52 protein-coding genes (1 of these 52 running past the window's edge) are annotated in these 56736 nt (G+C 61.5%); 37 read left to right on the top strand and 15 right to left on the bottom strand.

The annotated features are described in order from the left end of the window. From ssuE to AC193Q_RS18825, 6 genes are all read left to right on the top strand, one after another. Positions 1–214, top strand: partial view of an NADPH-dependent FMN reductase gene (gene ssuE / locus AC193Q_RS18850; protein WP_041072109.1) — the end only. 380 nt of this gene lie to the left of the window's left edge; the window shows 214 of its 594 coding nt (coding positions 381–594); its start codon lies beyond the left edge, outside the window; the stop codon is at positions 212–214. An 88-nt stretch (positions 215–302) separates the two neighbouring features. Beyond that, complete coding sequence (locus tag AC193Q_RS18845) at positions 303–1283, top strand: sulfonate ABC transporter substrate-binding protein (RefSeq protein ID WP_047297202.1); 981 nt, start codon at positions 303–305, stop codon at positions 1281–1283. A gap of 25 nt (positions 1284–1308) precedes the next feature. Then, positions 1309–2457, top strand: coding sequence for an FMNH2-dependent alkanesulfonate monooxygenase (gene ssuD / locus AC193Q_RS18840; RefSeq protein ID WP_483878688.1), 1149 nt, complete (start codon positions 1309–1311; stop codon positions 2455–2457). An 8-nt stretch (positions 2458–2465) separates the two neighbouring features. Further along, complete coding sequence (gene ssuC, locus AC193Q_RS18835; RefSeq protein WP_086792340.1) at positions 2466–3248, top strand: aliphatic sulfonate ABC transporter permease SsuC; 783 nt, start codon at positions 2466–2468, stop codon at positions 3246–3248. Continuing rightward, positions 3245–4051, top strand: coding sequence for an aliphatic sulfonates ABC transporter ATP-binding protein (ssuB, locus tag AC193Q_RS18830; RefSeq protein ID WP_047297200.1), 807 nt, complete (start codon positions 3245–3247; stop codon positions 4049–4051). The genes ssuC and ssuB overlap by 4 nt, the downstream gene beginning before the upstream one ends. A gap of 33 nt (positions 4052–4084) precedes the next feature. Continuing rightward, positions 4085–4300: a TOBE domain-containing protein gene (locus tag AC193Q_RS18825; protein WP_007967989.1), complete on the top strand. Its 216-nt coding sequence runs from the start codon at positions 4085–4087 to the stop codon at positions 4298–4300. A 167-nt stretch (positions 4301–4467) separates the two neighbouring features. On the opposite strand, the gene AC193Q_RS18820 is transcribed toward AC193Q_RS18825, so the two are convergent. Continuing rightward, complete coding sequence (locus AC193Q_RS18820) at positions 4468–5106, bottom strand: TetR/AcrR family transcriptional regulator (RefSeq protein ID WP_483878687.1); 639 nt, start codon at positions 5104–5106, stop codon at positions 4468–4470. 261 nt (positions 5107–5367) lie between these two features. After that, positions 5368–6744: a glutamine synthetase family protein gene (locus tag AC193Q_RS18815; RefSeq protein ID WP_003229254.1), complete on the bottom strand. Its 1377-nt coding sequence runs from the start codon at positions 6742–6744 to the stop codon at positions 5368–5370. Positions 6745–7474: 730 nt separating this feature from the next. On the opposite strand from AC193Q_RS18815, the gene AC193Q_RS18810 reads away from it, so the two are divergent. The 7 genes from AC193Q_RS18810 (at position 7475) to AC193Q_RS18780 (ending at position 15834) form a co-directional block, all read left to right on the top strand. Further along, positions 7475–8833: a glutamine synthetase family protein gene (locus AC193Q_RS18810; protein ID WP_007967993.1), complete on the top strand. Its 1359-nt coding sequence runs from the start codon at positions 7475–7477 to the stop codon at positions 8831–8833. A 56-nt stretch (positions 8834–8889) separates the two neighbouring features. After that, entirely contained in the window at positions 8890–10254 is a 1365-nt protein-coding gene (locus tag AC193Q_RS18805; RefSeq protein ID WP_086792334.1) for an aspartate aminotransferase family protein, read from the top strand. Positions 10255–10425: 171 nt separating this feature from the next. Beyond that, positions 10426–11535 carry a polyamine ABC transporter substrate-binding protein gene (locus tag AC193Q_RS18800; protein ID WP_047297197.1) on the top strand — a complete coding sequence of 370 codons (1110 nt, stop codon included), beginning with the start codon at positions 10426–10428 and terminating at the stop codon, positions 11533–11535. Positions 11536–11722: 187 nt separating this feature from the next. Next, positions 11723–12820, top strand: coding sequence for a polyamine ABC transporter substrate-binding protein (locus AC193Q_RS18795; RefSeq protein ID WP_047297196.1), 1098 nt, complete (start codon positions 11723–11725; stop codon positions 12818–12820). 67 nt (positions 12821–12887) lie between these two features. Beyond that, positions 12888–14030 (top strand): ABC transporter ATP-binding protein, encoded by a 1143-nt coding sequence (locus tag AC193Q_RS18790; RefSeq protein WP_003229245.1) that lies wholly within the window; start codon positions 12888–12890, stop codon positions 14028–14030. 35 nt (positions 14031–14065) lie between these two features. Continuing rightward, the gene (locus AC193Q_RS18785; protein WP_483879638.1) at positions 14066–14947 is read left to right on the top strand and encodes an ABC transporter permease subunit; all 882 of its coding nucleotides are present in this window, start codon (positions 14066–14068) and stop codon (positions 14945–14947) included. Beyond that, a complete protein-coding gene (locus AC193Q_RS18780; protein WP_047297195.1) occupies positions 14944–15834 on the top strand; it encodes an ABC transporter permease subunit in 891 nt (296 codons plus the stop codon). Before AC193Q_RS18785 ends, AC193Q_RS18780 begins: the two co-directional genes overlap by 4 nt. Positions 15835–15925: 91 nt before the next feature. On the opposite strand, the gene AC193Q_RS18775 is transcribed toward AC193Q_RS18780, so the two are convergent. After that, on the bottom strand, positions 15926–16567 hold the full coding sequence (locus AC193Q_RS18775; protein ID WP_483878686.1) for an HD domain-containing protein: 642 nt from the start codon (positions 16565–16567) through the stop codon (positions 15926–15928). Positions 16568–16869: 302 nt separating this feature from the next. On the opposite strand from AC193Q_RS18775, the gene AC193Q_RS18770 reads away from it, so the two are divergent. After that, on the top strand, positions 16870–17835 hold the full coding sequence (locus AC193Q_RS18770; protein ID WP_483878685.1) for a GlxA family transcriptional regulator: 966 nt from the start codon (positions 16870–16872) through the stop codon (positions 17833–17835). A gap of 140 nt (positions 17836–17975) precedes the next feature. On the opposite strand, the gene AC193Q_RS18765 is transcribed toward AC193Q_RS18770, so the two are convergent. After that, positions 17976–20387: a penicillin acylase family protein gene (locus AC193Q_RS18765; protein ID WP_483878684.1), complete on the bottom strand. Its 2412-nt coding sequence runs from the start codon at positions 20385–20387 to the stop codon at positions 17976–17978. Between the two features lie 102 nt (positions 20388–20489). Then, positions 20490–21068 carry a DUF6436 domain-containing protein gene (locus AC193Q_RS18760; RefSeq protein ID WP_483878683.1) on the bottom strand — a complete coding sequence of 193 codons (579 nt, stop codon included), beginning with the start codon at positions 21066–21068 and terminating at the stop codon, positions 20490–20492. A gap of 99 nt (positions 21069–21167) precedes the next feature. Between AC193Q_RS18760 and bipL the strand changes: the two genes are divergently transcribed. Further along, a complete protein-coding gene (gene bipL, locus AC193Q_RS18755; RefSeq protein ID WP_483878682.1) occupies positions 21168–22115 on the top strand; it encodes a phospholipase BipL in 948 nt (315 codons plus the stop codon). A gap of 129 nt (positions 22116–22244) precedes the next feature. On the opposite strand, the gene AC193Q_RS18750 is transcribed toward bipL, so the two are convergent. Then, the gene (locus tag AC193Q_RS18750; RefSeq protein ID WP_047297189.1) at positions 22245–22997 is read right to left on the bottom strand and encodes a DUF2059 domain-containing protein; all 753 of its coding nucleotides are present in this window, start codon (positions 22995–22997) and stop codon (positions 22245–22247) included. 108 nt (positions 22998–23105) lie between these two features. Here AC193Q_RS18750 and AC193Q_RS18745 point away from each other — a divergent pair, with 108 nt between their 5' ends. After that, positions 23106–23738, top strand: coding sequence for a 2OG-Fe(II) oxygenase (locus AC193Q_RS18745; RefSeq protein WP_047297188.1), 633 nt, complete (start codon positions 23106–23108; stop codon positions 23736–23738). Position 23739: 1 nt separating this feature from the next. Further along, positions 23740–24225, top strand: a complete 486-nt coding sequence (locus tag AC193Q_RS18740) for a 2-thiouracil desulfurase family protein (RefSeq protein ID WP_047297187.1) — start codon at positions 23740–23742, stop codon at positions 24223–24225. Between the two features lie 101 nt (positions 24226–24326). On the opposite strand, the gene AC193Q_RS18735 is transcribed toward AC193Q_RS18740, so the two are convergent. Beyond that, entirely contained in the window at positions 24327–24890 is a 564-nt protein-coding gene (locus tag AC193Q_RS18735; protein WP_131670644.1) for a transporter substrate-binding domain-containing protein, read from the bottom strand. 135 nt (positions 24891–25025) lie between these two features. On the opposite strand from AC193Q_RS18735, the gene AC193Q_RS18730 reads away from it, so the two are divergent. Then, positions 25026–25451 (top strand): DUF4399 domain-containing protein, encoded by a 426-nt coding sequence (locus tag AC193Q_RS18730; RefSeq protein WP_041072147.1) that lies wholly within the window; start codon positions 25026–25028, stop codon positions 25449–25451. Positions 25452–25513: 62 nt separating this feature from the next. Here the strand turns inward: AC193Q_RS18730 and serA are convergent, their stop codons facing one another. Further along, entirely contained in the window at positions 25514–26743 is a 1230-nt protein-coding gene (serA, locus tag AC193Q_RS18725) for a phosphoglycerate dehydrogenase (protein WP_003229219.1), read from the bottom strand. A gap of 204 nt (positions 26744–26947) precedes the next feature. On the opposite strand from serA, the gene AC193Q_RS18720 reads away from it, so the two are divergent. From AC193Q_RS18720 to AC193Q_RS18705, 4 genes are all read left to right on the top strand, one after another. Beyond that, the gene (locus tag AC193Q_RS18720) at positions 26948–28342 is read left to right on the top strand and encodes an FAD-binding oxidoreductase (protein WP_131670643.1); all 1395 of its coding nucleotides are present in this window, start codon (positions 26948–26950) and stop codon (positions 28340–28342) included. Positions 28343–28381: 39 nt separating this feature from the next. Next, entirely contained in the window at positions 28382–29047 is a 666-nt protein-coding gene (locus tag AC193Q_RS18715; protein WP_027610530.1) for a fumarylacetoacetate hydrolase family protein, read from the top strand. A gap of 305 nt (positions 29048–29352) precedes the next feature. After that, entirely contained in the window at positions 29353–30276 is a 924-nt protein-coding gene (locus AC193Q_RS18710) for an SdiA-regulated domain-containing protein (RefSeq protein WP_483878681.1), read from the top strand. Positions 30277–30471: 195 nt separating this feature from the next. After that, positions 30472–31389 carry an SdiA-regulated domain-containing protein gene (locus AC193Q_RS18705; RefSeq protein WP_483878680.1) on the top strand — a complete coding sequence of 306 codons (918 nt, stop codon included), beginning with the start codon at positions 30472–30474 and terminating at the stop codon, positions 31387–31389. Positions 31390–31534: 145 nt separating this feature from the next. On the opposite strand, the gene rpiA is transcribed toward AC193Q_RS18705, so the two are convergent. Continuing rightward, on the bottom strand, positions 31535–32209 hold the full coding sequence (gene rpiA, locus AC193Q_RS18700; RefSeq protein WP_041072157.1) for a ribose-5-phosphate isomerase RpiA: 675 nt from the start codon (positions 32207–32209) through the stop codon (positions 31535–31537). Positions 32210–32356: 147 nt separating this feature from the next. Here rpiA and ilvA point away from each other — a divergent pair, with 147 nt between their 5' ends. After that, complete coding sequence (gene ilvA, locus AC193Q_RS18695; protein WP_483878679.1) at positions 32357–33871, top strand: threonine ammonia-lyase, biosynthetic; 1515 nt, start codon at positions 32357–32359, stop codon at positions 33869–33871. A gap of 39 nt (positions 33872–33910) precedes the next feature. Next, a complete protein-coding gene (locus tag AC193Q_RS18690) occupies positions 33911–34336 on the top strand; it encodes a DUF2269 domain-containing protein (protein WP_095668078.1) in 426 nt (141 codons plus the stop codon). Positions 34337–34455: 119 nt separating this feature from the next. Here the strand turns inward: AC193Q_RS18690 and AC193Q_RS18685 are convergent, their stop codons facing one another. Then, positions 34456–35112 (bottom strand): histidinol-phosphatase, encoded by a 657-nt coding sequence (locus AC193Q_RS18685; RefSeq protein WP_095668079.1) that lies wholly within the window; start codon positions 35110–35112, stop codon positions 34456–34458. A gap of 143 nt (positions 35113–35255) precedes the next feature. On the opposite strand from AC193Q_RS18685, the gene AC193Q_RS18680 reads away from it, so the two are divergent. Both AC193Q_RS18680 and ptsP read left to right on the top strand, forming a co-directional pair. Continuing rightward, a complete protein-coding gene (locus AC193Q_RS18680; RefSeq protein ID WP_003229203.1) occupies positions 35256–35735 on the top strand; it encodes an RNA pyrophosphohydrolase in 480 nt (159 codons plus the stop codon). A gap of 22 nt (positions 35736–35757) precedes the next feature. Further along, the gene (ptsP, locus tag AC193Q_RS18675) at positions 35758–38037 is read left to right on the top strand and encodes a phosphoenolpyruvate--protein phosphotransferase (protein WP_041072165.1); all 2280 of its coding nucleotides are present in this window, start codon (positions 35758–35760) and stop codon (positions 38035–38037) included. Positions 38038–38164: 127 nt separating this feature from the next. Here ptsP and AC193Q_RS18670 read toward each other — a convergent pair whose 3' ends face one another. Further along, positions 38165–38911, bottom strand: a complete 747-nt coding sequence (locus AC193Q_RS18670) for an NRDE family protein (RefSeq protein ID WP_476284784.1) — start codon at positions 38909–38911, stop codon at positions 38165–38167. 130 nt (positions 38912–39041) lie between these two features. Here AC193Q_RS18670 and AC193Q_RS18665 point away from each other — a divergent pair, with 130 nt between their 5' ends. From AC193Q_RS18665 to AC193Q_RS18655, 3 genes are all read left to right on the top strand, one after another. Beyond that, positions 39042–39824: a sulfite exporter TauE/SafE family protein gene (locus tag AC193Q_RS18665; protein WP_047297179.1), complete on the top strand. Its 783-nt coding sequence runs from the start codon at positions 39042–39044 to the stop codon at positions 39822–39824. A gap of 93 nt (positions 39825–39917) precedes the next feature. After that, entirely contained in the window at positions 39918–40733 is an 816-nt protein-coding gene (lgt, locus tag AC193Q_RS18660) for a prolipoprotein diacylglyceryl transferase (protein ID WP_007965581.1), read from the top strand. A gap of 50 nt (positions 40734–40783) precedes the next feature. Further along, entirely contained in the window at positions 40784–41755 is a 972-nt protein-coding gene (locus AC193Q_RS18655) for a thymidylate synthase (RefSeq protein ID WP_095668082.1), read from the top strand. Positions 41756–41877: 122 nt separating this feature from the next. Here AC193Q_RS18655 and cadR read toward each other — a convergent pair whose 3' ends face one another. After that, positions 41878–42327 (bottom strand): Cd(II)/Pb(II)-responsive transcriptional regulator, encoded by a 450-nt coding sequence (cadR, locus tag AC193Q_RS18650; protein WP_095668083.1) that lies wholly within the window; start codon positions 42325–42327, stop codon positions 41878–41880. A gap of 84 nt (positions 42328–42411) precedes the next feature. On the opposite strand from cadR, the gene AC193Q_RS18645 reads away from it, so the two are divergent. The 7 genes from AC193Q_RS18645 to AC193Q_RS18615 all read left to right on the top strand — a co-directional run bounded on the left by AC193Q_RS18645 (position 42412) and on the right by AC193Q_RS18615 (position 51615). Beyond that, positions 42412–44727: a heavy metal translocating P-type ATPase gene (locus AC193Q_RS18645; protein ID WP_095668084.1), complete on the top strand. Its 2316-nt coding sequence runs from the start codon at positions 42412–42414 to the stop codon at positions 44725–44727. A gap of 16 nt (positions 44728–44743) precedes the next feature. Next, positions 44744–45607 carry a LysR family transcriptional regulator gene (locus AC193Q_RS18640; RefSeq protein ID WP_047297500.1) on the top strand — a complete coding sequence of 288 codons (864 nt, stop codon included), beginning with the start codon at positions 44744–44746 and terminating at the stop codon, positions 45605–45607. Positions 45608–45863: 256 nt separating this feature from the next. Next, positions 45864–46940: a putative 2-aminoethylphosphonate ABC transporter ATP-binding protein gene (locus AC193Q_RS18635; RefSeq protein WP_483878678.1), complete on the top strand. Its 1077-nt coding sequence runs from the start codon at positions 45864–45866 to the stop codon at positions 46938–46940. Continuing rightward, positions 46940–48664, top strand: a complete 1725-nt coding sequence (locus tag AC193Q_RS18630) for a putative 2-aminoethylphosphonate ABC transporter permease subunit (protein ID WP_483878677.1) — start codon at positions 46940–46942, stop codon at positions 48662–48664. The genes AC193Q_RS18635 and AC193Q_RS18630 overlap by 1 nt, the downstream gene beginning before the upstream one ends. Positions 48665–48699: 35 nt before the next feature. Further along, the gene (locus AC193Q_RS18625) at positions 48700–49725 is read left to right on the top strand and encodes a putative 2-aminoethylphosphonate ABC transporter substrate-binding protein (protein WP_315438313.1); all 1026 of its coding nucleotides are present in this window, start codon (positions 48700–48702) and stop codon (positions 49723–49725) included. Positions 49726–49867: 142 nt separating this feature from the next. Beyond that, positions 49868–51001, top strand: coding sequence for a TIGR03364 family FAD-dependent oxidoreductase (locus AC193Q_RS18620; protein ID WP_483878676.1), 1134 nt, complete (start codon positions 49868–49870; stop codon positions 50999–51001). Continuing rightward, positions 51001–51615, top strand: a complete 615-nt coding sequence (locus AC193Q_RS18615; RefSeq protein WP_483878675.1) for a phosphonate degradation HD-domain oxygenase — start codon at positions 51001–51003, stop codon at positions 51613–51615. Before AC193Q_RS18620 ends, AC193Q_RS18615 begins: the two co-directional genes overlap by 1 nt. Before the next feature lie 68 nt (positions 51616–51683). On the opposite strand, the gene AC193Q_RS18610 is transcribed toward AC193Q_RS18615, so the two are convergent. Together AC193Q_RS18610 and AC193Q_RS18605 are read right to left on the bottom strand one after the other, a co-directional pair. Further along, on the bottom strand, positions 51684–53060 hold the full coding sequence (locus AC193Q_RS18610; RefSeq protein WP_239778355.1) for a GTPase/DUF3482 domain-containing protein: 1377 nt from the start codon (positions 53058–53060) through the stop codon (positions 51684–51686). Beyond that, entirely contained in the window at positions 53053–54426 is a 1374-nt protein-coding gene (locus tag AC193Q_RS18605; protein WP_483878674.1) for a DUF2868 domain-containing protein, read from the bottom strand. The genes AC193Q_RS18610 and AC193Q_RS18605 overlap by 8 nt, the downstream gene beginning before the upstream one ends. A gap of 85 nt (positions 54427–54511) precedes the next feature. On the opposite strand from AC193Q_RS18605, the gene AC193Q_RS18600 reads away from it, so the two are divergent. Beyond that, positions 54512–55024 carry a dihydrofolate reductase gene (locus AC193Q_RS18600; RefSeq protein WP_047297169.1) on the top strand — a complete coding sequence of 171 codons (513 nt, stop codon included), beginning with the start codon at positions 54512–54514 and terminating at the stop codon, positions 55022–55024. 90 nt (positions 55025–55114) lie between these two features. Here AC193Q_RS18600 and AC193Q_RS18595 read toward each other — a convergent pair whose 3' ends face one another. After that, positions 55115–56506, bottom strand: a complete 1392-nt coding sequence (locus AC193Q_RS18595) for an L-cystine transporter (RefSeq protein WP_041063642.1) — start codon at positions 56504–56506, stop codon at positions 55115–55117. Positions 56507–56736: the final 230 nt, after the last annotated feature.

Genomic DNA, 56736 nt, shown 5'->3' with positions numbered 1-56736 from the left:
ATTGAAAGCCCAGGAAATGCTGCAAGGGATTTTTGCCGAGGACAGCCAGATTGCTTACGGCGAAGGCAGTGCCCAGGCGCAACTGGCGCCGGCGCTGGAGCAGCGTCTGCACGAAGCACTGGAGCAGTTTGTCAGTGCCATGGCCCGCCGGCCGAAACCGCTGGAGCCGGGACTGTTGAATGAACGTTTGTTGAGTGCTCGCTGGAGCATTTAAGCCTCACCGAAATTGAAGTACTGGCCTTACTCGCCCGCCAACGGGCAAGCAGGTGCAGCCACAACCCAACAGCAAAAAGGAGAGCGCTATGCGCACTGTATTTTTGCGTCGTGGTCTGGTCGCTCTGTTTGCTGCGGCTGTGTCCTTCGGCGCCATCACCCAGGCTCAGGCCGAGACGCTAAGAATCGGTTATCAGAAGTACGGCACGCTGGTGCTGCTCAAGGCCAAAGGCACACTGGAAAAACGTCTGGCCGCCCAAGGCGTGGACGTGCAATGGACTGAATTCCCCGGCGGCCCGCAACTGCTCGAAGGCCTGAACGTCGGCTCGATCGACTTCGGTGTTACCGGCGAAACCCCACCGGTATTCGCTCAGGCTGCCGGCGCTGACCTGCTCTATGTCGCCTACGAACCGCCAGCGCCGAACAGCGAAGCGATCCTCGTACCGAAAGACTCGCCGATCAAATCGGTCGCCGATCTGAAGGGCAAGAAAGTCGCGCTGAACAAAGGCTCCAACGTGCACTACTTGCTGGTGCGCGCCCTTGAAGACGCCGGCCTCAAATACGCCGATATCCAGACCGTGTACCTGCCGCCGGCCGATGCCCGCGCCGCGTTCGAACGTGGCAGCGTCGACGCCTGGGTGATCTGGGATCCGTACCAGGCCGCTGCCGAGCAACAGCTGCAAGCGCACACCCTGCGTGACGGCAAAGGCATCGTCGACAACCATCAGTTCTACCTCGCGACCAAACCTTACGCGCAGAAAAATCCCGAGGTGATCAAGACCCTCGTCGAAGAAGTGCGCGCCGTGGGCGAGTGGTCCAAAGCCAATCCTGAAGACGTGACCCGACAGGTCGCGCCACTGCTCGGCCTGCCGGCTGACATCACCCTGACCTCGGTGAAACGCCAGGGCTACGGTGCGCTGTTCCTGACCCCGGACGTGGTCGCCGCGCAACAGAAAATCGCCGACACCTTCTACCAGCTCAAGCTGATTCCCAAGCCGTTGAGCATCAAGGATGTGATCTGGACACCACCGGCCGCTGTGGCCCAAAGCTCGGTCAGCCAAGCCCAGTAAATCGAATCCCCAAGGAGACCACTCCATGAGCCTTAACATCTTCTGGTTCCTGCCTACCCACGGCGACGGCCATTACCTTGGCACCGCCGAAGGCGCCCGCGCCGTTGACCACGGTTATCTGCAACAGGTCGCGCAAGCGGCGGATCGTCTGGGTTTTGGCGGCGTGCTGATTCCCACCGGCCGTTCGTGCGAAGACTCGTGGCTGGTGGCCGCGTCGTTGATCCCGGTGACCCAGCGTCTGAAATTCCTTGTCGCCCTGCGCCCCGGGATCATTTCCCCGACGGTGGCGGCGCGGCAGGCAGCGACCCTGGATCGTCTGTCCGGCGGTCGCGCGCTGTTCAACCTGGTGACCGGTGGCGACCCGGAAGAATTGGCCGGTGATGGTCTGTTCCTCGATCACGAAGCGCGTTATCAGGCTTCGGTGGAATTCACCCGCATCTGGCGTCGGGTGCTGGAAGGCGAAACCGTCGATTACGACGGCGAACACATCAGCGTGAAGGGCGCCAAACTGCTCTATCCGCCGATCCAGCAACCGCGCCCACCGCTGTACTTCGGTGGCTCCTCGGAAGCGGCGCAGGATCTGGCTGCCGAACAGGTCGAGATGGTCCTGACCTGGGGCGAACCGCCAGCGGCGGTGGCCGAGAAGATCGAGCAGGTGCGCGCCAAGGCAGCCAGGCTCGGGCGTACCGTGCGCTTCGGCATTCGTCTGCATGTGATCGTGCGCGAAACCAACGCCGAAGCCTGGCAAGCAGCCGACCGGCTGATCTCGCATCTGGACCACGACACCATCAAACGTGCGCAAGCATCGCTGGCGCGCTTCGACTCGGTCGGCCAGCAACGCATGGCCGCGCTGCACGGCGGCAGTCGCGACAACCTCGAAGTCAGCCCCAACCTGTGGGCCGGCGTCGGTCTGGTGCGCGGCGGCGCCGGTACCGCGCTGGTCGGCGATGGTCCGACCGTGGCCGCCCGCGTGAAGGAGTACGCGGATCTGGGGATCGATACGTTCATCTTCTCCGGTTATCCACACCTCGAAGAGTCGTACCGCGTCGCTGAGCTGCTGTTCCCGCACCTCGACATCGAGCGTCTGGAGCTGCCGAAAAGCGCCGGTTATGTCAGCCCGTTCGGCGAGATGGTGGCCAACGACATTCTTCCCAAAGCCGCGTCGCAGAGCTGAGGCGCGTCATGAAGAAACTTATCCACAACCTCGCGCCCTGGGCGTTGCCGGTGTTGTTGCTGGCGGTGTGGCAGTTGTCGGTGTCGGCCGGTTGGTTGTCGACGCGGATTCTGCCGGCACCGGTGGCGGTGATCGAGGCCGGTGTCAGCCTGGTGCGCAGCGGCGAAATCTGGACGCACCTGGCAATCAGCGGCTGGCGCGCCGCGCTGGGCTTCACCATCGGTGGCAGCATCGGCCTGGTGCTGGGCTTCATTACCGGCCTGTCGAAGTGGGGCGAACGCCTGCTCGACAGTTCGGTGCAGATGATCCGCAACGTGCCGCACCTGGCGCTGATTCCGCTGGTCATCCTGTGGTTCGGCATCGACGAGTCGGCGAAGATTTTCCTGGTGGCGCTGGGCACGTTGTTCCCGATCTACCTCAACACTTATCACGGCATCCGCAACGTTGATCCGGCGTTGGTGGAGATGGCGCGCAGTTATGGCTTGAGCGGTTTCAGCCTGTTCTGGCAGGTGATTCTGCCGGGTGCGTTGCCTTCGATTCTGGTCGGTGTGCGCTTTGCGCTGGGCTTCATGTGGTTGACGCTGATCGTTGCCGAAACAATCTCCGCCAGCTCCGGCATCGGCTATCTGGCGATGAATGCCCGGGAGTTTTTACAGACCGATGTGGTGGTGCTGGCGATCCTGCTTTACGCGGTGCTCGGCAAACTCGCCGACCTCGCGGCCCGTGGACTTGAACGTGTGTGGTTGCGCTGGCACCCGGCTTATCAGGTTGCCAAGGGAGGTGCGGCATGACCGCTCAACAACCTCCACGCCTGCTGCGCGGGATTCCGCTGGTGGTGCGCAACCTGCAGAAAACCTTTGGTGCGCGGCAGGTGCTGCGCGACATCGACCTGCACATTCCAGCGGGGCAGTTCGTCGCGGTGGTCGGACGCAGCGGGTGCGGCAAGAGCACGTTCCTGCGTCTGCTCGCCGGCCTCGATCAACCGACGGGCGGCGACCTGTTGGCCGGTGCCGCCCCGCTGAGCGATGCGCGGGAAGACACCCGGCTGATGTTCCAGGAAGCTCGGCTGCTGCCGTGGAAAAAGATCATCGACAACGTCGGCCTCGGCCTTAAAGGCAACTGGCGCCCGCAAGCGCTGGAGGCGCTGGAAGCGGTGGGTCTGGCCGATCGTGCCAGCGAATGGCCGGCCGCCTTGTCCGGTGGGCAGAAGCAGCGTGTGGCGCTGGCCCGCGCGCTGATTCATCAACCGCGCCTGCTGCTGCTCGACGAGCCGCTGGGGGCGCTGGATGCGCTGACCCGGATCGAGATGCAGCAACTGATCGAACGCCTCTGGCAACAGCATGGCTTCACCGTGCTGCTGGTGACCCATGACGTCAGCGAAGCGGTGGCGATTGCCGACCGGGTGATTCTGATCGAGGACGGCGAAGTCGGCCTCGACCTGCAAGTGGAGCTGCCACGTCCGCGCGTGCGCGGATCGCATCGACTGGCGGCGCTGGAAACCGAAGTGCTCAACCGTGTTCTGTCCCTGCCCGGCGAGCCGCCGGAGCCGGAACCTGTTTCACCACTGCCTACGCAATTGCGCTGGGCTCAATAACTCAAGTTACCTCCAACGACAGGAATCAAAGCCATGACTATCAAAGCCATCAACGTGCGCAACCAGTTCAAAGGCTCGATCAAGGAGATCGTTCTCGGCGACGTGCTGTCGGAAATCGACGTGCAGACCGCCTCCGGCATCGTCACTTCGGTGATCACCACCCGCTCGGTCAAGGAGTTGGAACTGGCGGTGGGCAGCGAAGTGATCGCCTTCGTGAAATCCACCGAGGTGTCGATCGCCAAGTTGTAAGCCTGTGAGTAAAAAACAACCCCGAAAGGCGTGAGCCCTTCGGGGTTTTTTGTTATCTGCATCAGATGAGGATGGTGTCGCGGCGCTCCCACAGGTTATCTGTCGGTCACCAAATCTGCATACACAGCAGCTCCTTGTGGGAGCTGGCTTGCCAGCGATGAGGCCATTCAGCTCACCAGATGTCTCTTGGGCAGATACGGCGGCAAATACAGCCCGATGTAAGCATCAAACACCCGCATCCCTTCCTCGGCCATGCGCGGCGTGATCTGCCCGTGCTGCTGCACCGAACGTGCATACACGCGGTCGCCCAGTTCCATCGCCAGCGCAAACACGTCGACATCGGTCGGCAGTCGCGGCAATTCGAAGTGATGGTCGAACAGTTTGTGCATCAGGTCGCCGAGTTCGATGTCGTGCTGGCGGTCGGCCTGGGTCACTTCGGTCAGGCCGTGCTGGGCGAGGATCAACTGACGGGCCGCCGCGTCTTCGCCGTAGATCTCCAGCATCCGTTCCTCGATCAGCCGCGACAGGTCGCGCCAGTCGCGCAGGGCATCGTGGTCGATCGGCGCTTGCAGGCAGGCGCGAAACGCCGCGTGCACGTCGGCGGTCAAGGCTTCGAGCAGCGCCGGGACGCTGGCGAAGAAGTGGTAGACCGAGGAGGGCGGAATCTGCGCGCGTTCGGCGACGCTGTAGATCGACAGGCTGGCCACACCCTCGGCAGCCAGCAGCGTGCGCGCGGCGTCGAGTATCGAGTCGATGCGCGCCTGGCTGCGGGCACGGGGTTTGCGGACGGGGGCGGGACGCGTCATGAAAGTCTCCTGCGGGGCAGCGGGCATTGTACGAGCCGGGTTCGATGTTGTCTGCCCGGACGCCATCGCTGGCAAGCCAGCTCCCACAGGTATCCGTGTTGAACACAAATTTTGATTACACAACAGAACCCTGTGGGAGCTGGCTTGCCAGCGATCCGCCGCAGGCGGCCATGCATCCCAAACACAGAGATGTGTGTTTAGCCATAAAAAAACGCCGTTGGCTGCAAGAGCCGACGGCGTTCTGTTTGGCACTACAACCGCTTAAACGGTATGCAGATACCAGTTGTACTCAAGGTCGGAGATGGAGTGTTCGAACTCCTCCAGCTCGCTTTCCTTGCAGGCGACGAAGATATCGATGTATTTCGGATCGATGTACTTGGCCATCACCTCGCTGTCGTCCAGCTCACGCAGGGCATCGCGCAAGTTGTTCGGCAGGCTTTGTTCGTTCTGCTCGTAGCTGTTGCCTTCGACCGGAGCGCCCGGTTCGATCTTGTTCACCAGACCGTGATGCACACCGGCCAGGACCGAAGCCATCAGCAGGTACGGGTTGGCGTCGGCACCGGCCACGCGGTGTTCGATCCGTACGGCGTCGGCAGAGCCAGTCGGCACGCGGATCGCCACAGTGCGGTTGTCCAGGCCCCAGCACGGCGAGTTCGGTACATAGAACTGCGCGCCGAAGCGACGATACGAGTTGACGTTCGGGCAGAGAAAAGCCATCTGCGCCGGCAGGGTCTCGAGCACACCGCCGATCGCGTGACGCAGCGCGGCGTTCTGCTCGGGATCCTCGCTTGCAAAGATGTTCTTGCCATCTTTGTCGAGCACCGAGATGTGGACATGCAGACCGTTACCGGCCTGGCCCGGGTACGGCTTGGCCATGAAGGTGGTGTCCATTTCATGGTCGTAGGCGATGTTCTTGATCAGACGCTTGAGCAGTACCGCGTAATCGCACGCCTTGATCGGGTCGGCGACGTGGTGCAGGTTCACTTCGAACTGCGCCGGGGCACTTTCCTTGACGATGGCGTCGGCCGGGATGCCTTGCTCTTTGGCGCCTTCCAGAATGTCCTGGAGGCAGTCGACGTATTCGTCGAGGTCGTCGATCAGGTAGACCTGAGTCGAGTGCGGGCGTTTGCCGGAAATCGGCGAGCGTGGCGGCTGTGGACGGCCGTTCACGTTTTCCTGGTCGATCAGGTAGAACTCCAGCTCGAAGGCTGCGCAGATGGTCAGGCCCAGCTCGTCAAACTTTGCAACAACTTGACGGAGCACTTCGCGCGGATCGGCGAAGAACGGGTCGCCTTCGAGTTCGTGCATGGTCATCAACAGTTGCGCGGTCGGGCGCTTCTGCCATGGCTCGTTGCACAGGGTATCGGGGATTGGATAGCAGATCCGGTCGGCGTCGCCGATGTCCAGACCCAGGCCGGTGCTTTCCACCGTAGAACCATTGATATCCAGAGCAAATAGAGAGGCCGGCAGGTTGATGCCTTTCTCGTAAACCTTGTGGAGGCTGGTGCGTTCGATGCGCTTGCCGCGCACCACACCATTCATATCCGCAATCAGAAGGTCAACGTACAGAACCTCAGGATGTTCCTTAAGGAACGCGTTCGCTTCGTTAAGCTGAACGGCACGCGGGGGTACCGACATGATGCAACACCTTTGTTGTTAAAAATATCAATCATTGATCTTTTCTGGTTTCAGTCAACCCGAACGGCATGCCGAAGTCAAGCGAGGCCTTTTTTGCCCTAAAAAAGCGCTGCGAGGGCATTTATGGGGCACTTTGGGGCAGTTTTTTGTCCTTGGGACGCTTGGCACCCGCGGGCTTGAGCAGGCCGTGTTGTATTTTTTACGGGGGTGTTGTGTAAAAAAATGAACAAGGCTAAGCTCCGATCAAACCCATAACAGCAATAATACCGGGGTGCTTCATGTCTCGCCTGCCGTTAATCGGCATCACCGACTGCTCGCAACAGTCCGGTCTGCATGCTCAACACATCAGTGGCGACAAATCCGTCCGTAGTGCAGCCCGCAAGGCTCGCGGGCTGTCGACGATATCCTCGTCCGCATCAGGCCAAACGGCAGCGTCCGTTATTCTGGACGTACGGCAAAGCATTCTGTTTATGGCGCCTTCCTTCAATATAGATCCCTTTGAGTCCCAAAGCCTGTGCCGCTTCCCCAGCCGTGCTCATGATTCTGCACGCCTTGAATGTGCACAGGAAATGCAACGCCAGCGTAAAGGGCAGGTAAGCTCCTCTTTCATTGTCGATGCGCGGTGCCGGGCGTAAGCCGGCACTGCGCGCAAGCAAGCCCCCTTTAACGCGACGCCACGGCGTCAAACTTTGCCTGACACGATGTCAGGAGACTCAGCCCAGAGGCATTTATGAGTAACAACCTCGACCAGCTCACCGATTGGTTGAAAGACCACAAGATCACAGAAGTCGAATGCATGATCGGCGACTTGACCGGTATCACCCGGGGCAAGATCTCGCCGACCAACAAGTTCATCGCCGAAAAGGGCATGCGTCTGCCGGAAAGCGTGCTGTTGCAGACCGTGACCGGCGACTACGTCGAAGACGACATCTATTACGAACTGCTCGACCCGGCCGACATCGACATGATCTGCCGCCCCGATCAGAACGCCGTATATCTGGTGCCATGGGCCATAGAGCCGACCGCTCAGGTGATCCACGACACCTACGACAAGCAAGGCAACCCGATCGAGCTGTCGCCGCGCAACGTGCTCAAGAAGGTCCTGAAGCTCTACGCCGACAAGGGCTGGCAGCCGATCGTGGCGCCGGAGATGGAGTTCTACCTGACCAAGCGCAGTGACGACCCCGACTATCCGCTGCAGCCGCCAATCGGCCGCTCGGGCCGTCCGGAAATCGGACGTCAGTCGTTCTCCATCGAAGCGGCGAACGAGTTCGACCCGCTGTTCGAGGACGTCTACGACTGGTGCGAACTGCAGGAGCTGGACCTCGACACGCTGATCCACGAAGACGGCACGGCGCAGATGGAAATCAACTTCCGTCACGGCGATGCACTGTCGCTGGCCGACCAGATCCTGGTGTTCAAGCGCACCATGCGCGAAGCCGCGCTCAAGCATGACGTGGCCGCCACCTTCATGGCAAAGCCGATGACCGGCGAGCCGGGCAGTGCGATGCACTTGCACCAGAGCATCATCGACATCGAGACCGGCAAGAACGTGTTCTCCAATGAAGACGGGACCATGAGCCAGCTGTTCCTGCACCACATCGGTGGCCTGCAGAAACTGATTCCGGAATTGCTCCCGCTGTTCGCGCCGAACGTCAACTCGTTCCGCCGCTTCCTGCCGGACACTTCGGCGCCGGTGAACGTGGAGTGGGGCGAAGAGAACCGCACCGTGGGCCTGCGCGTCCCGGATGCCGGCCCGCAGAACCGCCGCGTGGAAAACCGCCTGCCGGGCGCCGACGCCAACCCGTACCTGGCGATTGCCGCGAGCCTGCTCTGCGGTTACATCGGCATGGTCGAGGGCCTCAATCCGAGCGCGCCGGTGGTCGGTCGTGGCTATGAACGCCGCAACCTGCGCCTGCCGCTGACCATCGAAGACGCGCTGGAGCGTATGGAAAACAGCGCAACCATCGAGAAATACCTGGGCAAGACCTTCATCACCGGCTACGTCGCGGTCAAGCGGGCCGAGCATGAAAACTTCAAGCGCGTGATCAGTTCCTGGGAGCGTGAGTACTTGCTCTTCGCCGTCTGATACGCCGGGCGCGGCTGGCAGCAGCCGCGCCTTCACCGATAACAAGGAGAATTGGCATGACCAGCAACAACCCGCAAACCCGTGAGTGGCAAGCCCTGAGCAGCGAACACCACCTGGCCCCGTTCAGCGACTTCAAACAACTGAAAGAGAAGGGCCCACGGATCATCACCAACGCCAAGGGCGTGTACCTGTGGGACAGCGAGGGCAACAAGATCCTCGATGGCATGGCGGGTCTGTGGTGCGTGGCGATCGGTTATGGCCGCGATGAGCTGGCTGACGCCGCCGCGAAGCAGATGCGCGAACTGCCTTACTACAACCTGTTCTTCCAGACCGCGCACCCGCCGGCGCTCGAACTGGCCAAGGCCATCGCCGACGTGGCGCCGGAAGGCATGAACCATGTGTTCTTCACCGGCTCCGGCTCCGAAGGCAACGACACCATGCTGCGCATGGTTCGCCACTACTGGGCGATCAAGGGCCAGCCGAACAAGAAAGTCATCATCAGCCGCAAGAACGGTTATCACGGTTCCACCGTGGCCGGCGCGAGCCTGGGCGGCATGACCTACATGCACGAACAGGGCGATTTGCCGATCCCGGGCATCGTCCACATCGCGCAGCCGTACTGGTTCGCCGAGGGCGGCGACATGTCGCCGGAAGAGTTCGGCATCTGGGCCGCCAATCAGCTGGAAGAGAAGATTCTCGAAGTCGGCGTGGACAACGTCGGTGCGTTCATTGCCGAGCCGATCCAGGGCGCCGGCGGCGTGATCATTCCGCCTGATACCTACTGGCCGCGCATCAAGGAAATCCTCGCCAAGTACGACATTCTGTTCGTGGCGGACGAAGTGATCTGCGGTTTCGGCCGTACCGGCGAGTGGTTCGGTTCGGATTTCTACGACCTGAAACCGGACATGATGACCATCGCCAAAGGCCTGACCTCCGGCTATATCCCGATGGGTGGCCTGATCGTCCGTGACGACGTGGTGAAAGTGCTCAACGAAGGTGGCGACTTCAACCACGGCTTCACCTACTCCGGGCACCCGGTGGCGGCAGCGGTGGGTCTGGAAAACATCCGGATTCTGCGCGACGAGAAAATTATCGAGAACGCGCACAACGAAACGGCACCGTATTTGCAGAAGCGTCTGCGCGAACTCAACGACCACCCGTTGGTGGGCGAAGTGCGCGGCGTCGGGTTGCTGGGGGCGATCGAGCTGGTGCAGGACAAGGCCACTCGCAAGCGTTACGAAGGCCGGGGCGTGGGCATGATCTGCCGGCAGTTCTGCTTCGATAACGGCCTGATCATGCGCGCCGTGGGCGACACCATGATCATTGCGCCGCCGCTGGTGATCAGCAAGGCGGAGATCGATGAGCTGGTGACCAAGGCACGCAAGTGCCTGGACCTGACCCTCAGTGCGTTGCAAGCCTAAGTGCTAGGCTTCGAGCGGGGGAGCTGCGGCGCTCTCGCTCGAAGGTGTCAGAAAGGTGGGCCTTTTCTTGAAAGACCGCCTCCGATCTTGCCAGACTAGCCGCAGTTCCAGTTGTCGGGGTTCGGCCGCTGAACAAAGTGGTTCAAAAAAGAAAAATTTGGAGCATGACGCATGAAGGCATTAGGTAAAAAGCTTGCTGGCAAGACTCTTCTCGCGCTGTCCGTCGCGGGCATGATGGCGGGTGCGGTTCACGCGGACGACAAGGTACTGCACGTTTACAACTGGTCCGACTACATCGCTCCGGACACCATTGCCAATTTTGAGAAAGAGTCCGGGATCAAAGTCGTCTACGACGTATTCGACAGTAACGAAACCCTGGAGGCCAAACTGCTGGCGGGCAAATCCGGTTACGACGTCGTTGTGCCGTCGAACAACTTTCTGGCCAAGCAGATCAAGGCCGGTGTTTATCAGGAGTTGGACCAGTCCAAGCTGCCTAACTGGAAAAACCTGAACCAGGACCTGCTCAAGGCCGTGTCGGTCAGCGATCCGGGCAACAAGCACGCCTTCCCGTACATGTGGGGTTCGATCGGTATCGGTTACAACCCGGAGAAGGTCAAGGCTGCGCTGGGCGTCGACACCATCGACTCGTGGGACGTGCTGCTCAAGCCGGAAAACATCGCCAAGCTCAAGGGCTGCGGTGTGAGCTTCCTCGATTCGCCGACCGAAATGCTCCCGGTCGCACTGCACTACCTGGGCCTGCCTACCGACACCCAGAAAAAAGAAGACATCAAGAAAGCCGAGGACCTGTTCCTCAAGATTCGTCCTTCGATCACCTACTTCCACTCCTCCAAGTACATCTCGGACCTGGCCAACGGCAACATCTGCGTAGCGGTCGGTTACTCGGGTGACGTGCAGCAGGCCAAGTCCCGTGCCGCCGAGGCCGGTGACAAGGTGAAAGTCAGCTATGCCATTCCGAAAGAAGGCGCTGGCAGCTTCTTCGACATGGTCGCCATCCCTAAAGATGCCGAAAACGTCGAAGGCGCCTACAAGTTCATGACCTTCCTGCAGAAGCCTGAAGTCATGGCCGGCATCACCAACGCCGTACGCTTCCCGAACGGTAACGCTGCTGCGACCGCTCTGGTGGAAAAAGACATCACCAGCGATCCAGGCATTTACCCGCCAGCCGACGTGCAGGCCAAGCTGTATGCGATCGCCGATTTGCCGGCCGCTACCCAGCGCGAAATGACCCGCAGCTGGACCAAGATCAAATCCGGTAAATAAGCCGATTTGAAGCAGCAACCGCTGGCTGTCGTCGCCATGACGGCGGTCAGCGGATCAATTAAATGACAGAAAGTTTTGCTGGATCGGTTTTTCGAAGGTAAGTTGCGCGCCGGTTTTGTTGCCGGGCAACCGTGACTGTCTTGCAGCACGGGGCAACTTGGGCCCAACTCAATTAGAGGACCTCCACTTGCCTATTTTTTCTTCTTTGCGCAAAGCCCTGCTGGCCACTGCCGGCCTGACGATCGCTGTCGGAGCCCAGGCCGCCGGTACGGTGCATATTTATAACTGGTCGGATTACATCGGCGAGACCACCCTGGCCGACTTCCAGAAAGAAACCGGGATCAAACCGGTGTACGACGTGTTCGACTCCAACGAGACCCTGGAAGGCAAGCTGCTGGCCGGGCGTACCGGTTACGACGTGGTCGTGCCGTCGAACCACTTCCTTGGCAAGCAGATCAAGGCGGGCGCGTTCCAGAAGCTCGACAGGTCGCAGCTGCCGAACTATGCGAATCTCGATCCGGTGCTGCTCAAGCGCCTGGAGCAGAACGATCCGGGCAACCAGTACGCGGTGCCGTACCTGTGGGGCACCAACGGCATCGGCTACAACGTCGACAAGGTCAAGGCCGTGCTCGGTATCGACAAGATCGATTCCTGGAGCGTGCTGTTCGAGCCGGAGAACATCAAGAAGCTGCACAGCTGCGGCGTCGCGTTCCTCGACTCGGCCGATGAAATGATGCCGACCGTGCTCAACTACATGGGCCTGAACGCCAACAGCACCAATCCGAAGGATTACGCCAAGGCCACCGACAAACTGCTGGCCGTGCGTCCTTACGTCACCTACTTCCACTCCTCGAAATACATCGGTGATCTGGCCAACGGCGACATCTGCGTGGCCATCGGTTTCTCCGGTGACATCTTCCAGGCCAAGCACCGTGCCGAGGAAGCCAAGAAGGGTGTGAACATCGCCTACTCGATTCCGAAAGAGGGCGGCGCGCTGTGGTTCGACATGCTGGCGATTCCGAAGGACTCGTCCAACGTCAAAGAGGCCCACGCCTTCATCAACTATTTGCTGAAACCTGAGGTGATCGCCCAGGTCAGTGATTACGTCGGTTACGCCAACCCCAACCCGGGGTCGGACAAGCTGATGGAGCAGTCCATCCGCACCGATGAAGCGGTTTATCCACCGCAAGCAGTCCTCGACAAGACTTACGTGTCGGTCGAGTTGCCACCCAATATTCAGCGTTTGATGACCCGTAGCTGGACCAAGGTCAAGTCGGGCAAGTAAGGCACAAACTATCCTGGGTTCGTCCGCATGGGGCGAACTGCACTGTTTTTTTCTGGGAGTTTCGTAAATGGCAGTTGCCTCCGGCGCCTATAAGAAAGCCCTCGAGGGCGACCAGACACCTAAGCAGGTGTTGGTCAAAATCGACCGGGTCACGAAGAAGTTCGACGAGACGATTGCCGTGGACGATGTGTCCCTGGAAATCAAGAAGGGCGAAATTTTCGCCCTGCTCGGCGGTTCGGGATCGGGCAAATCCACACTGCTGCGGATGCTGGCAGGGTTCGAACGGCCCACGGAGGGGCGCATTTTCCTCGACGGCGTCGACATCACCGACATGCCGCCGTACGAGCGACCGATCAACATGATGTTCCAGTCGTACGCCTTGTTCCCGCATATGACCGTTGCGCAGAACATCGCCTTCGGCCTCAAGCAGGACAAGATCCCCAACGCCGAGATCGATGCGCGCGTGGCCGAGATGCTCAAACTGGTGCAGATGAGCCAGTACGCCAAGCGCAAGCCGCATCAACTGTCCGGCGGTCAGCGTCAACGTGTGGCACTGGCGCGTTCGCTGGCCAAGCGGCCGAAGCTGCTGCTGCTCGATGAGCCGATGGGTGCACTGGACAAGAAACTGCGGTCGCAGATGCAGCTGGAGCTGGTGGAAATCATCGAGCGCGTGGGCGTGACCTGCGTGATGGTGACCCACGACCAGGAAGAGGCCATGACCATGGCCGAGCGCATCGCGATCATGCACCTGGGCTGGATCGCCCAGATCGGCAGCCCGATCGACATCTACGAAACCCCGACCAGCCGTCTGGTCTGCGAATTCATCGGCAACGTGAACATCTTCGAAGGCGAAGTGATCGACGACGCTGAAGGCCACGCGACCATCACCTGCAAGGACCTCGACCGGCAGATCTACGTCGGCCACGGCATCAGCACCTCGGTGCAGGACAAATCCGTGACCTACGCGATTCGTCCGGAGAAGCTGCTGGTCACCGCCGAGATGCCGACCTGCGAATACAACTGGTCCAGCGGCAAGGTGCATGACATCGCCTACCTCGGTGGGCATTCGGTGTTCTACGTCGAATTGCCGAGTGGCAAGCTGGTGCAGTCGTTCGTCGCCAACGCCGAGCGTCGCGGTCAACGTCCGACCTGGGGTGATCAGGTTTACGTGTGGTGGGAAGACGACAGCGGCGTGGTACTTCGCTCATGAACATGCGCAAATTCAAACGCCGGCTCAATCGAATAATTCCCGGTGGCCGCCAGTTGGTCATCGGGGTTCCCTTCATCTGGCTGTTCCTGTTCTTCATGCTGCCGTTCTTCATCGTCCTGAAGATCAGCTTTGCCGAAGCCGATGTGGCCATTCCGCCGTACACCGAGATCTACACCTTCGCCGAGCAGAAGCTGCAACTGCTGCTGAACCTTGGCAACTACGCAATGCTCGGCGACGACGAGTTGTACATCGCCGCGTACCTTGGCTCGCTGAAGATGGCTTTCTTCAGCACGCTGTTGTGCCTGCTGATCGGCTACCCGATGGCCTACGCCATCGCCAGCGCCCGTAAAGAGCTGCAGACGGTGCTGGTGCTGCTGATCATGATGCCGACCTGGACCGCGATCCTGATCCGTGTGTATGCGTGGATGGGCATTCTCAGCAACAACGGCCTGCTCAACGGCTTCCTGATGAGCATGGGCTTCATCGACGAGCCGCTGCAGATCCTCAACACCAACCTCGCGGTGTACATCGGCGTCGTCTACTCGTACCTGCCGTTCATGATCCTGCCGCTGTACGCCAACCTGGTGAAGCATGATCCGAGCCTGCTGGAGGCTGCGTCCGATCTGGGTTCGAGCACCTTCAACAGTTTCTGGAAAATCACCGTGCCACTGTCCAAGAACGGGATCATTGCCGGTTGCATGCTGGTGTTCATCCCGGTGGTCGGTGAGTTCGTGATCCCGGAACTGCTCGGCGGCCCGGAAACCCTGATGATCGGTAAAGTGCTCTGGCAAGAGTTCTTCAACAACCGTGACTGGCCGGTGGCGTCCGCCCTGGCGGTGGTGATGCTGGCGATCCTGATTGTGCCGATCATCCTGTTCAACCGCAGTCAGGCCAAGGAAATGGAGGGTAAAGAATGAAGCGCTTCCGTTTCTCCAGCCTGATGCTGGTTCTGGGTCTGTTGTTCATCTACCTGCCGATGCTGATCCTGGTGATCTACTCGTTCAACGCCTCGAAACTGGTGACGGTATGGGGCGGCTGGTCGATCAAGTGGTATGTCGGCCTGCTCGACAACACGCAACTGATGGGCTCGGTGGTGCGCTCGCTGGAAATCGCCTGCTACACCGCGGTTGCCGCGGTGGCGCTGGGCACCCTCGCCGCGTTCGTCCTGACCCGCATCACCCACTTCAAGGGTCGCACGCTGTTCGGTGGCCTGGTCACCGCGCCGCTGGTGATGCCCGAAGTGATTACCGGTCTGTCGCTGTTGCTGCTGTTCGTGGCCATGGCGCAGATGATCGGCTGGCCGCAGGAACGTGGCATTGTCACCATCTGGATCGCCCACACCACGTTCTGTGCAGCGTATGTGGCGGTGGTGGTGTCGGCGCGTCTGCGTGAGCTGGACCTGTCGATCGAAGAAGCCGCCATGGACCTCGGTGCGCGGCCGTGGAAGGTGTTCTTCCTGATCACCATCCCGATGATCGCGCCGTCGCTGGCAGCGGGCGGCATGATGTCGTTCGCGCTGTCGCTGGACGATCTGGTACTGGCGAGCTTCGTTTCCGGCCCGGGTTCGACGACCCTGCCGATGGAAGTGTTCTCGGCGGTGCGTCTGGGCGTGAAGCCGGAGATCAACGCCGTGGCCAGCCTGATTTTGCTGGCGGTATCGCTGGTGACCTTCCTGGTGTGGTTCTTCAGCCGTCGCGCCGAAGAAGCGCGCAAGAAAGCCATCCAGCAAGCCATCGAAGAAAGCGCTGCCGATTCGTGGAAACAACCGGACGTGCGCCGCGCGCCTGCGCCGGAAGCGGCCTGACGGGCAAAAAGATCGCAGCCTGCGGCAGCTCCTACAGTGGATGCAATCTCTGTAGGAGCTGCCGCAGGCTGCGATCTTTTGCTTTTGGAGCTCAGGAAATCCAAGGGGATGTACGGATGACCTCGACAAAGTTCATCGGCTTGAACCCCGGCTCCTGATCCACCAGCACATCGGTCTTCACGTTGCCGAACGTGGTCTGCGGGCGATGGCGCAAGCCGTCGGCAAACGCGCAGATGATGCATTCCTTGAAACCTTCCCCGCGTGGATGCGCATGCACCACCGCCTCGCGCTGGGTACTGCTGAACGCCGCGTAATCCATGCCTAGCACGTCCATCTCGACACCCGCCGTCACCAGCGCCACAGTCGGCCGCAGATGTTTGGGCACGCCCGGCGTGGTGTGCAGGGCAATCGACAGCCAGACCTGTTCGACGTCGTCATCGCTCAGCCCGTACGGTTTGAGAAACGCCGCTGCCGCGTTGGCGCCATCCACTTCGAAACGCTCGTCATCACTGCGATAACCGTCGACCAGTCCGAGGTCGTGGAACATCGCGCCGACATACAGCAGCTCCGGGTTGTAGGTCAGTTGGTGGCGTTCGCCGCTCAGCGCACCGAACAGAAACACCCGGCGCGAGTGGTGATAGAGCAGGTCGGATTCGATGTCGCGAATGTACTCGGTGCTGGCCCGGGCGAGGGCGCTGTCGGGGATTTTGATGCCGGCAATGGTCGTGCTCATAAGGTGTTTCCTCGTCGAAAACGCCGTCGTGGCGCTGATGGACAAAGTCTGTTCCCCGAGGCACTGCACGGACAATCAACCCATGGCTGCGATCCTTGCCAATCGACCTGCAAATCGTGCCAACTCACTTAAAACAGCAGACACCGAACCTGTGGCGAGGGGATTCATCCCCGATGGACTGCGCAGCAGTTCCAAAACCTGCTATTTCGGCGAATCAGGTAAACCGCGCAGTGAGGATCTACGACTGCTGCGCAGCCGATCGGGGATGAATCCCCTCGCCACAAAGATCCCCAAGGAGGCTTATGAACAAAACCATCGCCATCGTGGTGTTCCCCGGCGTGCAGGCGCTGGATGTCAGCGGGCCGATGGATGTGTTCGCCGAGGCCAATCGTTTTCTGCCCCCCGAGGCTCACTATCAACTGGAGGTGATCGGCGTCGAGCGCGGGCCGATGGCTTGCTCCAATGGCTTGAACCTCAGCGCTCACCGGCATTTCAGCGAGGCGCTTGACGCCTGGGACTTGCTGCTCGTCGCTGGTGGCCCGCAGTTACCGTTTCTGGATTTCGGCAAAGGCTTCGACACCTGGCTGCGCGAGGCCAGTGCCCGTGCGCGGCGTTTTGGCTCGATCTGCAACGGCGCGTTCATGCTGGCGCGGGCGGGGTTGCTCGATGGGCGAACGGTGACCACTCACTGGAACGATGCCCAAGCGCTGGCGCAATTGTGTCCATCGGCGCGGGTCGAAGCCGATCACCTGTATGTCGAGGACGGTGCGCTCTATACCTCGGCCGGGGTTACGGCGGGGATCGATCTGTCCTTGTACCTGTTGGCCCGCGATCACGGCACTGACGTGGCGCTTAGCGTGGCCAAACGGCTGGTGGTGTTCACCCAGCGCTCGGGCGGGCAGTCGCAGTTCAGCCCGTTCCTCACGCCGCATGCGGAGCCGACCTCGGCGGTGGCAATGGTGCAGTTGTATGTGCTGGCCAATCTCACCGGCGACCTGACGATTGCCGACTTGGCAAATGCGGCGAACATGAGCGCGCGCAATTTTTCCCGGGTGTTTGCCCGCGAGGCCCGGGTCACCCCGGCAGAGTTCGTCGAAAGTGCGCGAGTCGATGCGGCACGGGTGCTGCTCGAAAGCACCACGGCGCCGCTGAAGACTGTGGCTTATCAGTGCGGGTTTCGCGATGCGCAGCACATGCGCAGTGTGTTCAATCGCCGGTTGGGGGTGACGCCGCAGCAGTTCCGGCTGAATTTTGCGTTGATGCTCTGAAGGACTCTTGTGTTCTTAAGGGCCCCATCGCTGGCAAGCCAGCTCCCACAGGTTTCTCGGGTGTTCACATAATCTGTGTTCACTGAAAATCCTGTGGGAGCTGGCTTGCCAGCGATGGGGCCAGACCAGCCAGCACAAATCTATTGCGCAGCTCGCGCTGGCAACAGCTTCAAGGTACTGCGGGTATTGGCCGTCACCTCTTCCTCGCTGAAGTGCGCCTGCACGTACATTCCCTCGATGTACTCTTCGGCCTGATCGTCATAGTGGCTGTCGAACAGCACACCGCTCTGGCCGACCGAGTTGATGGTCAGGCTGTGCGCCGGGTCGGCGAAGTCCACCAGACGCCGCGTCGAAGGCCCGTAAGTCACTGGCCATGGCGCCGGGCCGAGTTTGGCCGAAAGGTTGTTCGGCACTTCGTGGCTGCCCGGTGCAGCGAACGGCCCGACATTGACGATCCGGTCCAGCGGCTTCTGCTGACCCAGCGGATGACCGTGGGTCAGGGTGTGCGCCGTGCCCCATTGCCAGTCCGACGGATTGTCGCCGAGGGTCTGCTTCAGGTGCGCCATGCTCGCCTGCCACGCCGCTTTGACGATGTCGGCGCGGGTCTCCTTGTTCGGCGTGTTGCGGCTGTCCCACCACGGCGAATCGGCGCTCGCCGCCAGGCGCGGCAGCGCGGCGTCGATCACCCGGGTCGATAGCAGCGTCTCGAAGAAATCGTTGCCCAACTCATCGCGCATCGCCGCATCAGCGAGGTCGTAGAGGAACTGGTTGAACACGGTGGCGCTCACCGAATCCAGCGGATAGTCGCCCGGCCACTGCGCCAGTTGCTCGACCAGTTTCAGTTGCGCCGGATCACTCACCACTTCACGCAGCACCGGCAGCAATGGCGCCAGGGTGCGCGGGCCGTAGGCGGTGGTGGTGCCCAGTTGCAGCTTCTGGTTGGCTTCGTTGCTCCATTTCACGCTCTTGTCACTGAGCTGGCGATTGAGCTGCTGGCCGCGATCAGCGAGGTTGTAGTAACCGGGAATCTCCATCCCGGTTGGCGACAGCGGCTGGAAGTTGGCCGAGACGATGTAGCCGCGCGCCGGATTTTCCTCCTGCGGGTTGCTGCTGAACGGGTAGTAGCCATCCTTGTCCGCCTGATTGCTGCTGCCGTCGAGAATGAACTCCGGTTTGACCCCGGCCGGGCGTTTGGGCAACAGCGCCGAGGCCCACCAGGCGATGTCACCCTTGGCGTTGGCGTAAACGATGTTCAGCCCCGGCGCCTGCACCTTCGCCGCTGCGGCGCGGGCCTTGGCCAGGGTGTCGGCGCGGTTGAGCTGGTAGAAACCTTCGAGGATCGGGTTCGGCGTTTCGAGGAATGCCCACCACATGGCGATCGGTGTCTTGCCGGCGGCAGTGCCGAGGGCGTCGTTGACGATCGGGCCGTGGGGCGACTGGCGCAAGGTCAGCGTCACCGGCGCCTGGCCCTTCACCGCGATCTGCTGCTCGGAGCTGAGCAGATCGGTCCACTGGCCGTGGTACCAGACCTGATTCGGGTTGTCCGGGTTGACCTTCTCGGCGATCAGATCCAGATCGTCGTTCTGGAACATGGTCAGGCTCCAGCCGAAATCCAGGTTGTGCCCCAGGAACGCGAACGGCACCAGCGCCTGATGATGGCCGTAAAGCTCAAACCCCGGCGCCGACAGTTGTGCTTCGTACCACACCGAAGGCACCGAGAAACGAATGTGTGGGTCGCCGGCCAGCAGCGGTTTGCCGCTCTGGCTGCGACTGCCGGCAATCACCCAGGCATTGCTGCCTTCGAATTGCGGCAGGCCGTTTTCAACCAGCGCCTGCTCGCTGAGGCGGGCGAGAGCGTTGAGGTCTTTCCAGTCGTCGGCGGCAAGGGTCGGCGTCTTATTGGCGTGACCTTTGGCGAGTACGCCTTGGGGCTGCCAGTCGAGGTCGAAGACGTTGAGGTAATCGGCGCCGAGTTGGTCGCGCACGTAGGTCAGCAACGGCTCGGTGCGAAACGCGGCGGCGAAGCTGTAAGCCATGTAACCGGCGACGCTGATGCTGTCCTCTGCCGTAAACGGCCGCTTGGGGATGCCCAGCACGTCGAACTCGATCGGCGCCGCGTGGCTGTCCTGATACTGGTTGATGCCGTCCAGATAGGCTTGCAGGGCCTTCCACGCCGGTGACTGCTTATCGAGACTGGCGACATAACGGGCGGCGCGTTCGCGGATGCGCAGGCTGCGGAACAGTTTGTCGGTGTCGAGCAGCTTCGGCCCGAGCACTTCGGCCAGTTCGCCACGCGCGAGGCGGCGCATGGCTTCCATCTGGAACAGGCGATCTTGAGCGTGCACGTAGCCGAGGGCGCGATACAGATCGGTTTCGTTCTCGGCACGAATATGCGGCACCCCGCGTTCGTCGTAACGCACCGTCACCGAACCTTGCAGGTTGCGCAGTTCCACCTGGCCCTGACGCGTCGGTTGCTTGCTGTAGAGATAGGCGCCGACGCTGGCGAGCAGGACAACGATGAGCAAGGCAAGAACGGTGAAGACGCGTTTCATGGTGACTCCTTGTGCATGCGGGATTGCCGCCCGTCGGGCTGCAAACAATTAGCACAGACCTTCCGTGCCGTGCATCGCTGTCCTCGAAAAGTCCGGAATGCCTTACTGCACCATCACCGGCCAAGGACAATAACACCCGACCGCCAGGGTGTGCGTGGCGTTGACCGGTCGATCATCCATCAGCGCGTTGAGGATCGGTTCAATAAAGCTGTTGCTGGAGTTGCAGGTCAGGCCTTCGCTGTAGGGGCCGAAGTACGCCAGTTTGCCGCTGCGGTCCCAGATCGCCACGGCGGGGCTGGCCGGTACCTGATCGGAACCGGGCAACACCGTGATGTGTTTCAGATTGCTCAGGGTCGCGGGCAACTGGCCGTGGCTGCCAGCCTTTTGCACGGCGAAGAATTCCACGCCGCGCGGGCCGAACTGCTCGACCATTTCCGTCAGGTGCTGTTGATTGCCGACGTTGCACGGGCAGGCCGGATCCCAGAAGTGCACGAGACGGATTTTGCCGGGCCCGGCCAGTTCATCCGGCAGACGCAGCGAATCACCGGAAAACACCGCGGTGTGCTGACTGAACGCACGCAGATAACGCCCCTGAAACCAGTCGTACGCCGCCCACAGTACCGCGGCACACACAAGCGCGAGCAGGCTGGCAAACAGTGCGGTGCGGTAGGGCGAGCGCATGGTTTTTCGATCCTCGAAGGGGGGCTAGCTTGCCATGCTTGCCGCAACAGATGAATATCGCAGGCCGATAAAGTCTGTTTACCGCTTTGGAATACCCGCATGCCTGACACTTTCGATGCCGATCATTTACGCGCCAGCCTCAAGCCTTTGGCCCAGTGGCAGCCGTTGTCGGACGAGGCGAAGGTGTATCAGCGGTTTTATAAAACCGATTTCCCCGAGCGCGATGTCTGGCGCGGCATGGGCCGGTTCGAAGTGGACGGGTATGAGCTGGTCAGCCATTGCTGGTGGCCGGAGAAGGTCAAGGGCACGCTGTTTCTGCTGCACGGTTTTTACGATCACACCGGGCTGTACCGGCATGTCATCGAGTGGGCACTGGATCAGGATTTTGCTGTTATCGCCTGCGACTTGCCGGGGCATGGTTTGTCGAGTGGGCCGCGGGCGAACATCCGTGATTTCTCTGAATATCAGGACGCCTTGCAGGCGCTGTTCGCCGAAGCCGCTTCGATTGCCCTGCCGCAACCCTGGCACCTGTGCGGACAAAGCACCGGCGGCGCGATCGTCGTCGACCATGTACTCAATCATGGCGAGGGCAGCCCGGCGCAAGGTCATTTGATTCTGTTGGCACCGCTGGTGCGTCCGCGCGCCTGGGGCTGGTCGCAGCTCAGTTATTACCTGCTCAGACCTTTCGTGCGAGGCATCGCCCGGCGCTTCAGCGAGAACTCCAACGACCCGGATTTCCTGCCGTTTCTGCAGGCCGATCCGTTACAGCCCAAACGCTTGCCGACCGCGTGGGTCGGTGCACTGTCGCGCTGGATCATCCGCGTCGAGCACGCGAAAAAAAGTCCGCGACGGCCGCTGATCATTCAGGGGCAGGCGGACATGACCGTGGACTGGCAGCACAACTTGCAGGTGCTGAAGTGGAAATTCGACCGGCCGCAGATTCTGTTGCTGCCGCAGGCGCGGCATCATCTGGCGAACGAGACGCTGGAGATGCGCGAGGAGTATTTCGAGTTTCTGAACAAGCGGATCAGGGGGCGGAATCTCTAGGGGAGTTGCTGGCCTCATCGCTGGCAAGCCAGCTCCCACAGGTTTTCCGGCGTTCACAAACTCTGTATTAGATGAAAATCCTTGTGGGAGCTGGCTTGCCAGCGATGGCGGTCTGAAAGGTGATAAAGCTTACTGGCCAAGGTTCGAAGTGCTTTGCCCCACCGCCAACCCGGCCCGGATCGCTGCGAGCGCCGCCTGGTAATACGCCTTGCCCTCGCTGGACTCGGCAAAGGTCGCGAACTGCTCCAGCTCGTCGTCCGACAGATCGCGATAAACGTAGAGCAGCGTGTTGTTCAAATCGGCACCGATCTGCTCCATCAGGCGCTGGCGCTGGCCGTTCAGCATGCCTTGCGCCTGACCGCCGCCGAGCAGGCCGGGAATCATCGAACTCAAGCTGTCCGCCGCCACGCCGGCAATCGCCAGGCTGACTTCGGCGCCGGCCTCGCGCGCCGGCAGCGCTTGCGCCAGATGGCCGATGATCAGCAGACGGCTGTCGCTGACCTGCATCTTCGGCAAGCCTTTGGCGTTCTTCGCCAGTTGATCGCGACGGGTGGCGAGCAATTCAGCGGCGACGATTTTCTTGCCCAGTGGCGATTGAAAGAACGTCAGCGCCGGTTGTGGATCGGCCAAGTGCTGGCGCAATTGCGCTTCGGCACGCTGATCCATGGCCTGGGGAGCGAAGCGCTGGTTGCTGTTGTTGACCAGGGCCTGAAACACCGCCGGTGGCAGGTTGTTCTGGTAGCGCTGCTGCGCGGCACTCAGGGCATCGTTGAAATGCGCACGTTGATCTGGCCAGCCGGCGATCTTGTACAACTGATCGTGGCCGTCCGCCCAAGCGGGCAAAACGCAGAACATCAACAGTGAAAAAAGCAAACGGCGCATAGGGACTCCTGTCAGCAGCGGACTATTCTCCGTGCGGTGCTGGTACTTGTCGAGAATTCGTATCAAGCCGCCGCGTGGCTCTGTCGGATTTCCTGCCGCCGGCATACTATGCGCGCCATGCAAATATCCTCTGAACACCCGCTGCTGTTACGTATCGTCGACGACCTGGCCGAACACGGCTGGTCGCAGCAGAACATTTTCCTGCCCGCGGGTTTGACCCGTGAGCTGGCGGCCGAGTGCCGCAAACGTGAGGCCGAGGGCGAACTGGCGCCGGCAGCGGTAGGCCGTGGGCCGTTTTCGGAGATTCGCGAGGGCATTCGTGGCGACCACATCCAGTGGATCGACCCGGGCCAGGCCGAGGCCAGCGACCGTTATCTGAATCTGATGGAGAGTCTGCGCGAGGCGCTCAATCGCGGGTTGTTCCTCGGGCTTGAGGATTTCGAGTGCCACTTCGCCCTGTATCCGCCGGGCGCGTTCTACCGCAAGCACGTCGACCGTTTTCGCGACGATGACCGGCGCATGGTCTCGGCGGTGGTCTACCTCAATGACGCCTGGCTGCCGGAAGACGGCGGTCAGTTGCGCATGTACCTGAGCGAAGACCGGGTGCATGACGTGCAACCCACCGGCGGCTGCCTGGTGGTGTTCCTCTCTGGCGAAGTGCCGCATGAAGTGTTGCCGGCGCATCGCGAGCGCCTGTCGCTGACCGGCTGGTTTCGTCGTCGTGGCAACGAGCCGTTCTGAGATGCAGAAGATTCTGGTCAGCCGTTGCCTGTTGGGCCACCGCGTGCGTTACGACGGCGGGGCCAGCGGGCCGTTCGACTTGCTCGAACAGTGGATCGCCGAAGGCCGTGTAGTGCCGCTGTGTCCGGAAGTGGCCGGTGGTTTGCCGACCCCGCGTGCTGCGGCGGAAATCCCGGGTGGGCAGGGCGCCGACGTGCTCGATGGCAAGGCGGCGGTGATCACCACCGAGGGCGAGAACGTCAGCGCGCAGTTTCTCGACGGCGCGCGGCAGGCGCTGGCGCTGGTGCAGAAACACGGCATCCGCGTCGCGGTGCTCAAGGCCAACAGCCCTTCCTGCGGGAATCTGCTGACTTATGACGGGACGTTCAGTGGGGTGAAGGTCTCGGGAGAAGGCGTGACGGCTGCGCTGCTCAAACGCCATGGGGTTCAAGTCTTCAGTGAACTCGAACTTTCTCAGGCCTCCATGGCCCTGGCCCACCTCGACTAAAAGCCCACCAAAGACCGTCTGTAGGAGCTGTCGAGTGAAACGAGGCTGCGATCTTTTGATCTTCAAAATCAAGATCAAAAGATCGCAGCCTGCGGCAGCTCCTACGGTTCGGTGAACCACTTCGCGGACAACGCCGCCAACCGCCCATCGGCCTTGATCCGCTGCAACGCACCTTCCAGGCTGGCGTGAAATGCCGGATTACCCTTCTGAAACGGAATCGCCAGCTCCACCGGGGTCGCTTTCGGCTTCTCTTCGGTCAGCGCCTGCACCAGCACCATTGGCCGTGGCTGCTCATCTTTCTTCGCCCATAGCTGCGAGTCGACCTTGCCGTAAGGCTCGCTGACGTCGAAACGATCCTTGAGTTCAGGTGTCAGTGCTATGTGGTTGAGCGCGACGTCGTACTTGCCGCTTTCAACGCCCTGGAGCAGGTCGGCTTCGTCGGTGACGATGAAGTCGGCGCGTACATCCAGCTCGTTGGCCAGCAGTTGCCCAAGCTCGACCTCGAACCCCGTGAGTGTGTCGCCATCCTTGAAATTGAAGGGCGGTGTATTAGCCTCAAGGGCAATGCGCAACTCGCCACGGTCGTTGATGTCATCAATCAGTTCGGCGTGAGCCAACGGGCTCAGAAGGGGTAGCAGGCAGATCAGGCCAGGCAGAAGGCGCATGGTCACTCCTTTGAAATCATTATTGCGATGCTCTGAGTCAGGCTCGCTTTGCTATGGTTGTCGAGTGCCTTCGACAACGAATGGTCATGAAGTTGTCATGACCGCGCGGATTTTACGGAAAAACTGGAGAAGAGAATGAAAACGTTTATGTCACGAGCAGCCTTGGCTGGCCTGTTGATGGGTGTTTCAGTGCTGGCCAGTGCAGCGACCCCGGCGCCTAAAGGTGCCGAAGTGTTCATCGTTTCTCCCGAAGACGGGGCCACGGTTTCTCAGGAGTTCAAGGTCAAGTTCGGGGTCAAGGACGTTGCGCTGGCACCGGCCGGTGACGTTACCAAGAATACCGGTCACCATCACCTGCTGATCGACGTCGACCAAATGCCGGCGGCGGGCGCGCCGATTCCGAATGATGCCAACCACATGCACTTCGGCAAGGCGCAGACCGAGGCCACGATCAAACTGGCCCCGGGCAAGCACACCTTGCAGCTGGAGCTGGGCGACAGCGGCCACATGCCGTTCGATCCGCCGATCGTGTCGAAGAAAATCACCGTCAACGTCAAATAAGTTTTCGGCGTTGCATGAAAAAGGGAGCCCGAAGGCTCCCTTTTTCATTGCTCGGCGTTCGATCAGAACAGCACGCGGCTACGGATGGTGCCGTTGACGTGTTGCAGCTTCTCTTGCGCCAGCTCCGAGTACTCGGCGTCGACGTCGATCACCACGTAACCGACTTTCTCGTTGGTCTGCAGGAACTGACCGGAGATGTTGATGCCGTTTTCGGCGAAGACCTTGTTGATCTCGCTCATCACACCCGGAATGTTCTCGTGGATGTGCAGCAGACGGTGTTTGCCAGGGTGAGCCGGCAGGGCCACTTCCGGGAAGTTCACCGACGACACCGAAGTACCGTTGTCGCTGTACTTGACCAGTTTCTCCGCCACTTCCAGACCGATGTTGGCCTGGGCTTCGGCAGTCGAACCACCGATGTGCGGGGTCAGGATCACGTTGTCCAGGCCACGCAGCGGGCTTTCGAACTCTTCGTCGTTGGAGCGTGGCTCCACCGGGAACACGTCGATGGCCGCGCCGATCAGGTGCTTGTCCTTGATCGCGTCCGCCAGGGCGTCCAGCTCGACCACGGTGCCGCGCGCGGCGTTGATCAGGATGCCGCCCTTCTTGATGGCGCGGATTTCCTTCTCGCCGATCATCCACTGGGTCGCAGCGGTTTCCGGAACGTGCAGGGTGACGATGTCGGACATGCCCAGCAGCTCGTGCAGGTTGCCGACCTGAGTGGCGTTGCCCAGCGGCAGCTTGGTCACGGTGTCGTAGAAGAACACCTGCATCCCTAAGCCTTCAGCCAGAACCGACAGCTGCGTACCGATCGAGCCGTAGCCGACGATGCCCAGTTTCTTGCCACGGATCTCGAAGGAGTTGGCTGCGGACTTGATCCAGCCGCCACGGTGGCAGGACGCGTTTTTCTCAGGAATGCCGCGCAGCAGCAGGATCGCTTCGGCCAGCACCAGTTCCGCGACGGAGCGGGTGTTGGAGTACGGCGCGTTGAACACGGCGATACCGCGCTCGCGGGCAGCACTCAGGTCAACCTGGTTGGTGCCGATGCAGAAACAGCCGACCGCGACCAGCTTCTTCGCGTGATCGAAGATCTCTTCGGTCAGTTGGGTGCGCGAACGAATGCCGATGAAGTGAGCATCAGCGATCTTTTCCTTGAGCTCGGCTTCCGGCAAGGAGCCTGTCAGGTATTCGATGCTGGTGTAGCCCGCCGCCTTGAGGACGTCGACAGCCGATTGGTGGACGCCTTCGAGAAGAAGGAACTTGATCTTGCTCTTATCGAGAGAAGTCTTGCTCATCTGCGTAAACCTGTATCCCGGAGAAAAATGGCAGGAAATGGTCAACAGACATTGACCTGGACGACAAGAAAGCCGTCACCGCAGAACTGGCCTTGGGCACTGGCCTGCGGGGTCGGTATGCTAGCATAGCCACCCCGCGAAACACTCATTCCTGCGACGTGAAGCGTCTTCAGGATGACCATGAATTGTTCGAGAGTTCTGTCGATGACCAATCCTGCCCTGATTGATGAACTGAAGACCCTGGTCGAGCCTGGCAAGGTCCTGACCGACGCCGACTCCCTGAATGCGTACGGCAAGGATTGGACCAAGCACTTCGCGCCCGCGCCAAGCGCCATCGTGTTTCCCAAGACCATCGAGCAGGTGCAGGCCGTCGTCCGCTGGGCCAATACCCACAAAGTGGCGCTGGTGCCATCCGGCGGGCGCACCGGGCTGTCCGCCGCCGCCGTCGCCGCGAATGGCGAACTGGTGGTGTCGTTCGACTACATGAACCAGATTCTCGACGTGAACCTCACCGATCGCACCGCCGTCTGCCAGCCCGGCGTGGTCACCGAACACCTGCAAAACGTCGCCGAAGAAAACGGCCTGTATTACCCGGTGGATTTCGCGTCGGCCGGTTCCAGTCAGATTGGCGGCAATATCGGCACCAATGCCGGCGGAATCAAGGTGATTCGCTACGGCATGACCCGTAACTGGGTCGCCGGCCTGAAAGTGGTCACCGGCAAGGGCGATGTGCTGGAGCTGAATAAAGACCTGATCAAGAACGCCACCGGTTACGACCTGCGCCAGCTGTTCATCGGCGCCGAGGGCACCTTGGGTTTTGTGGTCGAAGCGACCATGCGTCTGGATCGTGCGCCGAAAAACCTCACCGCGATGGTCCTTGGCACCGCTGATTTCGATTCGATCATGCCGGTGCTGCACGCCTTTCAGGGCAAGCTTGACCTGACCGCGTTCGAATTCTTCTCTGACAAGGCCCTGGCCAAAGTGCTGGGCCGTGGCGACGTACCGGCGCCGTTCGACACCGAGTGCCCGTTCTATGCGTTGCTGGAATTCGAAGCAACCAGCGAAGAAGTGGCCAACACCGCGCTGGAAACCTTCGAACACTGCGTCGAGCAGGGCTGGGTGCTGGACGGCGTGATGAGCCAGAGCGAAACCCAGCTGCACAACCTGTGGAAGCTGCGCGAGTACATTTCCGAAACCATCTCGCACTGGACGCCGTACAAGAACGACATCTCGGTCACTGTGTCGAAAGTCCCGGCATTCCTGCAGGAAATCGACGCGATCGTCGGTGAACATTACCCGGACTTCGAAATCGTCTGGTTCGGCCACATCGGCGACGGCAACCTGCACCTGAATATTCTCAAGCCGGATAACCTGAGCAAGGACGAGTTCTTCGCCAAGTGTGCGACCGTCAACAAGTGGGTGTTCGAAACCGTCGAGAAATACAACGGCTCGATCTCCGCCGAACATGGCGTGGGCATGACCAAGCGCGACTACTTGACGTACAGCCGTTCGCCGGTCGAAATCGAGTACATGAAGGCGGTCAAAGCGGTGTTCGACCCGAACGGCATCATGAACCCGGGCAAGATCTTCGCGGTTTGATTGGCAATCCCCTGAATCAATGAAGGCAGGAGTCGGTAAATGAGCTATCAGCACCAGTACGTCGACGGCACGCGCATTCACTTCCCGATCGGGAAAGTGGTGTGCATTGGCCGTAATTACGCCGAACACGCCAAGGAACTGGACAATCCGGTGCCTACCGAACCGTTGCTGTTCATCAAGCCGGGCAGTTGCGTGGTGCCGCTGGAAGGCGGGTTCAGCATTCCGACCGAGCGCGGCTCGGTGCACTACGAAGCGGAAATCGCCGTGTTGATCGGCAAGCCGCTGTCGACCAAGCCGAGCCGCGAAGAAGTGCTGGATGCGATCTCCGGCTTTGCTCCGGCGCTGGATTTGACCCTGCGCGACAAGCAGGCCGAGCTCAAGTCCAAGGGCCTGCCATGGGAAATCGCCAAGTCGTTCGATGGCGCGGCGGTGATCGCGCCGTTCGTGGTCGGCAGCACGTTCCCAGACCTGACCGACATCGGCATTCGCCTGACCATCAACGGTGAAGTGCGTCAGGACGGCAACAGCAGCGCGATGCTCAACCCGATCGTGCCGATGATCCAGCACATGGCCGGCTGCTTTTCGCTGCAGGCCGGCGACGTGATCCTCACCGGCACGCCAGTGGGCGTCGGCCCGCTGAATGTCGGCGACGACATTGTGCTGGAACTGGTTGGCGCGAGCAGCTTCAGCAGCAGCGTGCGCTGACCGAACGCATCCGATACACAGCAACTGTGGCGAGGGAGCTTGCTCCCGCTGGACTGCGCAGCAGGCCCTTGAAAAGCAGGGTCGCTTCGCGCCCCAGCGGGAGCAAGCTCCCTCGCCACAATAAATCCCCTCACAACAGGGCTCACTCCCACACTGGTTATGTTTCGCGGCTCGCAAAGCCGCACGGCAATCCCGCCATTTGCCGTTTTTTTCACATTCTGTCCGGATAATTCTTCTCATTCTGGCGTCTGAGCCGGCCTCTTTGTGCTATTACCCATAGCCTGAATTTTCGGAACGCGTCCCTGATGTCAGCTCAAACACAGCTCAATCCTCCTCGTCGCTCACGTTTTGCCCTGCGCTGGTATGTCTGGCTGTTGCTGGTGCTTGCCGCTGTGTATGGCCTGGCGTTTGCCATGCATTGGGACGACCGTGCCCTGCTCTGGTTGCGCGAGCGGTTCGAAAGCCAGGCCGAGCAGAAAGCGAGCATCTGGTTGCCGGACTATCGTGTGGTCATCGACGGTAAATTGCTGCCGGGCATGGAAAAGGACGAGGCCTCTGACCTGTCCTACAACCCGCAGACCAAAACCCTGTTTTCAGTGATGGGCAAGAACCCGTTCCTGGTCGAACTGACCCTGCAGGGGAATGTGCTGCGCAAGATGCCGCTGGTGGGCTGGAGCAATCCGGAAGGCGTGACCGTGTTGCAAAACGGCCTGATGGCGATCGTTGATGAGCGCGAACACCTGCTCTCCATCGTCAAGGTCGATGCCGAAACCCGCGAACTGCAGCGCGACCAATTCCCGAAATACGACCTGGGCCCCTCGAAAGACCAGAACAAGGCGTTCGAGGCGATCACCTGGGATCCGCGCAACCAGCAGTTGCTGCTGGGCGAAGAGCGGCCGCCAGCGCTGTTCACCTGGAAAAGCGACGGCAGCCAGAGCCTCAAGGGTGACAAGCAGAAGCTGGCCAATGATGAGCTGGATATCCGCAACCTCTCGGCGCTGGCCATCGACCCGCGTACCGGCCACACCTTGGTGCTGTCCGCCGATTCGCATCTGTTGCTGGAGCTGGACGAGAAGGGCGAGCAAGTCAGCTTCATGACCCTGCTGGGCGGCTTCAACGGTTTGAAGAGCACCATTCCCCGCGCCGAAGGCGTGACCATGGACGACGCGGGTACGCTGTACATGGTCAGTGAGCCGAACCTGTTCTACCGCTTCGAAAAGCAAAAATAACCACCGTTCACTAATCCTCGTGTAGGAGCTGCCGCAGGCTGCGATCTTTTGCTTTTGTTTTTCAAGATCAAAAGATCGCAGCCTGCGGCAGCTCCTACACAGGGGCGTCTTGTGGCCTGAGGCAAGTGGCCATTAAGCTTCAGTTCAGACAGGCGTGATATTTCATCCGCCTGTTTTGATCCCGAGCCTGCCTGAATGCGTCGACTTGCCCGTCCCAAGCCCCTGTTTGCCATCCTGTCAGTGATTGCCCTGATCGCGTTGATCGCGATCGGCCAATACCTGCGCCTGTTCGAGCGCGCCTGGTTCAACCTGCACAGCGTGTGGCAACCATTAAGCAGCCAGGCCATCGGCCTGGATCAGTACCAGGTCGAGGTCGAGGCTCGGGTCATCGACGGGCTGAACGACGATGTGTCGGCGCTGACCTACGATCCGCTGCGCAAAAGCCTGTTCACCGTGACCAATAAGCACGCCGAATTGGTCGAGTTGTCGCTCGACGGCAAGATCCTGCGGCGCATCGCACTGATCGGCTTTGGCGATGCGGAAGCGGTGGAGTTCATCAGCGCCGACACCTACGTGATTACCGACGAGCGAGAGCAACGGCTGATCAAGGTGCATCTTGAGCAGGACACGACCTTCCTCGATGCGGCGGATGCCGAACAGATGACACTTGGCGTGCACATGAGCGGCAACAAGGGCTTCGAGGGCCTGGCGTATGACTCGGTGGGCAAACGCCTGTTCGTGGCCAAGGAGCGCGACCCGATGCTGATTTATGAAGTGCACGGATTTCCGCACTTCAATCCGGAAAAATCCTACGCGGTGCACGTGATCAATAATCCCAAGCGCGATGCGGGGATGTTCGTGCGCGATCTGTCGAGCCTGCAATACGACGAGCGCAGCGGCCATTTGCTGGCGCTGTCCGACGAGTCGGGGCTGATTCTTGAACTGGATGTTGATGGACGTCCGCTGAGCACCTTGTCGCTGAACAAGGGCCGGCAGGGTTTGCACAAGAGCGTGCCGCAAGCCGAAGGCATGGCGATGGATGATGACGGAACGTTGTATCTGGTGAGTGAGCCGAATCTGTTTTACGTCTTTAAAAAGCCTATCCAGCCCTAATCAACACCATAAAACACTGTGGGAGCTGGCTTGCCAGCGATGGCGGTCTGTTCAGTCAACATCGTTGCTGAGTCTGACGACCTCATCGCTGGCAAGCCAGCTCCCACAGGTTTATTCGTCTGCCCATCAATTGTAGGCGGCTGACTTACTCAGCCTTCAGCGTTTTTACACCTTCGCTGGTGCCCAGCAACAGCAGATCCGCCGGGCGCGCCGCGAACAGGCCGTTGGTGACCACGCCGACGATCGCGTTGATCTGCGCTTCCAGCTCCACCGGGTTGGTGATCTGCAGGTTATGCACGTCGAGGATGATGTTGCCGTTGTCGGTCAGCACGCCTTCGCGGTACACCGGGTCGCCGCCCAGTTTCACCAGTTGGCGGGCGACGTGGCTGCGGGCCATCGGGATCACTTCCACCGGCAGCGGGAATTCGCCCAGCACCGGCACCAGTTTGCTGGCGTCGGCGATGCAGATGAAGGTCTTGGCCACGGCCGCGACGATCTTCTCGCGGGTCAGGGCGGCGCCGCCGCCCTTGATCAGGTTCAGGTGCGCGTCACTCTCGTCGGCGCCGTCGACGTAGAACTCGAGGTCGCTGACGGTGTTCAGCTCATACACCGGAATGCCGTGGCCCTTGAGGCGCGCGGCAGTGGCTTCGGAACTGGCGACCGCGCCATCGAACGCGCCCTTGTGCTGGGCCAGCGCATCGATGAAGCAGTTGGCGGTGGAGCCGGTGCCGACCCCGACGATGCTCTTGTCATCGAGTTTCGGGAGGATGAAGTCGACGGCGGCCTGAGCCACTGCCTGTTTGAGTTGATCCTGGGTCATGCGGGCTCCGGAAGCGGGCAAGGTGAGTTCGGAAAGGCCGGCATTATAGCCGCAAGCCGGGCTAAAACCTCCTGATTCGTGTGGTCGCACGGGCAAAAGCCGGGTTAGACTCCTTGGCCCTGCCCAACCGCTCAGTGATGCTTTCCGATGCTCGAACAGTACGTCAAAAAGATCCTCACCTCGCGCGTTTATGACGTTGCCGTAGAAACCCCGCTGCAGAACGCTCGCCAGCTCTCCGAGCGGCTGGGCAATGACATTTGGCTCAAGCGTGAAGACTTGCAGCCAGTGTTCTCGTTCAAGATTCGCGGCGCCTACAACAAGCTGACCCAGCTGACCGACGAAGAGCGCGCCCGTGGCGTGGTCACCGCGTCGGCGGGCAACCATGCGCAGGGTCTGGCGCTGGCGGCGAAAGTGCTGGGCGTGAAAGCGACCATCGTCATGCCCAAGACCACTCCGGAGATCAAGGTCGAAGGCGTGCGCTCGCGTGGCGGCAAAGTCGTGCTGCACGGCGATTCGTTCCCGGAAGCACTGGCCTACTCGCTGAAACTGGTCGATGAAAAGGGTTACGTCTACATCCACCCGTACGACGATCCGCACACCATTGCCGGGCAGGGCACCGTGGCGATGGAAATTCTGCGCCAGCACCCGCAACCGCTGGACGCGATCTTCGTGCCGGTCGGCGGCGGCGGTCTGATTGCCGGTATCGCGGCGTACGTGAAATACCTGCGTCCGGACATCAAGGTCATCGGCGTCGAGCCGGACGACTCCAACTGCCTGCAAGCGGCCATGGCCGCCGGTGAGCGCGTGGTACTGCCGACCGTGGGCATCTTCGCCGACGGCGTGGCGGTGGCACAGATCGGCCAGCACACCTTCGACATCTGCAAAGACTACGTCGACGAAGTGATTACTGTCAGCACCGACGAGATCTGCGCGGCAATCAAGGATATCTACGACGATACCCGCTCGATCACCGAACCTGCCGGCGCCTTGGGCGTGACCGGAATCAAGAAGTACGTCGAACTGCGCGGCGTCAGCGGCCAGACCTTCGTCGCCATCGACTCTGGAGCCAACGTCAACTTCGACCGCCTGCGCCACGTCGCCGAGCGCGCCGAGCTGGGCGAGGGTCGCGAGGCGATCATCGCCGTGACCATTCCTGAGAAGGCCGGCAGCTTCAAAGCCTTCTGCGAAGCGATCGGCAAACGCCAGATCACCGAATTCAACTACCGCTACAACACCGGCAGCGAAGCGCACATCTTCGTCGGCGTGCAGACTCACCCGGAAAACGACCCGCGCAGCGCGCTGCTGGCGAGCCTGACCGAGCAGGGTTTCCCGGTACTCGACCTGACCGACAACGAACTGGCCAAGTTGCACATTCGTCACATGGTGGGTGGCCATGCGGCGCACGTGATCGACGAGTTGGTGTTCCGCTTCGAATTCCCGGAGCGCCCGGGTGCGCTGTTCAACTTCCTCAACAAGCTCGGCGGGCGCTGGAACATCTCGATGTTCCACTACCGCAACCACGGCGCAGCTGACGGCCGTGTGGTCGCGGGCCTGCAAGTACCGCATGACGAGCGCCATCTGGTGCCGGCGGCGCTTGAGGAAATCGGTTATCCGTACTGGGATGAAAGCGAAAACCCGGCCTATCAGTTGTTTCTCGGCTGAGCGGCTACGCTGATGGGCAGGCCCTGAGGAAATCGAACAATGGAAACGTTAACTGCCCTGAAAACCGCGCACATGGTCGCCACTGTAGTATTGCTGGCCGGTGCGCTGGGACTGGGAGTCTGGGTGTTTCTGGCAAAACGCAAGGGTGATGCAGCGGCGGGCAGCCGCACCTTGCAACGGCCACGGGTGTTCATCTGGCTGTTGATGGGCCTGGCACTGTTGAGCATGCCGTTCACGGGCTGGGGTATGGTGCATCTGGTCGGCTGGCCGCTGGGGCAGACCTGGCTGCTGGCCTCCAGCGTGCTGTACACCGTGGCGGCGCTGGCGTGGTTCTGGTTGCTGGTGCGGTTGAATCGCTTGCGCAAGGCGCCGGGCGGGGTGGGGCGGTTCAGCCTGGCCTTGGCGTTGTTCAGCTTTGTCTGCTTTATCGCCATTGCCGGGTTGATGGGCGCCAAGCCTGTTTAAAGCTTGAGACCGCGTTGCTTTAATCGCTGGCAAGCCAGCTCCCACAGGATCTGTAGCGAACACAAATGGTGTGACCACCTGAAAAACCTGTGGGAGCTGGCTTGCCAGCGATAGCTATATCAGCCGCGCAGACTAATGACTGGCCAGCCCCGCTTCTCGGCTTCGGCCCGCAGATTCGGATCCGGATCCACTGCCACCGGGTTCGCCACCTGCTCCAGCAGCGGCAGGTCATTCATCGAGTCGCTGTAGAAATAGCTGTCATCCAGCGAATGCCCGGTTTCCTCCAGCCAGCGATTCAGGCGCGTCACCTTGCCTTCGCGGAAGCACGGAATGTCGGTGCTGCGCCCGGTGTAGCGGCCATCGACCATCTCGCACTCGGTGGCGATCAGGGTTTCAACGCCCAGACGCACGGCAATCGGCGCGGTGACGAAGCGGTTGGTTGCAGTGATGATCACCAGTTCGTCACCGGCGTCACGGTGCTGTTTCAGCAACTCCAGCGCCTTGGGCAGCATGATCGGCTCAATGCAGTCGCGCATGTAATCGTTATGCCACTGCTCAAGCACGGCCATTTCGGTGCGGCCGAGGATTTCCAGGCAGAAGTTCAGGTACGCGGCGTTATCCAGCTGGCCGGCCAGGTAATCCTGATAGAACTCGTCGTTGCGCGTCTTGTACGCCACCGGATCGAGGAAGCCGCGTTCGCACAGATAGTCGCCCCAGGCGTGATCGCTGTCGCCGCCCAGAAGGGTGTTGTCCAAATCGAATAGAGCCAGGCGCATTGCAGTTACCCGCTGAAAAGTCAGTAAAAAGGCGACAAGAATACGGTCTTTTCACAAGAGTGCACATAAGGTAGGAACCTTCGTTGCCGCCTTATCAAGCTTTGTGGAACAATGCGGCGACATGCGTTTGCGAGGTTGTTGCCGTGATCGACCCCGATGGTTTCCGCCCCAATGTCGGGATCATTCTGACGAATGACGCCGGCCAGGTGCTATGGGCTCGCCGTATCAATCAAGATGCCTGGCAGTTTCCGCAAGGGGGAATCAACCCCGAGGAGACGCCGGAAGACGCCTTGTACCGCGAGCTGAACGAAGAAGTTGGCCTGGAACGTGAAGATGTTGAAATACTGGCCTGTACCCGGGGCTGGTTGCGCTATCGTTTGCCGCAACGTCTGGTGCGTACCCACAGCCAACCGCTGTGCATCGGCCAGAAACAGAAATGGTTTCTCCTGCGCCTGATCTCCAACGAGCAAAGGGTGCGGATGGATTTGACCGGTAAACCGGAGTTCGATGGCTGGCGCTGGGTCAGTTATTGGTATCCGTTGGGCCAGGTGGTGACATTCAAGCGCGAGGTGTATCGACGCGCCCTCAAAGAGCTTGCCCCGCGCCTTTTAGCGCGCGACTGACGACGGAGTTCGACCCCGAGCCATGCTCAATACGCTGCGCAAGATCGTCCAGGAAGTTAACTCCGCCAAGGATCTCAAGGCGGCGTTGGGGATTATTGTGTTGCGCGTCAAAGAGGCCATGGGCAGCCAGGTCTGCTCGGTCTACCTGCTTGATCCCGAGACCAACCGCTTCGTCCTGATGGCCACCGAGGGCTTGAACAAGCGCTCGATCGGCAAGGTCAGCATGGCACCCAACGAAGGTCTGGTGGGTCTGGTCGGCACGCGTGAAGAACCCCTGAACCTCGAAAACGCCGCGGATCACCCGCGCTACCGCTACTTCGCCGAGACCGGCGAGGAGCGCTACGCCTCTTTCCTCGGGGCGCCGATCATTCACCACCGCCGCGTCGTCGGCGTGTTGGTCATCCAGCAGAAAGAACGCCGCCAGTTCGACGAAGGTGAAGAAGCCTTCCTCGTGACCATGAGCGCGCAGCTCGCCGGCGTGATCGCCCACGCCGAGGCCACCGGTTCGATCCGTGGCCTGGGCCGTCAGGGCAAGGGCATTCAGGAAGCCAAGTTCGTCGGCGTACCGGGTTCGCCAGGTGCTGCGGTGGGTACCGCGGTGGTCATGCTGCCGCCAGCGGATCTGGACGTGGTGCCGGACAAGCACATCACCGACATCGACGCCGAACTGGCGCTGTTCAAGACCGCCATCGAAGGCGTGCGCGCCGACATGCGCGCCTTGTCCGCCAAACTTGCGACCCAGCTGCGTCCGGAAGAGCGCGCGCTGTTCGACGTCTACCTGATGATGCTCGACGATGCCTCGCTGGGCAGCGAAATCACCACCGTGATCAAGACCGGCCAGTGGGCCCAAGGTGCGTTGCGTCAGGTGGTCACTGAGCACGTCAACCGTTTCGAACTGATGGACGACGCCTACCTGCGCGAGCGTGCGTCGGACGTCAAAGACCTCGGTCGGCGCCTGCTGGCCTACCTGCAGGAAGAGCGTCAGCAGAATCTGGTCTACCCGGAAAAAACCATTCTGGTCAGCGAAGAACTGACGCCGGCCATGCTCGGCGAGGTGCCGGAAGGCACGCTGGTCGGTTTGGTGTCGGTCCTCGGCTCGGGCAACTCCCACGTCGCGATCCTGGCCCGGGCCATGGGCATTCCGACGGTAATGGGCCTGGTCGATCTGCCGTACGCCAAGGTCGACGGCATCGAAGTGATCGTCGATGGTACCCGTGGCGAGGTCTACACCAACCCCGGCGACGTGCTGCGCAAGCAGTTCGCCGAGGTGGTTGAAGAAGAGAAACAACTGGCGCTGGGCCTCGATACCCTGCGTGACCTGCCGTGCGTGACCCTCGACGGGCACCGCATGCCGTTGTGGGTCAACACCGGTCTGCTGGCCGATGTAGCGCGGGCGCAGAAGCGCGGCGCCGAGGGCGTCGGCCTGTACCGCACCGAAGTGCCGTTCATGATCAACCAGCGCTTCCCGAGCGAGAAGGAACAACTGGCGATCTACCGCGAGCAGCTCGCCGCGTTCCACCCGCAACCGGTGACCATGCGCAGCCTGGACATCGGCGGTGACAAATCGCTGTCGTACTTCCCGATCAAGGAAGACAACCCGTTCCTCGGCTGGCGCGGGATTCGCGTGACCCTCGACCATCCGGAAATCTTCCTGGTGCAGACCCGTGCGATGCTCAAGGCCAGCGAAGGCCTGAACAACCTGCGGATCCTGCTGCCGATGATCTCCGGCACCCACGAACTCGAAGAAGCCCTGCACCTGATCCACCGTGCCTGGGGCGAAGTGCGCGACGAAGGCACCGACGTGCCGATGCCGCCGATCGGGGTGATGATCGAGATTCCGGCCGCGGTGTACCAGACCAGGGAACTGGCGCGCCAGGTGGACTTCCTGTCGGTCGGCTCCAACGACCTGACCCAGTACCTGCTGGCGGTCGACCGCAACAACCCGCGAGTGGCCGATCTCTACGACTACCTGCACCCGGCGGTGCTGCAAGCCCTGCAGACCGTGGTGCGCGACGCGCATGCCGAAGGCAAGCCGGTGAGCATCTGCGGCGAAATGGCCGGTGATCCGGCAGCGGCGGTGCTGTTGATGGCGATGGGCTTCGACAGCCTGTCGATGAACGCCACCAACCTGCCGAAAGTGAAGTGGATGCTGCGTCAGATCAACCTGAGCAAGGCCAAGGATCTGCTGGCCGAGCTGATGACCATCGACAACCCGCAGGTTATCCACAGCTCGCTGCAACTGGCGCTGAAGAATCTCGGCTTGTCGAAGATGAATCCGCCGGCGGTCAACAAGGCCCTTTAAAAGGCTGATGGCCTCATCGCTGGCAAGCCAGCTCCCACAAGGATCTCCTGTGAACACTAAAAATGTGTGAACAACGAAGATACCTGTGGGAGCTGGCTTGCCAGCGATGGCGTTCTATCCGGCACCGCTAAACCAGAAGCTCCACCTCCCCCAAATGCCCGCCATACGGCCCGAAACTGCGCTCGATCATCCGCCGCGTGCCGTCCGCCTGCACAATCAACACGGTACTCGCCCGCGTCCCGTAACTCTGGCTGGCAATGAACACGCTCGACAGCAGTGATTCGGTCGCCAGCCCGACTCCGGTATCCGGCAGTTCGGCAAACGGTGCGGTTTGCGCATCGCCCAGCAACTCCAGCAACCGCGCAGGTTGTGGTTCGTCCAGCACCGCGCTCAGGGCAGCCTTGGCCTTGAGCAACTTCGGCCAGGGCGTATCCAGCCCGGCATTCGACAGACCGTAAACCCCGGGTTCGAGCATCACCGGCTCAGACGTCCGCGCATTGAAGTGCCACAGCTCGTGGGCATTGCCCAGCAGCAGGTTGAACCCGGCGTATTCCGGCGAGCGCGCGACCACATCGCTTAAATAATCATCAATTGACGCATCGCCCGTGAGAAACCGCGCCACCAGCTCGCCCCGCGATTTACGCGCCGGTGGCTGGTGCGGGTCGCGGATATTGGTCAGCGCGGCAAAGCGCCCGTTGGCGCCGATCCCCAGCCAGGTGCCGCCAGCCTCAAGATCGCGCCCGGCGTGCACGTGCGGCGCATCGGCCCATGGCGCCAGCGGCAGGCTCGGGCGGGCGTAGAACTCGTCACGGTTGGCCGCGACGATCAGCGGCTGGGCATGGCCCGGGCGCCAGGCGAAAACGATCAGGCACATAAGGTGGTCCTTGTGTGTTTTCTGCTCACTCTACGCAGTCGGCGTCCGTGCATCCATCGCAAGTGGAGCCGGAGGGCATGCATCCGTTACCATGCCGCTCCGGTTTTGGGGATGCGTCTGGGAGACGGTCATGGAATTTCTGCTCTATCTGGCGTTGGGCGCCTGTGCGGGCGTGCTGGCCGGGCTGTTCGGGGTGGGCGGCGGGATCATTATTGTCCCGGTGCTGGTGTTCAGTTTTACCTTGCAGGGATTCGATCAGTCGATCCTCACGCACCTGGCGGTAGGGACATCGCTGGCGACCATCATCTTCACCTCGGTCAATGCCGTGCGCGAGCACCATCGGCGCGGTGCGGTGCGCTGGCCGATCTTCATGTGGATGACCGTGGGCATTCTGCTCGGCGCCGGTTTTGGGGCGCTGACCGCCGAGGCGATTTCCGGGCCGAATCTGCAGAAGATCATCGGCGTGTTCGCCTTGGTGATTGCCGTGCAACTGGCGCTGGAGGTCAAACCCAAGGCCAGTCGAACGGTGCCGGGCAAACTGGGTCTGACCGTGGCCGGCAGTGTGATTGGCTGGGCCTCGGCGATTTTCGGGATCGGCGGCGGTTCGCTGACCGTGCCGTTTCTGACCTGGCGCAGCGTGCCGATGCAGCAAGCCGTAGCGACGTCGTCGGCCTGTGGCCTGCCGATTGCGCTGGCCAGTGCCTTAAGTTTCATGATTCTGGGCTGGCATGATCCGTTGTTGCCGCCGCATAGTCTCGGTTTTGTTTATTTGCCGGCGCTGCTGGGCATTGCCCTGACCAGCATGGTCTTCGCCCGTCTCGGCGCGCGTCTGGCGCACAAGTTGTCGCCGCGCTTGCTGAAACGGCTGTTCGCCGCTTTGCTGTTCTGCGTGGGCCTGAATTTCCTGCTCTGAGCCTCTGGTTCAGAACAGGCCGCAATCCTGGCTTAATCCTGAGGTGGCAGCGTCGCCCGGGAATTTTGGTTTCAACTCTAACGAGGAGTCGCAATGCTGCCTTACCCGCAGATCGACCCGGTGGCCCTGGCCATCGGTCCGCTGAAAATCCACTGGTACGGCCTGATGTACCTCGTCGGCATCGGCGGCGCATGGCTGCTGGCGTCGAGCCGGCTCAATCGTTTCGACCCGACCTGGACCAAGGAGAAGCTCTCCGATCTGGTGTTCTGGCTGTCGATGGGGGTGATTGTCGGTGGACGTCTGGGTTACGTGCTGTTCTATGACCTGAGCGCCTACATCGCCAACCCGACGCTGATTTTCGAAGTGTGGAAGGGTGGCATGTCGTTCCACGGCGGCTTCATCGGGGTGATGCTCGCCGCGCTGTGGTTCGGCAAGCGTAACGGCAAGACCTTCTTCCAGCTGATGGACTTCGTTGCGCCGATGGTGCCGATCGGTCTGGGCGCCGGGCGTATCGGCAACTTCATCAACGCTGAGCTGTGGGGCAAGCCGACCGACGTGCCGTGGGCGATGATCTTCCCGCCGTTCAGCGATCCGGCGCAGCTGCCGCGTCACCCGTCGCAGCTGTATCAGTTCGCGCTCGAAGGCGTCGCGCTGTTCCTGATCCTGTGGCTGTTCTCGCGTAAACCGCGTCCGACCATGGCGGTATCGGGCATGTTTGCGCTGTTCTACGGCATCTTCCGTTTCATCGTCGAGTTCGTCCGCGTCCCGGACGCGCAACTGGGCTACCTGGCCTGGAACTGGCTGACCATGGGGCAGGTGCTGTGCGTGCCGATGATCGTCGGCGGGCTGTTCCTGATCTGGCTGGCCTATCGTCGTGCGCCGGCAGCGCCGCTCGCGCCGACCGCTTAAACTACGAACCCCGGCGCGCGACGCCGGGGCTCAAAGGACACAGGTAACTCATGAAGCAATATCTCGAACTGGTCTCGCACGTCATTGCGAACGGCACCAAACAGGCCAACCGCACCGGCATCAACACCATCAGTTTCCCGGGTGCGATGCTGCGTTTCGATCTGCAGGAAGGTTTCCCGGCGATCACCACCCGCAAGATGGCCTTCAAATCGGCCATCGGCGAGATGTGCGGTTTTCTGCGTGGCGTGAACAACGCCGCTGAATTCCGTGCGCTGGGCTGCAAGGTCTGGGACCAGAACGCCAACGAAAACGCGCAGTGGCTGGCCAACCCGTTCCGTCAGGGCGAAGACGACCTCGGCGAAATCTACGGTGTGCAATGGCGCAAGTGGCCGGCGTACAAGCAGATCCCGCTGAGCAACACCGCCGCTATCGAACAAACCCTGAGCAACGGCTACAAGCAGATCGCCCAGGGTGAAGAAGACGGCCAGGCCTACGTGGTGCTGTACAAAGCCATCGATCAGGTGCGCCAGTGTGTCGACACGATCATCAAGGACCCGGGCAGCCGCCGCATTCTGTTCCACGGCTGGAACTGCGCCCAGCTCGATGAAATGGCCCTGCCGCCGTGCCATCTGCTGTACCAGTTCCACCCGAACGTCGAGACCAAAGAGATCTCCCTGACCCTGTACATCCGCTCCAACGACCTGGGCCTGGGCACGCCGTTCAACCTCACCGAAGGCGCCGCGCTGCTGAGCCTGATCGGGCGCCTGACCGGCTACACGCCGCGCTGGTTCACCTATTTCATCGGTGATGCGCACGTCTACGAAAACCACCTGGACATGCTCAACGAACAGCTCAAGCGCGAGCCGTTCGCCATGCCGAAGCTGAAGATTTCGGATCGCGTACCGGAGTTTGCCAAGACCGGTGTGTACCAGCCGGAGTGGCTGGAGTTGGTGGAGCCGAGCGACTTCTCGCTGGAAGGCTATGAGCACCATGCGCCGATGACCGCGCCGATGGCGGTCTGACAGACTGCCATTAAACCTGTGGGAGCTGGCTTGCCAGCGATGACGGCAGCACATTCAACATTGATGTGTCTGTAAAACCGCTATCGCTGGCAAGCCAGCTCCCACAATATTTTGTGGTGTTGTCAGTGGCCGTGGCTGCGGCCCACATGGGAATGCTCAACCTCCGCCGCCACAACCCCGCCGCTGACCTCCAACCGCTGCAAAATCCCGCACTGATCCGCCCCCGGCCCTTCGCCACAGCGTTGGCGCAGGTCGAGCAGTTGTGTCTGCAACGCCAGCAAGCCATCAATCCGCGCTTTCACATGCTGGATGTGCTCGTCGATCAGTGTATTGACGCTTGCACACTGATCCTGCGGGCTGTCACGCATGGCCAGCAGACTGCGGATTTCTTCGAGGGTCATATCGAGGGTGCGACAGTTGCGGATGAAGGTCAGGCGTTCGGCGTGGGCCTGGGTGTAGACGCGGTAGTTGCCATCGCTGCGCGCCGGTTCCGGCAGCAGGTGTTCCCGCTCGTAGTAGCGGATGGTTTCCACCGCGCAGTCGGTGAGTTTCGCCAGTTCTCCGATCTTCATGATGGCCATCTCCAAATGGGTGCTTGACCCTATAGTGGCTACAGGGTCTTTACTTGGCAACAGGCACCTTCATGGACGCGACCAATGAGCGATTCCCAGCACACCCACAAGCCCGGCGACGGGCACGATCATAGCCACAGCCATAAATTGCAGCCTGTGCATAAGCACGAGCATGGCGGCAATTCCTGCTGCGGGTCGAAAGCCGCAGCACCGGCACCGGTTCATTCGCACGAAGATTCTTGCTGCTCGTCGACAGCGGCTGCGCCTGCGTTGGTGCAACTGAGCGAAAAGACCAGCGCTGACGCCCGGTTGAGCAGTTTCCGCATCGAAGCGATGGACTGCCCGACCGAGCAGACGCTGATCCAGAACAAACTCGGCAAACTGGCCGGCGTGCAGCAGCTGGAATTCAACCTGATCAACCGCATGCTTGGCGTGACCCACACTCTGCCCGACACCGCGCCGATTACCGAGGCGATCACCTCGCTGGGCATGCACGCCGAACCTTTGGAGGCGGGCGTCGAAGCCCCGGCCCCGGCGCCAGTGAAAAAGCACTGGTGGCCCTTGGCGTTGTCCGGCGTCGGCGCGCTGGCAGCGGAAGTGATCCACTTCACCAACGCTGCGCCGACCTGGGTGGTGGCGATCATTGCGCTGGTGTCGATCCTCAGCGGCGGCCTGACCACCTATAAAAAGGGCTGGATCGCCCTGAAGAACCGCAACCTCAACATCAACGCGCTGATGAGCATCGCGGTGACCGGTGCGGTGTTGATCGGGCAGTGGCCGGAAGCGGCGATGGTGATGTTCCTGTTTACCGTGGCCGAACTGATTGAGGCGCGCTCGCTGGATCGCGCGCGCAACGCCATCAGCGGCCTGATGCAGATGACCCCGGAACAGGCCACGGTGCAGCAGGCCGACGGCAACTGGGTCGAACAAGAGGTTAAAAGCGTCGAACTCGGCGCCCGCGTGCGGGTAAAACCCGGTGAGCGCATCGCCCTGGACGGTGAAGTGGTCAGCGGCAGTTCCACCATCGATCAGGCGCCGATCACCGGCGAAAGCCTGCCGGTGGAGAAAACCGTGGGCGACAAAGTCTTCGCCGGCACCATCAACCAGGCTGGTTCGCTGGAATACACGGTGACTGCGGCGGCGAACAACTCGACCCTGGCGCGGATCATCCACGCCGTCGAGCAGGCTCAGGGGGCGCGCGCTCCGACCCAACGCTTCGTCGATCAATTCTCGAAAATCTACACCCCGGTGGTGTTCGTGCTGGCGCTGGCCGTGGCGATCATTCCGCCGGTGTTCATGGGCGCGGTGTGGTTCGACTGGATCTACCGTGCGCTGGTGTTGCTGGTGGTGGCCTGCCCGTGCGCACTGGTGATTTCCACCCCGGTGACCATCGTCAGCGGCCTCGCGGCAGCGGCGCGCAAAGGCATTCTGATCAAGGGCGGCGTTTATCTGGAGGGCGGTTTCAAGCTCGATTATCTGGCGCTGGATAAAACCGGCACCATCACCCATGGCAAACCGGTGCAGACCGATTACCTGTCGCTCGACCCGACCGCCGACGCCAGCGCTCCGGCCATCGCCGCGGCGCTGGCCGGACGCTCCGATCACCCGGTGTCGCTGGCGATTGCCAATGCGGCTGTGGATAAAAACCTCGCCGTGCTCAGTGTGGATAACTTTGAAGCGCTGGCCGGTCGCGGCGTGAAAGGCCAGGTCAACGGTCAGACTTATCACCTGGGCAACCACCGTCTGGTCGAAGAGCTTGGCCTGTGCTCGCCGCAACTGGAAGAGAAGCTGTTTGCGCTGGAGAAACAGGGCAAGTCCGTGGTGTTGCTGCTCGACAGTTCTGGTCCGCTGGCGCTGTTCGCCGTGGCTGATACGGTCAAGGAATCCAGCCGCGAAGCGATCCGCCAGTTGCATGCCCTGGGCGTGAAAACGTTGATGCTCACCGGCGACAACGTACACACCGCGCAGGCCATTGCGGCGCAGGTCGGCATCGACCAGGCAAAGGGCGACTTGCTGCCGACCGACAAGCTGCAGGCTATCGAAGAGCTTTATGCACAGGGTCATCGGGTGGGTATGGTCGGCGACGGTATCAACGACGCCCCGGCATTGGCGCGGGCCGAGATTGGTTTCGCCATGGCGGCGGCTGGTACCGACACCGCGATTGAAACCGCTGATGTCGCCCTGATGGACGACGATCTGCGCAAGATCCCCGCGTTCATCAGCCTGTCGCGCGACACCGCGAGCATCCTGAAACAGAACATCGCCTTGGCCTTGGTGATCAAGGCTATCTTTCTTGGGGTAACCTTCGCCGGACTCGCCACCATGTGGATGGCGGTGTTTGCCGACATGGGCGTGAGCCTGCTGGTGGTGTTCAACGGTTTGCGCCTGCTGCGCAAATAAACGATGAGGGATGGTTGTGCTGAGTGCCGAGCTGAAAGCGTTTTATATGGTCGCCCGCCTGGGCAGCATGACGCTGGCGGCGAAAAAGCTCGGCCTCAGCCAACCCACCGTGACCACGCAGATCCGCAATCTGGAAAGCCAGTATTCGGTGGAGCTGTTCTACCGTGGCGGTCGGCGCCTGAGCGTCAGCGACGAAGGCGCGCGACTGCTGCCGATGGTCAAGGCGCTGTTGCAGCAGGAGGCCGATATCGAGTTCTTCCTGCGCAACAGCGGTCAGGTGCAGGGCACGTTGCGCATCGCTGCGACCGCGCCGTATTACATCCTCGATCTGGTGAAGACCTTCCGCGAGCGCCTGCCGCAGGTGGAAGTGTCGGTGGAAATCGGCAACTCGCAGCAGGTGCTCGAAGCGCTGGAGGATTACCGCGTCGATGTCGCGGCGTCGTCGCAGTTGCTTGAGGATGCGCGCTTGATTCGCCGGGTATTGGGCAGCGATCCGCTGGTGCTGGCGGTGCATCGCAATCATCCGCTGGCGGCGCAGGAGCATGTGGCGTTGAGTGCTTTGGCCGGGCATACCTTGCTGATGCGCGAGTCCGGTTCGACCACCCGCCGTTTGACCGAGGAGTTGCTGGAAAGCGCCGGGGTCAGTTTCGGGCCGTTGCTGGAGATCGGCAGCCGTGAGTCGATCCGCGAGGCGGTGCTGCGCAATATCGGCATCAGCATCATTGCCCGCCAGGAAGTGCCGCATGATCCGCAGTTGCGCGTGCTGACCATCGAGAATGCGCCGCAGATTCCCGAGTACCTCTATTGCCTCAAGGAGCGCAAGGGTGCGCGGTTGCCGGCGGCCTTCCTCGGCTTGGCTCAGGAAATGTCCCCGGCCTGATTTCTTCACTGCTCGTACTGGCCCCATCGCTGGCAAGCCAGCTCCCACAGGTATTTCAGGTGTTCACAAAATCTGCATTCACTGAAGATCCTTGTGGGAGCTGGCTTGCCAGCGATGGGGCCAGACCCGGCAACCCATGACTTGAAACCTGAACCAAAATCCCCGAATACCACTATCGGCCGTTTTTGCCTCACTGCCACATGACGGACGCATTACAACTCTAGGATGGGCCCCATCTGCTTGATGAGGTCTGTCCATGAATCCTGCCATCGCAACTGCCCTGACCAACCCCGGTGCGCCGATGAAAGTGCGCGGCGTGCAGAAACGCTTCGGCGCGTTCACCGCACTGGATAACGTCTCCCTCGATGTCGCCGCCGGTGAATTGGTGTGCCTGCTCGGCCCGTCGGGCTGCGGCAAGACCACGCTGTTGCGCTGCATCGCCGGGCTGGAGAAGCAGGACAGCGGCGAGTTGTACCTCGGTGACCGCGATGTTTCGCAGCTCGCGCCGCAAGCCCGGGACTACGGCATCCTGTTCCAGTCCTACGCGCTGTTCCCCAATCTGACAGTTGAAGCGAACATTGCCTACGGCCTCGCCGGCAGCGGTCGCGACGAAGTACGCCGTCGCGTCGGGCAGATGCTGGAACTGGTCGGCCTCAGCGGTAGTGAGAAAAAGTACCCGGGCCAGTTGTCCGGCGGCCAGCAACAACGTGTCGCCCTGGCTCGTGCCCTGGCCCCGGCACCGTCGCTGTTATTGCTCGATGAGCCGATGTCGGCGCTGGACGCCCGGGTGCGCGAGCATCTGTGCACCGAACTGCGCCAGCTGCAGCGCAACCTCGGCATCACCACCCTGATGGTCACCCATAATCAGGACGAAGCCATGCTGATGGCCGACCGCATCGCCGTGATGCACAACGGTCGGGTCGAGCAGTACGCCACCCCGCAGGACATCTACAACCGCCCGGCCACGCCGTTCGTGGCCGAGTTCGTCGGGCAGGGCAACTGGCTGCCGTTCCAGCGCAGCAGCGCCAGTCACGCCCGGGTTGGCGGGATGGATGTGCGTCTGGCGGATGGCAGCGTGATCGGCGCTTCGGGCCGACTGTTCTGCCGTCCGGAAGCGATCAACGTCAATCCGCTGGTGCACGAAGAAAACCTGTTCCCGGCCAAGGTTCGCGAGATCACGTTCCTCGGCAACCGCTGCCGCATGAGCTTCGAACTCGATCAGTTGCCGGGCCATTCGCTGCTCGCCGAACTGGCGCCGGAAGCCATGCCGCGCCTCGGCGCCCAGCAGATCATGGTCGCCTTGCCGCCGCGCAGCCTGCAGGTGTTTGCCTGATGAGCGCGAACATCGCACTGCCGCTACCGCACAAGCAAGCGCGGCGAGTGTCCGGGGCCGAGGTCGGCGACCGGATCTTCGTCCTCGGTGGCAAACTCCTGCTGCTGTTGCTGCTCGGTGTCGCGGTGTTCCTGCCATTGCTGGCGATCTTCTGGCGCGGTTTCAGTAGCGAGGCCGGGCAGGGCGGTGGCTGGCTCGCCGCCAAGGAGCTGGTGAGCAGCGAGAATTTCCACTGGCTGCTCGGCAACAGCCTGAAAGTTTCCCTCAGCGTCGCGGCCATCGTCGTCCCGCTGGCCTACCTGTTTGCCTACGCTCTGCAGCGCTCGCTGATGCCGGCCAAGGGCCTCTGGCGCGGGATTTCCCTGCTGCCGTTGATGGCGCCGTCGATGCTGCCGGGGATCGCGCTGGTTTATCTGTTCGGCAACCAAGGCATGCTGCGCGGGCTGCTTTCGGACAACATCTACGGGTTCTGGGGGATTGTGTTGGGCGAGGTGATCTACACCTTTCCCCATGCGTTGATGATTCTGCTGTCGGCGCTGTCGCTGGCCGATGCGCGGCTGTTTGATGCGGCGTCGAGCATGGGTGCCAGTCCGGCGAAAGCCTTTCGCAGCATCACCTGGCCGGCGACCCGGCAAGCGGTATTCGCCGCGTTCTGTCTGGTGTTCACCCTGACCATCACTGATTTCGGCGTGCCGGTGGTGGTCGGTGGCGACTATCAAGTGCTGGCACTGGAGGCCTACAAAGCCGTGGTCGGCCAGCAGCAATTCGGCCGCGGCGCGTTGATCGGCATGGTGCTGTTGCTGCCGGCGCTGTTCAGCTTCGGCGTCGATGCCTGGCTGCGTCGGCGTCACGGCGATTCCATGAGTGGCCGTGCGCAAGTATTCAAACCAGCGCCGTCGAAAATGCGTGATGCCTGCTATCTGGCGATTGTTGTGTTGATCAGCGCGGCGTTGCTGCTGGTGTTCGGCATGGCGGTGTTTTCGTCGCTGGTGAAGTTCTGGCCGTACAACCTGTCGCTGTCGCTCAATCACTACCAGTTCAACGAAACCGCCGGCGGCGGCTGGCTGGCCTATGGCAACAGCCTGAAGATGGCGCTGGGCACCGCTTTGATCGGCAGCGTGCTGATCTTCACCGGCGCTTACCTGATGGAGAAAACCCGCAGCCAGCGCGGCCTCAATTTGGCGCTGCGCATGCTCAGTTTCATCCCGATGGCCGTGCCGGGGCTGGTACTCGGTCTGGGTTATGTCTTCTTCTTCAACCTCAGCGGCAACCCGCTGCACGTGCTGTACGGCACGATGACCCTGCTGATCGTCTGCACCATTGCGCACTACTTGACCACCGCACAAATGACCGCGACCACCGCACTGCGCCAGCTCGACGCGGAATTCGAAGCCGCTGCGCTGTCGCTCAAGGCGCCGCTGTACCGCCACTACCTGCGCGTCACCGTGCCGATCTGTTTGCCGGCGCTGCTGGACATCGTGCGCTACCTGTTTGTCTCGGCGATGACCACGGTGTCGGCGGCGATCTTCCTCTACAGCCCCGACACCATCCTCGCGGCGGTCGCGGTGCTGAACATGGATGACGCCGGCAACGTCGGCGGCGCGGCAGCGATGTCGACCCTGATTCTGTTCACCTCGGCAGGCGTGTCCTTGCTGCTGGCGTGGGCTTCGCGCGGCTTGCTGCGCCGTTCCCAGGCCTGGCGGCAAACCGCGCCCGGTCACTGATTTTCCCAACCTCAACTCAAGACAGGAAAACGATCATGTTCAAGCCTATGGCCCTGGCCGCTGCTGTGCTCGCTACTTTCAGCCTGAATGCCTTCGCGGCAAAAACCGAGTTGACGGTGTACACCGCCCTCGAAGCCGAGCAACTGACCGCTTACAAGGCTGCGTTCGAGAAGGCCAACCCGGACGTCGAAATCAAGTGGGTGCGTGATTCCACCGGAATCATCACCGCCAAACTGCTGGCCGAGAAGGCCCGTCCGCAGGCCGACGCGGTGTGGGGCCTGGCCGCGTCGAGCCTGGCGATCCTCGATCAGCAGGGCATGCTGCAAAGCTACGCACCGAAGGATCTTGGCAAGATCGGCGCGAACTACCGCGACGCCGCCAACCCGCCCGCCTGGGTCGGGATGGACGTGTGGGCCGCGACCATCTGCTTCAACACCGTCGAAGCCGAAAAGCAGGGTCTGAGTAAACCGGTGAGCTGGCAGGATCTGACCAAGCCTGAGTACAAGGGCAAGATCGTCATGCCGAACCCGGCGTCGTCCGGCACCGGTTTCCTCGACGTCAGCGCCTGGCTGCAAACCTTTGGCGAGAAGCAGGGCTGGGCCTACATGGACGGCCTGCACCAGAACATCGGCCAGTACGTTCACTCCGGTTCCAAGCCTTGCAAACTGGCCGCTGCGGGCGAATTTCCGATCGGCATTTCCTTCGAATACCCGGCGGTACAGCTGAAACGCCAGGGCGCGCCGCTGGACATCATCCTGCCGAAGGAAGGCCTGGGCTGGGAGATCGAAGCGACTGCGGTGATCAAAGGCACACCGCATGAAGACGCAGCGAAGAAACTCGCGGACTTCTCCGTCAGCGCCGAGGCGATGGACCTGTACAAGGAAAACTTCGCCGTCCTCGCCCAGCCGGGCATCGCCAAGCCACAGACCGAACTGCCGGCCGACTACGAGCAGCGCCTGATCAAGAACGACTTCGCGTGGGCTTCGAAGAATCGCGACGAGATCCTGACCGAATGGCGCAAGCGCTATGACGGCAAGTCCGAGAAAGTCGCTGCCAAGTAAGATTTTATCGACTGACAGGGCCTCATCGCTGGCAAGCCAGCTCCCACAGGGTTTTGCGCTGAACACGAATTTTGTGAACACCTCGATACCTGTGGGAGCTGGCTTGCCAGCGATGACGGTCTCTCATTCAGAGCACCTCTAAATGACCCAACACCAAGACCTGCTCATCGTCGGCGCCGGCATCCTCGGCCTGTCCCACGCCTACGCCGCCGCCAAACGCGGCCTCAAGGTCAGCGTTTTCGAACGCACCGCCACGCCCCTCGGCGCTTCGGTGCGCAACTTCGGTCAGGCGCTGGTCACCGGCCAGCCGCCGGGTCAGATGCTCGAACTGGCCAAGGCCAGCCGCGAGATCTGGGGCGACTGGGCGCAACTCGCCGGTCTGCAGCTCAAGCGCAACGGCTCGTACCTGTTCGCCCGCAGCGAAGCCGAAGAGCACTTGCTCGAAGCTTTCTGCAACGGCCGCGCCGTGGAGCACGGTTACAACGTGGCCTTGCTGCGTGGCGCTGCCCTGCGTGATCTGTACCACGGCCAGTTCAGTCACCACCGGGCGGCGCTGCACGGCATGGACGATCAACAGCTGTACTCGCGGGAAGCGATTCCGGCGTTGATCGACTACCTGCGCCGCGACCTCGGCGTCGAGTTTCACTTCTCGACGCTGGTGCGCGACGTGGAACCCGGACACCTGTACAGCACCGCCGGCAGCTTCACGGCAAAGCAAATCATCGTCTGCTCCGGCCACGATTATCAGACCCTGCTGGCCGAGCCGATCGCTGCGCTCGATCCGCAGATCTGTCGCCTGCAAATGCTCCGTGCCAAACCGCAAGTCGAGCTGAACCTGCAACACGCCTTGCTCACCGGACTGAGCTGCGTGCACTACGGCGCTTTCGCCGACTTGCCGCAAGCGGCAGCGGTGCAGGCGCAGATCCTGCGCGAACAACCGCACCTGCACGACAACGGCATTCATCTGCTGATCAGCCCGACGCCGTATGGCGAGCTGATCATCGGCGACTCCCACCATTACGGCAGCGATCCGTCGCCGTTCAATGCCGAGCAAGTGGACAACTGGATGCTCGAGCTGGCCGAACAGACGCTGGGCTGCAAGGTGCAAGTGCTCGAGCGCTGGCAGGGCGTCTACGGTGCGCGTGGGCCGGGGCCGTTTTCGTTGCTGCGCCCGGCACCGGGGCTGAGTGTGGCGCTGATGCACACCGGCGTCGGCATGAGCGTCGGCCCGGCATTGGCCGAGCGCAACGTCGCGCAGTGGCTGGAGGAAATCTGATGGATCATCCACAAATCGTCGCTCGGGTATTCGGGTTGTACGAGCGCTTCGGCACCAGCGATTACATCGGCGAGCCAGTGTCGCAGATCGAGCACATGTCTCAGGCCGCGCAGTTGGCGATGGCTGAAGGGTTTGATGATGAAGTGGTGCTGGCGGCGTTCTTCCATGACATCGGTCATTTGTGTGCCGAGGGCGCCGAGAACATGGGCGGGTATGGCGTGGTCAGCCATGAGCGCCTGGGTGCGAATTATTTGCGTGAAGCGGGTTTCAGTGAGCGTATGGCGCGGCTGGTGGAATATCACGTTGAGGCCAAGCGTTACCTGACGTTGCGTGAGCCTGGGTATTTCGAGCGCCTGAGTGAAGCGAGTCGCCGGACCCTGGAGTATCAGGGCGGGGTGATGAGCGAGGAGGAGGCGGATGTGTTTGAGCGTGATCCGTTGTGTGCCGTGAGTTTGCGCATGCGCCAGTGGGATGAGTTGGCCAAGGAGATAGATATCCCCGTGATTGACCTCGGCTTGCTGAAGGAGAAAGCGGTGCGTCTTTTGTCTTCTCAGGTCTTGGAACCGAGTGGCTGCCATCGCTGGCAAGCCAGCTCCCACAGGTATCTTGGTTGATCACAAAATGGGTTTTCGCCGAGAACCCTGTGGGAGCTGGCTTGCCAGCGAAGAGGCCGGATCAGGCGCTACAAATCCGCAGCTAATAGATCTATCTGCTCCTGCCGCTCCGCCTGATTCAACTTCGCATGGGGATTGAGCGACGACCACTGCGGATGCGCCCGCGCCTTGTTCAACGCCTCGGGCAACTTGCCCTCGCGCCAGCTCTTGTCCTGCGGGGTGGCGACCTGTACCGCGTCCATCGCCGCATGTCCGCGTTGATCCAGCGCTGACAGCAACTGCCGCTGACGCAACGCCAGTAGCCGCAGCACCCCGTCATCCACGGTCAACTCGCGCTGGCCCTTGATCTTGCCGAGCAGACGGCTGCCATAACTGCGCGCCGTTTGCAGCGCGCCGCCGGCAAGCGCACCGGCCAGCGCCGCAGCGCCAAGGGTGATCCCGCCCACCAGCAAATCCACGCCAGCCCCGGCCGCAGCGCCTGCCGCCATCCCGCCGCCAACCCGTACGCCGAGTTGCTTCAGGGTTTCCGGGTTGAACAGGTCATCGCCCCAACGCCCATCCAGCAGCGGCAGATCACTGGCCGACGCGTCCTGCGGGCGAAAGGCGTAGAGCTTGAGCAGCGCCTCAACGCATTTCTGTTCGCGCTGACGCACGGCTTTGCGCAGTTCGCTGATGGCTTGCTGTTCCTGCTCGGCGTCGCTGACCACGCTGCGCCGGCACGCCGCACAATCGATCAGCAATTCGGCGATCAGGCGTGCCGCACTTTGCTGGCGCGCCAGGCGCTGGGCCTGTTGATCGGCGATCAGCCGTTCCAGTTGCGGCCGGGCGTTTTCCAGCAGCAGCGCGAGGCTTTCGTACAGGCGGCGCTCGCCATCTTCCGGCGGCGCAACGCTGTCGAACCGCACCAGCGCATGCAGGCCGAGCCGCGCCAACGCTTCGCGCCAGTCCGGTTCGCGATGGCTGGCGCTGCTGACGAAATTCAGCACCGGCAGCAGCGGTTTGCCGCAGCTGGCCAGCACTTCCAGTTCGTCGCGATACTTGGCCAGCACCGGCTCACGGGCGTCGATCACATACAGTCCGGCATCGGAGGCGAGCAGTTGCCGCAGCACTTTCGCCTCCTGTTCGAAACGCTGGCGCGCCTCACTGCCGTCGAGAAACCGCGCCAGTCGAGCCGGGCCGTCGAGGCGTTCGCCGGGGCGCTCCAGACGCTCGAGGAAATCCAGCAGGGCAATGGCATCTTCCAGCCCCGGCGTGTCGTAGAGGTCAAGCAAGGGCTCGCCGTCCACCGACAACCGCGCGCCCTCGACATGGCGGGTGGTACTCGGGCGGTGCGAGACTTCGCCGAAACCGACGTCACGGGTCAAGGTGCGCAGCAGCGAGGTCTTGCCGACGTTGGTGTGGCCGACCACCGCGAGTTTCAGCGGGGCTTTGCGGGCATCAGTCATGACCGTTCTCCAGCCAGTTCATCGGTGCGCAATCGGCGAACGGCAATTCCAGCTGTTGCAGCGCGACATGCCAGTCGCCGAGGCGGGCGCTGTCCAGCGCTTCACTGGGCGGTGCTTGCAGCAGCCAGACGCGGGTGGCGCTGGCGTTGCGCGCCAGTTCGGCGATCAGCGCGAGGCTGCCGCGATCCGGCGAGCGCCGTGGATCGCAGGCGATCAGCAGGCGTGCCGGAGGGAAACGGCTGAGTTGCTCCAGGAGTTTGTTGCGCGATTCGCGGCTGTCGAGAATGCCGGCGTTGCTCACGGTTTTCGGCAGCGCTGGTGGCCAGGAGCGTTGATCGTCGAGTTCGATGGCGACCAGCAGGGCACCCTCGCTGGCGTGTTCGCTGACGCTGCTTTCGACCCGATGCAACTGCTCAGGCGCCGCGTCGTTGATGCCGAGGCGTTCGCTGGTCGGCATCAGCCGTTCGCGCAACTGGGCGTAGCCGGGCAAGTTGAGGTCCAGCGCCAGCGCGGCTTTGCCGCGATTCCAGCACCAGAAACATAACAGCGTCAGCAGCAGACGCGGCAGCACGCCGTAGACCACCAGCACACCGACCAGCCAGGTCGCCCAGGCCTGTCGCGCGCTTTCGATACCCAGCGCCGCGTCGCCACTGGCACGGATCATTTCCACGCTGGGTACGTTGAAACCGAGCAGCGCCGGCAGCGCGCCAAGGGCTTGGGTCAGGTTGATGAACGTATCCGCGCTGAGGATCGTGGTTTCCCAGACGAAGCCATAGCGCCGGGTTGCCATCAGCGCCAGCAGCAGCACCAGTGCGCTGAGCATCGCCAGCAACCACAGGCCATTGACCAATGTGCCGAGGGCCCAGCGATTGAGTTTTCTGCGCTGTAACATCAGCAGCAGGGCCGGTGCGAGTTGCGCGGCTTTGGCGTCGCGGGCGAATTTTTCGCTGAGCCACAACCAGAGGCGCCCGAGGGTGGCGCCGTGTTCACCGGCAAAGATCAGCCCCAGCGCCCAGCTCAGCAGCAGAATCAAATTCAGCCCGAGCAGGCTGCCCAAGGCCCAGAACACATTCACCGGTGACTGGCTCAGTGCGGCGAAAGCCAGACCGGCACCGCTCAGCAGCGCGAAAATGACCAGCAGCACCAGCGCCAGACGCGCGCCCTGCAGCCAGTGCTTGAGTGCCGTGCTCAGCCCGTCGCGCTCGGCCAGCCACGCCGCCCGGCGCTGAATACGGCTCGACAGATCGCCGCCGGCCGCGCGGGCCAGACGATTGGCTTCCAGATCCTCCAGGGGACCTGCGTGCTCTTCACGCAGGCGGATGGTTTCAGTCAGCCAGAGGTTTTGCAGGGGAGTCAGTTCAGTCACGCGCCATTCCGTTGCTCAATTGAGCCGTGAGCATAACCGCTGTGGCGCTTATCGGGTCAAGCGAGGCTCTGGTATCCTCGCCGGTATGACTAAATCACTCCCCCTCAGCCTGATCGCAGCCCTCGGTGAAAACCGCGTGATCGGCGTCGACAACAGCATGCCCTGGCACCTGCCGGGGGACTTCAAATACTTCAAGGCCACGACCCTCGGCAAGCCGATCATCATGGGTCGCAAGACCTGGGATTCCCTCGGTCGTCCGCTGCCGGGGCGCTTGAACATCGTGGTCAGCCGCCAGCCAGACTTGGTGTTGGAAGGCGCGGAGGTGTATCCGTCGCTGGAAGCCGCGGTGGTGCGTGCCGAGGAATGGGCGAAAGCCCAGGGCGTCGATGAGCTGATGCTGATTGGTGGCGCGCAGTTGTATGCGCAAGGGCTGGCGCAGGCCGATCGTCTGTATCTGACCCGTGTGGCGCTGAGCCCGGAAGGGGACGCGTGGTTTCCTCAGTTCGATCTGAACCAGTGGAAGCTGGTGTCGAATGTGCCGAATCCGGCTGAGGGCGACAAGCCTGCGTACAACTTCGAAGTCTGGGAAAAAGCCTGAAAGATCGCAGCCTGCGGCAGCTCCTACAAGGTTTACGCATGTCCCCTGTAGGAGCTGGCGAAGCCTGCGATCTTTTGATCGTGCTTTACATCAAGCCTGAGCAAGCTCCGCATGCTCATCCGCATCCAGCAGCGCTTTATCGGTCTGCTGCATCACCTGGCTGGTAATCGCACCCGCGGTGATCGAACCACTCACGTTCAACGCCGTACGACCCATGTCGATCAGCGGCTCCACCGAAATCAGCAGCGCCACCAGTGACACCGGCAAGCCCATCGCCGGCAGCACGATCAGTGCGGCGAATGTCGCGCCGCCACCGACCCCGGCCACACCGGCCGAGCTCAGGGTCACAATTGCCACCAGCGTCGCGATCCACAGCGGATCCAGCGGATTGATGCCGACTGTTGGGGCCACCATCACCGCGAGCATCGCCGGGTACAGGCCGGCGCAACCGTTCTGGCCGATGGTCGCGCCGAACGAGGCGGCAAAACTTGCTACCGACTGTGGAATGCCCAGACGACGGGTCTGCGCTTCGATGCTCAGCGGAATGCTCGCGGCGCTGGAACGGCTGGTGAACGCGAACGTCAGCACCGGCCAGATCTTGCGGAAGAAACGCAGCGGGTTGATCCCGGCCGCTGACACCAGCAGGCCATGCACCACGAACATCAGGCCCAGACCGAGGTACGAAACCACGACGAAACTGCCGAGCTTGATGATGTCCTGCAGGTTGGAACCGGCGACCACTTTGGTCATCAGCGCCAGCACGCCGTACGGGGTCAGCTTCATCACCAGACGCACCAGACGCATCACCCAGGCTTGCAGGGTGTCGATGGCGTTGATCACTTTCTGACCTTTTTCGACGTCATCCTTGAGCAGTTGCAGCGCCGCGACACCGAGGAAAGCCGCGAAGATCACCACGCTGATGATCGAGGTCGGCTTGGCCCGGGCCAGGTCGGCGAACGGGTTCTGCGGAATGAACGACAGCAGCAGTTGCGGCACATTCAGGTCGGCGACCTTGCCGGCGTAGTCGGTCTGGATGGTTTGCAGACGGGCCATTTCCTGAGTACCGGCGACCAGGCCTTCGGCGGTGAGGCCGAACAGGTTGGTCAGGCCGATACCGATCAGCGCCGCAATCGCGGTGGTGAACAGCAGCGTGCCGATGGTCAGGAAGCTGATCTTGCCCAGCGACGAGGCGTTGTGCAGACGGGCCACCGCGCTGAGGATCGAGGCGAACACCAGCGGGATCACGATCATTTGCAGCAACTGCACGTAACCGTTGCCGACCAGATCGAACCAGCCGATCGAGGCTTTCAGCACCGGGTTGCCGGCACCGTAAACGGTGTGCAGGGCCACGCCGAACGCCACGCCCAGCACCAGTGCAAGCAGGACTTTTTTCGCCAGGCTCCACGTCGTGTGGCGGGTTTGCGCCAGACCGAAGAGCAGGGCGAGGAACACCAGCAGATTGAGGATCAGCGGCAGATTCATGAAGACTCCGATAAGACTTGTGCCAGTCGCCTTCTGGGGCAACTGCGAACCGGCAAGCCTAACAGTTTGATTTCCAATGAATTAATACCGAAATAGCAGGTCGTCCGTCGTTTTTGGAATAAGCGCTTGTCGCTCTTGGCAATGCAACTGGCGTTGAAGAGACGTAAGCGGTCGCTGACAGACGAGGACTGTCACACTTATTTGTTAGCGTCGATGTCTTTCAGTCAGGG

The sequence above is a fragment of the Pseudomonas sp. F2 genome, assembly GCF_057174385.1.
The sequence above is the reverse complement of the archived record's forward strand: the minus strand, read 5'-3'. Positions and strand labels throughout refer to the sequence as shown.

Excerpts from the sequence above, each read along its gene's own strand:
- AC193Q_RS18845 (WP_047297202.1), top strand. The coding sequence starts at position 303 with ATGCGCACTGTATTTTTGCGTCGTGGTCTGGTCGCTCTGTTTGCTGCG.
- ssuD (WP_483878688.1), top strand. The coding sequence starts at position 1,309 with ATGAGCCTTAACATCTTCTGGTTCCTGCCTACCCACGGCGACGGCCAT.
- ssuC (WP_086792340.1), top strand. The coding sequence starts at position 2,466 with ATGAAGAAACTTATCCACAACCTCGCGCCCTGGGCGTTGCCGGTGTTG.
- ssuB (WP_047297200.1), top strand. The coding sequence starts at position 3,245 with ATGACCGCTCAACAACCTCCACGCCTGCTGCGCGGGATTCCGCTGGTG.
- AC193Q_RS18825 (WP_007967989.1), top strand. The coding sequence starts at position 4,085 with ATGACTATCAAAGCCATCAACGTGCGCAACCAGTTCAAAGGCTCGATC.
- AC193Q_RS18820 (WP_483878687.1), bottom strand. The coding sequence starts at position 5,106 with ATGACGCGTCCCGCCCCCGTCCGCAAACCCCGTGCCCGCAGCCAGGCG.
- AC193Q_RS18815 (WP_003229254.1), bottom strand. The coding sequence starts at position 6,744 with ATGTCGGTACCCCCGCGTGCCGTTCAGCTTAACGAAGCGAACGCGTTC.
- AC193Q_RS18810 (WP_007967993.1), top strand. The coding sequence starts at position 7,475 with ATGAGTAACAACCTCGACCAGCTCACCGATTGGTTGAAAGACCACAAG.
- AC193Q_RS18805 (WP_086792334.1), top strand. The coding sequence starts at position 8,890 with ATGACCAGCAACAACCCGCAAACCCGTGAGTGGCAAGCCCTGAGCAGC.
- AC193Q_RS18800 (WP_047297197.1), top strand. The coding sequence starts at position 10,426 with ATGAAGGCATTAGGTAAAAAGCTTGCTGGCAAGACTCTTCTCGCGCTG.
- AC193Q_RS18790 (WP_003229245.1), top strand. The coding sequence starts at position 12,888 with ATGGCAGTTGCCTCCGGCGCCTATAAGAAAGCCCTCGAGGGCGACCAG.
- AC193Q_RS18780 (WP_047297195.1), top strand. The coding sequence starts at position 14,944 with ATGAAGCGCTTCCGTTTCTCCAGCCTGATGCTGGTTCTGGGTCTGTTG.
- AC193Q_RS18775 (WP_483878686.1), bottom strand. The coding sequence starts at position 16,567 with ATGAGCACGACCATTGCCGGCATCAAAATCCCCGACAGCGCCCTCGCC.
- AC193Q_RS18770 (WP_483878685.1), top strand. The coding sequence starts at position 16,870 with ATGAACAAAACCATCGCCATCGTGGTGTTCCCCGGCGTGCAGGCGCTG.
- AC193Q_RS18765 (WP_483878684.1), bottom strand. The coding sequence starts at position 20,387 with ATGAAACGCGTCTTCACCGTTCTTGCCTTGCTCATCGTTGTCCTGCTC.
- AC193Q_RS18760 (WP_483878683.1), bottom strand. The coding sequence starts at position 21,068 with ATGCGCTCGCCCTACCGCACCGCACTGTTTGCCAGCCTGCTCGCGCTT.
- bipL (WP_483878682.1), top strand. The coding sequence starts at position 21,168 with ATGCCTGACACTTTCGATGCCGATCATTTACGCGCCAGCCTCAAGCCT.
- AC193Q_RS18750 (WP_047297189.1), bottom strand. The coding sequence starts at position 22,997 with ATGCGCCGTTTGCTTTTTTCACTGTTGATGTTCTGCGTTTTGCCCGCT.
- AC193Q_RS18745 (WP_047297188.1), top strand. The coding sequence starts at position 23,106 with ATGCGCGCCATGCAAATATCCTCTGAACACCCGCTGCTGTTACGTATC.
- AC193Q_RS18740 (WP_047297187.1), top strand. The coding sequence starts at position 23,740 with ATGCAGAAGATTCTGGTCAGCCGTTGCCTGTTGGGCCACCGCGTGCGT.
- AC193Q_RS18735 (WP_131670644.1), bottom strand. The coding sequence starts at position 24,890 with ATGCGCCTTCTGCCTGGCCTGATCTGCCTGCTACCCCTTCTGAGCCCG.
- AC193Q_RS18730 (WP_041072147.1), top strand. The coding sequence starts at position 25,026 with ATGAAAACGTTTATGTCACGAGCAGCCTTGGCTGGCCTGTTGATGGGT.
- serA (WP_003229219.1), bottom strand. The coding sequence starts at position 26,743 with ATGAGCAAGACTTCTCTCGATAAGAGCAAGATCAAGTTCCTTCTTCTC.
- AC193Q_RS18720 (WP_131670643.1), top strand. The coding sequence starts at position 26,948 with ATGACCAATCCTGCCCTGATTGATGAACTGAAGACCCTGGTCGAGCCT.
- AC193Q_RS18715 (WP_027610530.1), top strand. The coding sequence starts at position 28,382 with ATGAGCTATCAGCACCAGTACGTCGACGGCACGCGCATTCACTTCCCG.
- AC193Q_RS18710 (WP_483878681.1), top strand. The coding sequence starts at position 29,353 with ATGTCAGCTCAAACACAGCTCAATCCTCCTCGTCGCTCACGTTTTGCC.
- AC193Q_RS18705 (WP_483878680.1), top strand. The coding sequence starts at position 30,472 with ATGCGTCGACTTGCCCGTCCCAAGCCCCTGTTTGCCATCCTGTCAGTG.
- rpiA (WP_041072157.1), bottom strand. The coding sequence starts at position 32,209 with ATGACCCAGGATCAACTCAAACAGGCAGTGGCTCAGGCCGCCGTCGAC.
- ilvA (WP_483878679.1), top strand. The coding sequence starts at position 32,357 with ATGCTCGAACAGTACGTCAAAAAGATCCTCACCTCGCGCGTTTATGAC.
- AC193Q_RS18690 (WP_095668078.1), top strand. The coding sequence starts at position 33,911 with ATGGAAACGTTAACTGCCCTGAAAACCGCGCACATGGTCGCCACTGTA.
- AC193Q_RS18685 (WP_095668079.1), bottom strand. The coding sequence starts at position 35,112 with ATGCGCCTGGCTCTATTCGATTTGGACAACACCCTTCTGGGCGGCGAC.
- ptsP (WP_041072165.1), top strand. The coding sequence starts at position 35,758 with ATGCTCAATACGCTGCGCAAGATCGTCCAGGAAGTTAACTCCGCCAAG.
- AC193Q_RS18670 (WP_476284784.1), bottom strand. The coding sequence starts at position 38,911 with ATGTGCCTGATCGTTTTCGCCTGGCGCCCGGGCCATGCCCAGCCGCTG.
- AC193Q_RS18665 (WP_047297179.1), top strand. The coding sequence starts at position 39,042 with ATGGAATTTCTGCTCTATCTGGCGTTGGGCGCCTGTGCGGGCGTGCTG.
- lgt (WP_007965581.1), top strand. The coding sequence starts at position 39,918 with ATGCTGCCTTACCCGCAGATCGACCCGGTGGCCCTGGCCATCGGTCCG.
- AC193Q_RS18655 (WP_095668082.1), top strand. The coding sequence starts at position 40,784 with ATGAAGCAATATCTCGAACTGGTCTCGCACGTCATTGCGAACGGCACC.
- cadR (WP_095668083.1), bottom strand. The coding sequence starts at position 42,327 with ATGAAGATCGGAGAACTGGCGAAACTCACCGACTGCGCGGTGGAAACC.
- AC193Q_RS18645 (WP_095668084.1), top strand. The coding sequence starts at position 42,412 with ATGAGCGATTCCCAGCACACCCACAAGCCCGGCGACGGGCACGATCAT.
- AC193Q_RS18635 (WP_483878678.1), top strand. The coding sequence starts at position 45,864 with ATGAATCCTGCCATCGCAACTGCCCTGACCAACCCCGGTGCGCCGATG.
- AC193Q_RS18630 (WP_483878677.1), top strand. The coding sequence starts at position 46,940 with ATGAGCGCGAACATCGCACTGCCGCTACCGCACAAGCAAGCGCGGCGA.
- AC193Q_RS18625 (WP_315438313.1), top strand. The coding sequence starts at position 48,700 with ATGTTCAAGCCTATGGCCCTGGCCGCTGCTGTGCTCGCTACTTTCAGC.
- AC193Q_RS18620 (WP_483878676.1), top strand. The coding sequence starts at position 49,868 with ATGACCCAACACCAAGACCTGCTCATCGTCGGCGCCGGCATCCTCGGC.
- AC193Q_RS18615 (WP_483878675.1), top strand. The coding sequence starts at position 51,001 with ATGGATCATCCACAAATCGTCGCTCGGGTATTCGGGTTGTACGAGCGC.
- AC193Q_RS18610 (WP_239778355.1), bottom strand. The coding sequence starts at position 53,060 with ATGACTGATGCCCGCAAAGCCCCGCTGAAACTCGCGGTGGTCGGCCAC.
- AC193Q_RS18600 (WP_047297169.1), top strand. The coding sequence starts at position 54,512 with ATGACTAAATCACTCCCCCTCAGCCTGATCGCAGCCCTCGGTGAAAAC.
- AC193Q_RS18595 (WP_041063642.1), bottom strand. The coding sequence starts at position 56,506 with ATGAATCTGCCGCTGATCCTCAATCTGCTGGTGTTCCTCGCCCTGCTC.